The sequence below is a fragment of the Paracoccus sp. S4493 genome (genome assembly GCF_000967735.1).
Classification (GTDB): Bacteria; Pseudomonadota; Alphaproteobacteria; order Rhodobacterales; family Rhodobacteraceae; genus Paracoccus; species Paracoccus marcusii.
The window spans coordinates 1-55,279 of sequence record NZ_JXYF01000008.1 but is presented as its reverse complement, the minus strand read 5'-3'; the positions used below and the strand labels follow the sequence as shown (position 1 = coordinate 55,279).

At 67.9% G+C, this 55,279-nt stretch carries 54 protein-coding genes, 1 tRNA gene and 2 pseudogenes (1 of these 57 cut by a window edge); 21 read left to right on the top strand and 36 right to left on the bottom strand.

The features are described from left to right. On the bottom strand, positions 1-580 hold the 5' portion of the coding sequence (locus TW83_RS01975; protein ID WP_045981094.1) for a GntR family transcriptional regulator. Its footprint begins 44 nt before the window's first position; only the first 580 of its 624 coding nucleotides appear in the window; its start codon is at positions 578-580; the stop codon falls past the left edge of the window. Between the two features lie 64 nt (positions 581-644). On the opposite strand from TW83_RS01975, the gene TW83_RS01970 reads away from it, so the two are divergent. Beyond that, positions 645-1,307, top strand: a complete 663-nt coding sequence (locus TW83_RS01970) for a pyrimidine 5'-nucleotidase (protein ID WP_045981093.1) — start codon at positions 645-647, stop codon at positions 1,305-1,307. Between the two features lie 71 nt (positions 1,308-1,378). Continuing rightward, on the top strand, positions 1,379-2,578 hold the full coding sequence (locus TW83_RS01965; protein ID WP_045981092.1) for a UbiH/UbiF family hydroxylase: 1,200 nt from the start codon (positions 1,379-1,381) through the stop codon (positions 2,576-2,578). A 64-nt stretch (positions 2,579-2,642) separates the two neighbouring features. Here the strand turns inward: TW83_RS01965 and dapA are convergent, their stop codons facing one another. After that, on the bottom strand, positions 2,643-3,518 hold the full coding sequence (dapA, locus tag TW83_RS01960) for a 4-hydroxy-tetrahydrodipicolinate synthase (RefSeq protein ID WP_045981115.1): 876 nt from the start codon (positions 3,516-3,518) through the stop codon (positions 2,643-2,645). Positions 3,519-3,641: 123 nt separating this feature from the next. Between dapA and TW83_RS01955 the strand changes: the two genes are divergently transcribed. Continuing rightward, positions 3,642-5,705 carry a lytic transglycosylase domain-containing protein gene (locus tag TW83_RS01955; RefSeq protein WP_052714578.1) on the top strand — a complete coding sequence of 688 codons (2,064 nt, stop codon included), beginning with the start codon at positions 3,642-3,644 and terminating at the stop codon, positions 5,703-5,705. Here the strand turns inward: TW83_RS01955 and TW83_RS01950 are convergent. The 3 genes from TW83_RS01950 to TW83_RS01940 form a co-directional block, all read right to left on the bottom strand. Then, complete coding sequence (locus TW83_RS01950) at positions 5,671-6,624, bottom strand: DMT family transporter (protein ID WP_084697205.1); 954 nt, start codon at positions 6,622-6,624, stop codon at positions 5,671-5,673. The genes TW83_RS01955 and TW83_RS01950 overlap by 35 nt on opposite strands. A 99-nt stretch (positions 6,625-6,723) precedes the next feature. Then, positions 6,724-7,512, bottom strand: coding sequence for an inositol monophosphatase family protein (locus tag TW83_RS01945; RefSeq protein ID WP_045981091.1), 789 nt, complete (start codon positions 7,510-7,512; stop codon positions 6,724-6,726). A gap of 73 nt (positions 7,513-7,585) precedes the next feature. After that, on the bottom strand, positions 7,586-8,500 hold the full coding sequence (locus tag TW83_RS01940) for a LysR family transcriptional regulator (RefSeq protein ID WP_045981090.1): 915 nt from the start codon (positions 8,498-8,500) through the stop codon (positions 7,586-7,588). Between the two features lie 92 nt (positions 8,501-8,592). On the opposite strand from TW83_RS01940, the gene metF reads away from it, so the two are divergent. Next, entirely contained in the window at positions 8,593-9,465 is an 873-nt protein-coding gene (metF, locus tag TW83_RS01935) for a methylenetetrahydrofolate reductase [NAD(P)H] (protein WP_045981089.1), read from the top strand. A 7-nt stretch (positions 9,466-9,472) separates the two neighbouring features. On the opposite strand, the gene TW83_RS01930 is transcribed toward metF, so the two are convergent. Both TW83_RS01930 and TW83_RS01925 read right to left on the bottom strand, forming a co-directional pair. After that, on the bottom strand, positions 9,473-10,549 hold the full coding sequence (locus tag TW83_RS01930; protein WP_084697203.1) for a DUF2235 domain-containing protein: 1,077 nt from the start codon (positions 10,547-10,549) through the stop codon (positions 9,473-9,475). A 35-nt stretch (positions 10,550-10,584) separates the two neighbouring features. Continuing rightward, positions 10,585-11,739, bottom strand: coding sequence for a type III PLP-dependent enzyme (locus tag TW83_RS01925; RefSeq protein ID WP_045981088.1), 1,155 nt, complete (start codon positions 11,737-11,739; stop codon positions 10,585-10,587). A 165-nt stretch (positions 11,740-11,904) separates the two neighbouring features. On the opposite strand from TW83_RS01925, the gene TW83_RS01920 reads away from it, so the two are divergent. From TW83_RS01920 to TW83_RS01905, 4 genes are all read left to right on the top strand, one after another. Then, the gene (locus TW83_RS01920) at positions 11,905-12,336 is read left to right on the top strand and encodes an Lrp/AsnC family transcriptional regulator (protein WP_045981087.1); all 432 of its coding nucleotides are present in this window, start codon (positions 11,905-11,907) and stop codon (positions 12,334-12,336) included. A 68-nt stretch (positions 12,337-12,404) separates the two neighbouring features. Further along, positions 12,405-12,755 carry a DUF1428 family protein gene (locus TW83_RS01915; RefSeq protein WP_045981086.1) on the top strand — a complete coding sequence of 117 codons (351 nt, stop codon included), beginning with the start codon at positions 12,405-12,407 and terminating at the stop codon, positions 12,753-12,755. 102 nt (positions 12,756-12,857) lie between these two features. Beyond that, on the top strand, positions 12,858-15,719 hold the full coding sequence (locus tag TW83_RS01910) for a valine--tRNA ligase (RefSeq protein WP_045981085.1): 2,862 nt from the start codon (positions 12,858-12,860) through the stop codon (positions 15,717-15,719). 71 nt (positions 15,720-15,790) lie between these two features. Next, positions 15,791-16,114, top strand: a complete 324-nt coding sequence (locus TW83_RS01905; RefSeq protein ID WP_045981084.1) for a DnaJ family domain-containing protein — start codon at positions 15,791-15,793, stop codon at positions 16,112-16,114. Here the strand turns inward: TW83_RS01905 and TW83_RS01900 are convergent. Genes TW83_RS01900 through TW83_RS01890 form a run of 3 tightly spaced genes read right to left on the bottom strand, consistent with a single transcriptional unit; the run spans position 16,101 to position 18,839 of the window. Continuing rightward, a complete protein-coding gene (locus tag TW83_RS01900) occupies positions 16,101-17,204 on the bottom strand; it encodes a pyridoxal phosphate-dependent aminotransferase (protein ID WP_045981083.1) in 1,104 nt (367 codons plus the stop codon). The two genes, TW83_RS01905 and TW83_RS01900, sit on opposite strands and share 14 nt — an antisense overlap. Continuing rightward, positions 17,204-17,440 carry an Lrp/AsnC ligand binding domain-containing protein gene (locus tag TW83_RS01895; RefSeq protein ID WP_045981082.1) on the bottom strand — a complete coding sequence of 79 codons (237 nt, stop codon included), beginning with the start codon at positions 17,438-17,440 and terminating at the stop codon, positions 17,204-17,206. Before TW83_RS01895 ends, TW83_RS01900 begins: the two co-directional genes overlap by 1 nt. A gap of 25 nt (positions 17,441-17,465) precedes the next feature. Further along, positions 17,466-18,839, bottom strand: coding sequence for an MATE family efflux transporter (locus tag TW83_RS01890; RefSeq protein ID WP_045981081.1), 1,374 nt, complete (start codon positions 18,837-18,839; stop codon positions 17,466-17,468). Between the two features lie 170 nt (positions 18,840-19,009). Here TW83_RS01890 and TW83_RS01885 point away from each other — a divergent pair, with 170 nt between their 5' ends. Genes TW83_RS01885 through plsY form a run of 3 tightly spaced genes read left to right on the top strand, consistent with a single transcriptional unit; the run spans position 19,010 to position 21,821 of the window. Beyond that, a complete protein-coding gene (locus TW83_RS01885; RefSeq protein WP_045981080.1) occupies positions 19,010-19,969 on the top strand; it encodes an aspartate carbamoyltransferase catalytic subunit in 960 nt (319 codons plus the stop codon). Beyond that, positions 19,969-21,249 (top strand): dihydroorotase, encoded by a 1,281-nt coding sequence (gene pyrC, locus TW83_RS01880; protein ID WP_045981079.1) that lies wholly within the window; start codon positions 19,969-19,971, stop codon positions 21,247-21,249. Before TW83_RS01885 ends, pyrC begins: the two co-directional genes overlap by 1 nt. Further along, positions 21,246-21,821, top strand: a complete 576-nt coding sequence (plsY, locus tag TW83_RS01875; protein WP_045981078.1) for a glycerol-3-phosphate 1-O-acyltransferase PlsY — start codon at positions 21,246-21,248, stop codon at positions 21,819-21,821. Before pyrC ends, plsY begins: the two co-directional genes overlap by 4 nt. 3 nt (positions 21,822-21,824) lie before the next feature. Here plsY and TW83_RS01870 read toward each other — a convergent pair whose 3' ends face one another. From TW83_RS01870 to TW83_RS01820, 11 genes are all read right to left on the bottom strand, one after another. Next, positions 21,825-22,199, bottom strand: a complete 375-nt coding sequence (locus TW83_RS01870) for a hypothetical protein (protein ID WP_045981077.1) — start codon at positions 22,197-22,199, stop codon at positions 21,825-21,827. Between the two features lie 173 nt (positions 22,200-22,372). Continuing rightward, positions 22,373-23,743 carry a glutamate--cysteine ligase gene (locus TW83_RS01865; protein WP_045981076.1) on the bottom strand — a complete coding sequence of 457 codons (1,371 nt, stop codon included), beginning with the start codon at positions 23,741-23,743 and terminating at the stop codon, positions 22,373-22,375. A gap of 71 nt (positions 23,744-23,814) precedes the next feature. After that, a complete protein-coding gene (locus TW83_RS01860) occupies positions 23,815-24,321 on the bottom strand; it encodes a hypothetical protein (protein WP_045981075.1) in 507 nt (168 codons plus the stop codon). Positions 24,322-24,361: 40 nt separating this feature from the next. Further along, the gene (locus tag TW83_RS01855) at positions 24,362-24,796 is read right to left on the bottom strand and encodes a molybdenum cofactor biosynthesis protein MoaE (protein WP_045981074.1); all 435 of its coding nucleotides are present in this window, start codon (positions 24,794-24,796) and stop codon (positions 24,362-24,364) included. Then, positions 24,796-25,047 carry a molybdopterin converting factor subunit 1 gene (gene moaD, locus TW83_RS01850; protein WP_045981073.1) on the bottom strand — a complete coding sequence of 84 codons (252 nt, stop codon included), beginning with the start codon at positions 25,045-25,047 and terminating at the stop codon, positions 24,796-24,798. Before moaD ends, TW83_RS01855 begins: the two co-directional genes overlap by 1 nt. Further along, complete coding sequence (gene pgsA, locus TW83_RS01845; protein ID WP_045981072.1) at positions 25,037-25,669, bottom strand: CDP-diacylglycerol--glycerol-3-phosphate 3-phosphatidyltransferase; 633 nt, start codon at positions 25,667-25,669, stop codon at positions 25,037-25,039. The genes moaD and pgsA overlap by 11 nt, the downstream gene beginning before the upstream one ends. Positions 25,670-25,743: 74 nt before the next feature. Beyond that, positions 25,744-27,594 (bottom strand): excinuclease ABC subunit UvrC, encoded by a 1,851-nt coding sequence (gene uvrC / locus TW83_RS01840; RefSeq protein WP_045981071.1) that lies wholly within the window; start codon positions 27,592-27,594, stop codon positions 25,744-25,746. A gap of 300 nt (positions 27,595-27,894) precedes the next feature. Then, a complete protein-coding gene (locus TW83_RS01835; RefSeq protein WP_084697201.1) occupies positions 27,895-28,674 on the bottom strand; it encodes an SDR family oxidoreductase in 780 nt (259 codons plus the stop codon). Continuing rightward, positions 28,671-29,603, bottom strand: coding sequence for a calcium/sodium antiporter (locus TW83_RS01830; RefSeq protein ID WP_045981070.1), 933 nt, complete (start codon positions 29,601-29,603; stop codon positions 28,671-28,673). Before TW83_RS01830 ends, TW83_RS01835 begins: the two co-directional genes overlap by 4 nt. A 105-nt stretch (positions 29,604-29,708) precedes the next feature. Then, positions 29,709-30,518, bottom strand: a complete 810-nt coding sequence (locus TW83_RS01825) for a S49 family peptidase (protein ID WP_045981110.1) — start codon at positions 30,516-30,518, stop codon at positions 29,709-29,711. Positions 30,519-30,562: 44 nt separating this feature from the next. Beyond that, positions 30,563-31,588, bottom strand: a complete 1,026-nt coding sequence (locus TW83_RS01820) for a LacI family DNA-binding transcriptional regulator (protein WP_045981069.1) — start codon at positions 31,586-31,588, stop codon at positions 30,563-30,565. Positions 31,589-31,698: 110 nt separating this feature from the next. Here TW83_RS01820 and TW83_RS01815 point away from each other — a divergent pair. Then, positions 31,699-31,775, top strand: a tRNA-Arg gene (locus TW83_RS01815). 327 nt (positions 31,776-32,102) lie between these two features. Here TW83_RS01815 and TW83_RS22230 read toward each other — a convergent pair. The 3 genes and pseudogenes from TW83_RS22230 to TW83_RS01805 all read right to left on the bottom strand — a co-directional run. Then, a pseudogene (locus TW83_RS22230) lies at positions 32,103-32,600 on the bottom strand (transposase); the annotation flags it as partial. A 1,109-nt stretch (positions 32,601-33,709) separates the two neighbouring features. Further along, complete coding sequence (locus TW83_RS20405; protein ID WP_157001307.1) at positions 33,710-33,880, bottom strand: hypothetical protein; 171 nt, start codon at positions 33,878-33,880, stop codon at positions 33,710-33,712. A 170-nt stretch (positions 33,881-34,050) separates the two neighbouring features. Further along, a complete protein-coding gene (locus TW83_RS01805) occupies positions 34,051-34,299 on the bottom strand; it encodes a hypothetical protein (RefSeq protein WP_045981067.1) in 249 nt (82 codons plus the stop codon). Positions 34,300-34,572: 273 nt separating this feature from the next. On the opposite strand from TW83_RS01805, the gene TW83_RS21760 reads away from it, so the two are divergent. Next, positions 34,573-37,314 carry a hypothetical protein gene (locus TW83_RS21760; protein ID WP_045981066.1) on the top strand — a complete coding sequence of 914 codons (2,742 nt, stop codon included), beginning with the start codon at positions 34,573-34,575 and terminating at the stop codon, positions 37,312-37,314. Between the two features lie 81 nt (positions 37,315-37,395). Here the strand turns inward: TW83_RS21760 and TW83_RS01795 are convergent, their stop codons facing one another. After that, the gene (locus TW83_RS01795; RefSeq protein ID WP_045981065.1) at positions 37,396-38,184 is read right to left on the bottom strand and encodes a hypothetical protein; all 789 of its coding nucleotides are present in this window, start codon (positions 38,182-38,184) and stop codon (positions 37,396-37,398) included. A gap of 341 nt (positions 38,185-38,525) precedes the next feature. Between TW83_RS01795 and TW83_RS20395 the strand changes: the two genes are divergently transcribed. Next, entirely contained in the window at positions 38,526-38,702 is a 177-nt protein-coding gene (locus TW83_RS20395; RefSeq protein ID WP_157001305.1) for a hypothetical protein, read from the top strand. Between the two features lie 136 nt (positions 38,703-38,838). Here TW83_RS20395 and gltX read toward each other — a convergent pair whose 3' ends face one another. Beyond that, on the bottom strand, positions 38,839-40,161 hold the full coding sequence (gltX, locus tag TW83_RS01790; RefSeq protein ID WP_045981064.1) for a glutamate--tRNA ligase: 1,323 nt from the start codon (positions 40,159-40,161) through the stop codon (positions 38,839-38,841). An 80-nt stretch (positions 40,162-40,241) separates the two neighbouring features. Between gltX and TW83_RS01785 the strand changes: the two genes are divergently transcribed. Together TW83_RS01785 and TW83_RS01780 are read left to right on the top strand one after the other, a co-directional pair. Continuing rightward, positions 40,242-40,649, top strand: coding sequence for a metallopeptidase family protein (locus tag TW83_RS01785; RefSeq protein WP_045981063.1), 408 nt, complete (start codon positions 40,242-40,244; stop codon positions 40,647-40,649). Position 40,650: 1 nt separating this feature from the next. Further along, positions 40,651-41,604 (top strand): 1-phosphofructokinase family hexose kinase, encoded by a 954-nt coding sequence (locus TW83_RS01780; protein WP_045981062.1) that lies wholly within the window; start codon positions 40,651-40,653, stop codon positions 41,602-41,604. A gap of 50 nt (positions 41,605-41,654) precedes the next feature. Here the strand turns inward: TW83_RS01780 and TW83_RS01775 are convergent, their stop codons facing one another. After that, positions 41,655-41,981 carry a DUF6280 family protein gene (locus TW83_RS01775; protein ID WP_042251710.1) on the bottom strand — a complete coding sequence of 109 codons (327 nt, stop codon included), beginning with the start codon at positions 41,979-41,981 and terminating at the stop codon, positions 41,655-41,657. Positions 41,982-42,353: 372 nt separating this feature from the next. Between TW83_RS01775 and efp the strand changes: the two genes are divergently transcribed. From efp to TW83_RS01760, 3 genes are all read left to right on the top strand, one after another. After that, positions 42,354-42,917: an elongation factor P gene (efp, locus tag TW83_RS01770; RefSeq protein ID WP_042251708.1), complete on the top strand. Its 564-nt coding sequence runs from the start codon at positions 42,354-42,356 to the stop codon at positions 42,915-42,917. A 146-nt stretch (positions 42,918-43,063) separates the two neighbouring features. Beyond that, entirely contained in the window at positions 43,064-44,047 is a 984-nt protein-coding gene (locus TW83_RS01765; protein WP_239441264.1) for an MBL fold metallo-hydrolase, read from the top strand. Continuing rightward, positions 44,044-44,409 carry a DoxX family protein gene (locus tag TW83_RS01760; RefSeq protein WP_045981060.1) on the top strand — a complete coding sequence of 122 codons (366 nt, stop codon included), beginning with the start codon at positions 44,044-44,046 and terminating at the stop codon, positions 44,407-44,409. Before TW83_RS01765 ends, TW83_RS01760 begins: the two co-directional genes overlap by 4 nt. On the opposite strand, the gene dinB is transcribed toward TW83_RS01760, so the two are convergent. Genes dinB through TW83_RS01745 form a run of 3 tightly spaced genes read right to left on the bottom strand, consistent with a single transcriptional unit; the run spans position 44,406 to position 47,862 of the window. After that, positions 44,406-45,485 (bottom strand): DNA polymerase IV, encoded by a 1,080-nt coding sequence (gene dinB / locus TW83_RS01755; RefSeq protein ID WP_045981059.1) that lies wholly within the window; start codon positions 45,483-45,485, stop codon positions 44,406-44,408. The two genes, TW83_RS01760 and dinB, sit on opposite strands and share 4 nt — an antisense overlap. Continuing rightward, on the bottom strand, positions 45,482-46,201 hold the full coding sequence (locus tag TW83_RS01750) for a folate-binding protein YgfZ (RefSeq protein WP_045981058.1): 720 nt from the start codon (positions 46,199-46,201) through the stop codon (positions 45,482-45,484). Before TW83_RS01750 ends, dinB begins: the two co-directional genes overlap by 4 nt. Further along, complete coding sequence (locus TW83_RS01745) at positions 46,198-47,862, bottom strand: ABC transporter ATP-binding protein (RefSeq protein WP_084697209.1); 1,665 nt, start codon at positions 47,860-47,862, stop codon at positions 46,198-46,200. Before TW83_RS01745 ends, TW83_RS01750 begins: the two co-directional genes overlap by 4 nt. Positions 47,863-48,159: 297 nt before the next feature. On the opposite strand from TW83_RS01745, the gene TW83_RS01740 reads away from it, so the two are divergent. Then, the gene (locus tag TW83_RS01740) at positions 48,160-49,353 is read left to right on the top strand and encodes an aminotransferase class V-fold PLP-dependent enzyme (protein ID WP_045981057.1); all 1,194 of its coding nucleotides are present in this window, start codon (positions 48,160-48,162) and stop codon (positions 49,351-49,353) included. Positions 49,354-49,503: 150 nt separating this feature from the next. Here the strand turns inward: TW83_RS01740 and rsmD are convergent, their stop codons facing one another. Together rsmD and TW83_RS01730 are read right to left on the bottom strand one after the other, a co-directional pair. Further along, positions 49,504-50,079 carry a 16S rRNA (guanine(966)-N(2))-methyltransferase RsmD gene (gene rsmD / locus TW83_RS01735; RefSeq protein WP_045981056.1) on the bottom strand — a complete coding sequence of 192 codons (576 nt, stop codon included), beginning with the start codon at positions 50,077-50,079 and terminating at the stop codon, positions 49,504-49,506. A gap of 76 nt (positions 50,080-50,155) precedes the next feature. After that, positions 50,156-51,358 carry an FAD/NAD(P)-binding oxidoreductase gene (locus tag TW83_RS01730; RefSeq protein ID WP_045981055.1) on the bottom strand — a complete coding sequence of 401 codons (1,203 nt, stop codon included), beginning with the start codon at positions 51,356-51,358 and terminating at the stop codon, positions 50,156-50,158. Between the two features lie 74 nt (positions 51,359-51,432). Between TW83_RS01730 and TW83_RS01725 the strand changes: the two genes are divergently transcribed. Beyond that, entirely contained in the window at positions 51,433-51,918 is a 486-nt protein-coding gene (locus TW83_RS01725) for a peroxiredoxin (protein ID WP_045981054.1), read from the top strand. A gap of 75 nt (positions 51,919-51,993) precedes the next feature. Here the strand turns inward: TW83_RS01725 and TW83_RS01720 are convergent, their stop codons facing one another. The 4 genes and pseudogenes from TW83_RS01720 to TW83_RS01705 form a co-directional block, all read right to left on the bottom strand. Next, positions 51,994-53,136, bottom strand: a complete 1,143-nt coding sequence (locus TW83_RS01720; RefSeq protein WP_045981053.1) for a GNAT family N-acetyltransferase — start codon at positions 53,134-53,136, stop codon at positions 51,994-51,996. 101 nt (positions 53,137-53,237) lie between these two features. Beyond that, a complete protein-coding gene (locus tag TW83_RS01715; protein WP_045981052.1) occupies positions 53,238-53,987 on the bottom strand; it encodes a glycerophosphodiester phosphodiesterase family protein in 750 nt (249 codons plus the stop codon). Then, the gene (locus TW83_RS01710; RefSeq protein WP_045981051.1) at positions 53,987-54,442 is read right to left on the bottom strand and encodes a RidA family protein; all 456 of its coding nucleotides are present in this window, start codon (positions 54,440-54,442) and stop codon (positions 53,987-53,989) included. Before TW83_RS01710 ends, TW83_RS01715 begins: the two co-directional genes overlap by 1 nt. A gap of 43 nt (positions 54,443-54,485) precedes the next feature. Further along, a pseudogene (locus TW83_RS01705) lies at positions 54,486-55,279 on the bottom strand (chromosome segregation protein SMC); the annotation flags it as partial.

The window sequence follows — 55,279 nt, the reverse complement described above, 5'->3', positions numbered from 1 at the left end:
CCATCGAGATATGCTGGCGAAGCGCACGGTCCGCCGCCGCCCCGTCCCCTGCCGCGATCGCCTCGACGATGCGGGCATGTTCGGCCAGCGCGGTCTCGCCCCGCCCCTCGGCGGCCAGCGACGTCCGCGCCATCAGCGCCATGGTCCGGTGCACCAGGTCCAGCTGCTGCACCAGATAGCGGTTGTGCGATGCCAGGTGGATCTGACGGTGGAAGCGTTTGTTGGCCCGCGCCAGCGCCTCGGGGTCGCCCTTAGTGCGGCGGTCCTCCTCTACCATCTGGGCCAGCACGCGCACCTCCTCGGGCGTCGCGTGGCGGGCAGCCAGGCGGGCGGCCAGCGCCTCCAGCTCGGCCCGCACGGTGTACAGCTCGGCCAACTGGTTGTGGTCCAGCGATGCGACGATCAGGCTGCGCCCGTCGCGCACCAGCATGGCCTGGGTCTCCAGCCGCTGCAGCGCCTCGCGCACAGGGGTGCGGCTGACGCCGAACCGCTCGGCCAGCTCGGATTCGACCAGCCGGTCGCCGGGGCGGTATGTGCCGCCTTCGATGGCGGTCAGGATCAGGGAATAGGCGTCTTTCATCCGCGAACGATTGGCCCGCGCGCGCCGAATTGCAAGCGGCCAGCGCGCAAGCTATGCCTCTGCCATGGATTTTTCGCATGTCACCGCCTGGATCTTCGATCTGGACAACACTCTCTACCCGCCCGAGGCGCAGCTTTTCGCGCAGATCGAGGTGCGGATGACCGCCTGGATGATGCGCGCGCTGGACGTGCCGCAGGATCATGCGAACCGCCTGCGCGCGGATTACTGGCGGCTGCACGGCACCACGCTGGCCGGGCTGATGGCCGAACATCAGGTCGATCCCGCGGCCTATCTGGCCGACGTGCACGACATCGACTTTTCCGTGCTGACCCCCGACCCGGACCTGGCCGCGGCCATCGCGGCCCTGCCGGGGCGGCGGATCATCCACACCAATGGCGACGCGGGTTATGCCCGCCGCGTGCTGGCCGCCCGCGCACTGCCCGAGGACCTGTTCGACGCCGTCTATGGCATCGAGGAGGCGGGCTTTCACCCCAAGCCCGACCCGCGCGCCTATGCGCCGATCCTGGCCGCGTCCGGCATTGATCCCACGCGGGCCGCGTTCTTCGAGGATGACCCGCGCAACCTGATCGTCCCGCACGACCTGGGCATGCGCACCGTGCTGGTGGGCGACGGTCGCCACGGGCCCGACGCGCTGACCGGCGGGGTCGGCCCGCATGTTCAGCACCGCACCCATGACCTGACCGGCTTTCTGCGCGCGCTGGTCTGACTGCGACAGCGCCGCCCCTTTCCCCCGCCCGCGCGGCGGGGCAGTCTGACCCGGAACCGAAGGGGCCTGCCATGACCGACACGCGCATCGACGACATCGACATCCTGATCTCGGGCGGCGGGCTGGCCGGTCTGATCGCCGCCTGCGCCTTCGGGGCCCAGGGGTTCTCGGTCCTCTGCGTCGATCCCGCCCCCCCGGTGACGGAGGAGGACGCGGCGGGCGCCGACTTGCGCTCGACCGCCTTCCTGATGCCCTCGGTCGCGCTTTTCGAACGCATCGGGCTGTGGGAGCACCTCGCCCGCCACGCCACCGCGTTGCAGGTGATGCGCATCGTCGATGCCGGGGGCGCCACCGCCACGCCGCGCCTGACCCGCGACTTCGACGCGGCCGAGATCGGCGACCAGCCCTTTGGCTGGAACCTGCCCAACTGGCTGATGCGGCGCGAGCTGATGGCGCGCATCCAGGCCCTACCCTCGGTCCGGGTGATCCACGGCATTGGCACGGCGACGGTCCTGCCCCGATCCGAAGGCGCGGTCGTGACCCTGACCGACGGCCGCCGCCTGCGCGCCCGCCTGCTGATCGGCGCGGACGGCCGCGATTCCGCGGTCCGTCGCGCCTTGGGCATCGGCACGCGCACCTGGCGCTATGGGCAAAAGGCGCTGGCCTTTGCCGTGACGCATGAACAGCCCCACCACAACGTCTCGACCGAGGTGCACCGCTCCGGCGGGCCCTTCACGCTGGTCCCTCTGCCCGACCGCGAAGGACAGCCCGGTTCGGCCGTGGTCTGGATGGACGACGCCGCCGCCATCGACGCGCTGCTGGCCCTGCCCGCCCCAGACTTCGAAGCCGCGCTGAACGACCGCTCCGCCGGTGTGCTGGGGCACCTGCGCCAGGCGACCCCCCTGACCGCCTGGCCGATCGTCAGCCAGATCGCCGACCGCTTCGCCGGCCCCCGCACCGCGCTGATCGCCGAGGCCGCGCATGCCCTGCCCCCCATCGGCGCGCAGGGCCTGAACATGAGCCTGGCCGACCTCTCGGCGCTGCTGGAGCTCAGCCGCGCCGACCCGGGCAGCGCCGACAGCCTTGCCCGCTACAACCGCACGCGCCGCCCGGACGCCTATGCACGCATCCTGGCCATCGACGCCCTGAATCGCGCCAGCCAGGCGCAGCTGCGCCCGCTGCGCGACCTGCGCGCCGCGGCTCTGGGCGGGTTGTACGGAATCGCACCCGTGCGCCGGATGATGATGCGGGCCGGCCTGGGTCTAAGCTAAGACACCGGCACCGCGCGACACCGGGGGGTGCGGGGGGCTGGCCCCCCGCCGTCGCGGGACGCACTCAGATCAGGCCCGCATGCTCCAGCGCCGCGTCGATCAGATGGCGCGTCGGTTCGGTCAGCGGCGTCAGCGGCAGGCGCACCCGCTCGTGGCACAGGCCCAGGCGCGACATCGCGTATTTCGCGCCCACCAGCCCCGGTTCGACGAAGATCGCCAGATGCAGCGGCATCAGCCGGTCCTGGATCTCCAGCGCCGCCGCGTAATCGCCGCGCAGCGTGGCCTCCTGGAACTGCGCGCACAGGCGCGGGGCGACGTTCGCGGTCACGCTGATGCAGCCCACCCCGCCATGCGCGTTGAAGCCCAGGGCCGTCGCATCCTCTCCGGACAGCTGGATGAAATCCGCCCCGCAGGTCATGCGCTGGCAGCTGACGCGCTCCAGCTTGCCGGTCGCGTCCTTGACCCCGATGATCGACGGGATCTTCGCCAGGACGCCCATCGTCTCGGGCATCATGTCGACAACCGACCGCCCGGGGATGTTGTAGATAATGATCGGCAGGTCGCAGGCATCCGTCAGCGCGGTGTAATGCGCGATCAGCCCCGCCTGTGTCGGCTTGTTGTAATAGGGCGTGACGACCAGACCCGCATCCGCGCCCACGCTGGCCGCGTGCTGCAAGAGGCCGATGCCCTCGCGCGTGGAGTTCGACCCGGCGCCCGCGATGACCGGGATGCGACCGTTCACCGCACGCACCACCTCCTCGATGACGGTGCGATGCTCGTCATGGGTCAGGGTGGGGCTTTCGCCGGTGGTGCCCACGGGCACGATGGCGTGGCTGCCCTGTTCGACATGCCATTCGACCAGCTTCTTCAGCGTGTCCAGATCCAGCTCGCCGTCCGGGGTGAACGGCGTGACCAGGGCTGGCATCGACCCTTTGAACATGACACGCTCCATGATGATCCTTGGTGAAAGCAGGCAATTGCGCGGCCATCCCTAACCAAGGGCCGCGAACTTGCCAAGGTTGTGAATTGCACGCGGGGCGTTTGACGGTGACACAGGGTGGTGATGCGACTTCTGCGTGACATGACGATGGTGGGCCTTCTGGCCCTGTCCCTGGCCCTGCCCGCACGGGCCGAGGATCCGGGCGCGATGGCGCTGGCCCTGGCCGCGACCCAGGTTCAGGACTGGGTGACCGCACGCGACGCCGCCCGCGCCGCAGGCCCCTTGGGCGAGGCGCTGGTCGGCTGGCACGCCCTGCGCGCAGGCCACGGCGATTTCGCCGATTACGCGGGCTTTCTGCGCAACCATCCCGACTGGCCCGGCCTCGACCTGCTGATCCAGCGCGGAGAGGCGCGGCTGCGCCCCGGCGCCGATCCCGACGACATCCGCCTGTGGTTCGACGGCCGCAGCCCCACCACGCGGGCCGGCCTGAACGCGCTGACCGCGATCCTGCCCGACGCCGATGCCGCCCGGACCCGCCAGGCCTTCTTCACCACGCAACCCCTGCCGGCCGAGGACGAGGCCGCCCTGCTGGCCGCCTTTCCCGAACTGCTGCCGCTGATCCCCGCGCGCATCACCGCGATGCTGGATGCGGGGGAATGGGCACAGGCCGAACGCCTGCTGCCCCGCCTGCCCGAGGCCGACCGCCCCCTGCCCCGCGCCCGGATCGCCGTGCAGGCGGGCCGTGCCGGCGTCGACGACCTGATCCTGGCGCTGCCTGCCGACCTGCGCGCCGACCCCGGCCTGGCGATGGACCGCTTCGACTGGCGCGTGGGCGCAAAGCAGCATGAGGGCGCCCAGGCCCTGCTGCTGGAATCCTCGACCAGCGCGGAGGCGCTGCGCATTCCGGCGCGATGGGCGTCGATGCGGGTGGATTACACGCGGCTGGCCATGCGGAACGGCGACTGGGACCGCGCGCTGCGCTTGGCCACGCCGCATTTTCTGACGCCCGACAACCGCCATTACGCCGACCTGGAATGGCTGGCGGGCTTTGCCGCGTTGAAGGCCGGCGATGCGGCCCGCGCGCTGACGCATTTCGACCATCTGGAAACCGTCGTCGGCGCCGCGATCAGCAAGTCGCGCGCCTTCTACTGGCAGGGTCGCGCGCATGAGGCCCTGGGCGACGATGCCGCCGCACGCACGGCCTTTGGTGCGGCGGCCGACCTGCCCGGTACCTATTACGGTCAGTTGGCGATGGAGAAGGTCGGCCGCAGCCTGCCCGCCGATTACGCCGTGGCCGACGCGGCCATCGACACCCTGCCCGACTGGCGCGGCAGTGCGCTGCGCGAGAATCCGATCTTTCGCGCAGGCCTGTGGCTGGTTGCCAGCGGACGGCGCGACGATGCGCAGCGCTTTCTGCTGCACTTGGCGGAAACCGCGGCCCCCGACGACATCGCCCGCATGTCGCGCCTGATGTACGAGGCCGGGACCCCCTGGCACGGGCTGCGCCTGGCCAAGCAGTCGGCGAACCAGGGCGTGATCTGGCCCGTCGCGCATTTCCCCCTGACCGGGCTGGAGCGCGAGGATCTGGGTCCGCCGCCGGAACTGGTCATGGCCATCGCGCGGCAGGAATCCGAATTCAACCACACGGCCTCCAGCCCCGTCGGCGCGCAGGGGCTGATGCAGGTGATGCCCGGCACCGCCGAACAGGTCACGCGCCAGATCGGCATGCCCTATGACCTGGCGCGGCTGTCCAGCGATGCCAGCTACAACGCGCGGATCGGGTCGCAATACCTGATCGACCTGGCCGACCGGTTCGGCCCGTCCGTGGCGCTGATCGCGGCGGGCTACAATGCCGGGCCGGGGCGGTCCGCGCGTTGGCTGAACGATTTCGGCGACCTGCGCCGCGATGCCGATCCCGTGGACTGGGTCGAGCTGATCCCCTTCGACGAGACGCGCAATTACGTCATGCGCGTGGCCGAGGCGCTGCCGATCTATCGTGCGCGCATCCATGGCACGCCCGCGCCGGTCGTCACCCGGTGGGACCTGTCGGGCGGCGGTGCGGTGCCGCCCCCGCCGGCGCGGCTGACGCTGGCCCTGTCGGCCAAGCCGCGGCCCAAACCCTTCATCGGTCCGCGCCTGCCCGAAGGCTGGTTCAGCGCGACCGCATCCGCTGTCGCCACAGAGTGAACAGGCTGGCCGCGACGACGATCGCGGCCCCGATCACGACGTTGGCGCGCAGCGACTCGTTGAACAGGACCACCCCCAGGATGCTGACCCAGACCAGCTGCGTATAGCCGAAGGGCTGCAGGGCCGACGCCTCGGCCAGCTCATAGCTGCGGATCATAAGGTAATGCGAGGTCATGCCGCAGACGCACAGGCAGGCCATCCAGACCCAGTCCATCGGCGCCAGCCACTGCCAGTCCCAGATGCCCACCAGCGTCATGGCCACCGCCCCTGACACCCCGGTCCAGAAAAAGCTGACCATCGCCGGATCGTCGCGCGACACATGCCGCGTCAGCAGGCCGTACAGCGCGAACATCAGCGCGGCCGCAAAGGGCAGCAGCGCCGCCATGCTGATGACCCCGCCGCCGGGGTTCAGGATCACGATGATCCCGGCAAAGCCCACCGCAATGGCGGTCCAGCGCCGCCAGCCGACCGCCTCGCCCAGGACCGGCCCGGACAGGGCCGCGACCAGCAGCGGATAGACGGAAAAGACCGCATGGGTCTCGATCAGGCCCAGACGGACGAAGGCCTCGACCATGATCAGCACCTCCAGCGCCAGGATCACGCCGCGGGCGATCTGGGTCAGGGGGCGTTTCGTGCGGATGGCGCGTTTCAACCCGCCCGGCTGGCGCGCGACCAACGCGATCACGAACAGCGCAAAGACCCAGTACCGGATCATCACGATCAGCACCGGCGGATAGCCCCCGCCCAGGATGCGAGAGAACACGTCCTGGAAGGCGAAGATCAGGCTGACCGCGCACATCATGGCGATGGCAAGACCGGTGCGGTCGCGCATGGGGGCCTGCCCCTGCGGCGGAACCGGTGGCGGCGCCGCGACGGCGGCGGATGCGGCATAGGGCTGGGTCGGTCGGTCGTCGGACATAAGCGGGCGCCTTCAGGGTTGTCCCCTGTTGCGCCCGCCATTCCGCAAGGTCAAGCGAGGGTCAGGGTTGCACGGTCTGCAACCCTGACCTGTTGCAGCCTAGTCGCGGGCGCGGATGATCTTGGCGAAGGGGTCCAGCAGGGTGGGGTTCGCCGCGATGAGGCGACCCGATTCCAGCGGATCGTCGCCCTCGCGGATGCCGTGGACGAAGCCGCCGGCCTCGCGCACCATCAGGATGCCCGCGGCCACGTCCCAGGATTTCGTGCCGCGTTCCCAATAGCCGTCGAATCGGCCGCCGGCGACATAGGCGAGGTTCAGCGCCGCGGACCCGAAACCGCGCACGCCCGCACAGACGGGCATCAGCTGGGCCAGATCCTGGATCATCGCGGGCAGCGGGCCGGTCCCGGCATGCGGGATCCCGGTCGAGAACACCGATTCGGACAGCTTGGTGCGGCCCGACACGCGCAGGCGCTGGTCGTTCATATAGGCGCCGGTGCCCTTTTCGGCCACGAACATCTCGTCCTTGGCGGCGTCGAAGATGACCGCGGCGACGATCTCCTTCTTGTGCTCCAGCGCGATGGAGACGGCCCAATGCGGCAGGCCGTGCAGGAAGTTCGTCGTCCCGTCCAGCGGGTCCACGATCCAGCGACGGGTGGGGTCGTCGCCCTCGGTCTTGCCGGTCTCCTCGCCCAGCCAGCCATAGCTGGGGCGGGCGGTCATCAGCTCTTCCTTGATCAGGCGTTCGGCCTCGCGGTCGGCGCGGGTGACGAAATCGCCGGCGCCCTTGACGCTGACCTGAAGGTTCTCGACCTCGCGGAAGTCCTTGACGAGGGCGCGACCCGCCTTGCGGGCGGCCTTGATCATCACGTTCAGATTGGCGCTTGCCATCGGGTGCTCCGGGAATTGGGGTTGGCCGCGTCATAGGGCAGACGCGGCGGAAAGCCAAGCATCACGCACCGGCCTAGCTGGACGGGCCGCGCAGCATCCGCAGGGGTTCGGTGCGCGATAGGCGCAGCACATGCGCCATGTAGGGCTGCGACAGGTCGTCCGACCGAACCGCCGCGTACAGACGGCGGCGGATCCCCTGCGGCCCCAGCGGCAGCAGCACCAGTTCCGGGTTCGCGGCCTCGCGCCGCAGGACCCAGTCCGGCATGACCGCGACGCCCCGCCCCGATGCCACCAGCATCAGCGCCACCGCGGTCAGTTCGACCGTGCGCTGGCGCGCGGGTTCGATGTTCGCGGGCGTCAGGAACTGGCTGAAGACGTCCAGCCGTGCGCGGTCCATGGGATAGGTGATCAGCGTCTCGGCGGCCAGATCGGCGGGATCGGCATGGCCCTTGGCCGCCAGCGGATGGCCCGCCGGCACGACCAGGGTCGGCGCATAGTCGAACAGCGGCTGAAAGGTGACGCCCGCCAGATCCTCGGGGTCCGAGGAGATCACCAGGTCCACCTCCTCGCGCACCAGCGCGGGCAGCGCGCCAAAGGCCAGGCGCTGGCGGATGTCCACGTCCACGTCGGGCCAGGCGCGGCGAAAGATGTCCAGCACCGGCAGCAGCCAGTCAAAGCAGGCATGGCATTCCATCGCGATGTGCAGTCGGCCGATGCGCCCGGCCTCGACGCCCTTGAACTCTGCCTCGGTCGCCTCGACCAGGGGCAGGACCTGTTCGGCCAGGCGCAGCAGGCGCATGCCCGCGGCGGACAGGCGCATGGGCTTGGCGCGACGCACGAACAGCTGGGCACCCGACTGTTCCTCCAGCGCCTTGACCTGGTGGGACAGCGCGCTCTGCGTGATGTTCAGCACCTCGGCGGCGCGGGCCAGGCCGCCCTGTTCGTGGATCGCATGCACGGTGCGCAGATGGCGCAGTTCCAGATGCATGATGAAACGCCCTCACGTTGATGTTGAAGATTATGAATTTGTTTCACGCCGTGCCCCATGGCACAAGAGCCGCCAACACGAAGGGATTCGCCATGACCACGCCGAACGTCAGCTTTGAGTTCTTCCCGCCCAAGACGCTGGAAGCCTCGTTCAAGCTGTGGGAGACCGCCAAGGTGCTGGCCCCGCTGGCCCCCGATTTCGTGTCGGTCACCTATGGCGCCGGCGGCACGACCCGCAAGCTGACCCATGAGGCCGTGACCACGATCAACCGCCAGTTCGGGTTGCAGGTGGCGGCGCATCTGACCTGCGTCGAGGCCACCCGCGCCGAGACGATGGAGATCGTGCAGTCCTATGCCGATGCCGGGATCACCCAGATCGTGGCGCTGCGCGGCGATGCGCCCAAGGGGGCCGACCGCTTCACCCCGCATGACGACGGCTTCGCCAACTCGGTCGAACTGATCGAGGCGATCGCCGCGCGCGGCGACATGACGATCCGCTGCGGTGCCTATCCCGAACCGCACCCGGACAGCGCCGATGGCGATGCCGACGTGACCTGGCTGAAGCGCAAGATCGAGGCCGGGGCCACCAGCGCCATCACGCAGTTCTTCTTCGAACCCGAAACCTTTTTCCGCTTTCGCGACAAATGCGTCGCGGCCGGCATCGACGCGCCGATCATCCCCGGCCTGCTGCCGGTCCAAAGCTGGGCCGGGACCAAGCGGTTCGCCGCGACCTGCAACACCACCGTCCCGGACTGGGCCGAGGAGGCGTTCCAGCTTGCGGCCCTGGACGGCCCCGACGCACAGCGTGCGCTTGCGACCGACCTGTCGGTGGACCTGTGCGAAAAGCTGATCGCGGGCGGCGTGGACCAGCTGCATTTCTATACGCTGAACCGTCCCGAACTGACCCGCGACGTCTGCGCCGCCCTGGGTGTGCGCCCCAAGGCCGGGCTGGAGGCCGTGGCCTGACCACCCCTTAGGCCGGATCGACGGGCGGGCGGCGCCAGCGCGCGGCGATGGTGGCGGGCGATCTGCGACGCGGCGGGCGGTGCGCAGTCAGGTGTCCGGTCAGGCGGGCCGGGCCGGCAACGGGTCTTGGCACCGTCGGATGCAGCGCCTCGGTCATGTAGCGGCCGGCAAGGCGGGGCGTGCGCGCCAGGAACGCCTTGCCCCAGTTGCGCCACGACCCGATCGACGGCGCCGCGGCATCTCCCGGAAACAGCCCCCGCCATCCAGGCGGCAACGGCAGGCCGACCTGTTCGGCCCGATCCAGCATCCAGACCAGCGGGATGTTCGCCAAGGGCCGCGACATCTCGAACCCGGACAGCTGTCCGCCGATGTCGGGATGCGCGCCGCGAAACCACATCTGTTCGATCCGGCCCGCCGCATGGGCATCGTCCCACAGCAGCGGCGCAAAGGCGGCGCGGGTCTCATCCAGGGCCAGGGCCTGGAACCCGTGCTCGATTCCCTGCCCCAGATGCGCGTCGTGAAAGCGGAACCGCGGCTCTGTCAGCATCCACAGCACCGGCAGCCGCAGGCCCAGGGCCATCACCGTGTCAAAACAACCGACCATGCGGATCGGCGCCTGCGCATGACAGCGCCTGCGCCGGAAGGCGGCCATCGCCTGCGGCGTGCCCCCCTGGTGGTAATAGCGCCAGGCCAGCCGGATGTGGCGTTCGGTCGCCGCCTGCGCCTGCAGCAGGCCCACGCGACTGATCATCCCCGCCAAGCTGCGGATCGCGAAGGCCCCGCGGGAATAGCCCATCATGAAGATCCGGTCGCCGGGGCGATAGCCGCTGGCCAGCCAGCCATAGGCATCGGTGATGCGGGTTTCCAGGATGCGGCCCATGACCAGGTCGGGCAGCGTGCGCCAGCGGGTCCATTGCTGTCCCATGCCGTAATGGACACGGATGCGTCCGGGCGGCAGGGCGCCCAGCTGGCCCGTCAGCAGGCGGTGGATGCGGCCGATGGAACTGCGCCTGCCATCGGCCAGCGACGCGAAGGTGCCGTCCATCAGCACAACATGGATGGTGGGTGGTCTGGTCACGCTCATGCCCCCAAGCCTAGCATGGGGGCATGAGCAAACCGTTACGACAGCCGCATCACGGTCGCGTTGGTCATCGCGCCGAAACCGTTGAATCGCGTGTTCGTGACCGTCGAATAGGCGCCCGCGCCGTGGAAGATCACGAAATCGCCTTCCTGGATCGTGTCGGGCAGCGCCAGTTCGCCCGGCAGGCGGTCGACCGAATCGCAGGTCGGGCCAAAGATGACGCGGCCGCCGGCCTCGCCCTCGCGCGGGGTGCCCTTGGGGGTCAGGACCTCGATGCGGTCGATGTTGCCGATGATCGGCAGCTCGGCCAGGCCGCCATAGACGCCGTCGTTCAGGAACACGTGACCGCCGTCGCGCACGCCCTTGACCCGGGTGATCAGCGCATAGGCGTCGGCCACGATGCCGCGGCCCGGTTCGCAGACCAGGTCGGGCGCGTCGGCGCCGAACATCTCGGTCACGGTGTCGGCGATCTCCTGGAAGATCGAGGTCAGGTCGGGCTCGACGCCCACGACGCGGTGCGAGGGGAAACCGCCGCCCACGTTCAGGCGCACCGCGCGCACGCCCGCCATGTCGCAGATGTCCTTGGATACGCGGATATAGCTTTCCCATGCGATCGGGTCGGTGCATTGCGTGCCCGGATGGAAGGTCAGCGACGGGACGTATCCACGGCGCGCGACCTCTGCCAGCAGCTCGGCCGCCAGTTCGGGCGATGCACCGAACTTGGAGCCGAAGTCATAGGCCGCGCCCAGCACCGGCAGCTTGAAGCGGGGCGATATCTCGACCCCCTTGCCGTCGACCTGGGTCGGCACCTGATCGAACAGCTTGTCCAGTTCGGACCGGCTGTCCACGGACCAGGCGCGGATGTTCTGGGACACGCCGTGCGCGATCTCGGACCTTGCGCGGACGGGATTGTGGTAATGGCGCGCAGCATGCGGCGCCATGCGGCCGATCAGGTCGATCTCGAAGGGCGAGGCCACGTCGAAACCGCGGATGCCGGCGGCGACAAGGTTCTGGATCACGGCCTCGTCGGGGTTGGACTTGACCGCATAGGTCACCAGCCCCGGAAAGCCGTCGATGAATTGCCGCGCACGGTCCTGCAAGACTGTCGGCGCGAAGACCATGACCGGATGTTCCGGGGCCAGATGTCGGATGACCTCGGCCGGATTTTCCCAGACGGTCTTCTGTTGTCCCATTGCGGTTCCTTTCGCACGAGGCTGGATGATGGGTTGCGGTCCTGCAACCCGGAATGGCGCTTTTGAGTTCCGATTTCACCGATGAAAAGGCTAGAATCGCATGTCATCCCGGTTATTATGACGCAGTTCATGTCATTTTGACGAAACAGGCAGGCAGGCGCGGCTTTGGACGATCTGGATCGCAACATTCTGGCGCAGCTGTCGGGCGACGCGCGCATGTCGGTGGCGGTGCTGGCCCGCCGCCTGCGCGTCGCGCGCTCGACCGTGCAGGCCCGGCTGGAGCGGCTGGAGAGCACCGGTGCCATCGCCGGATACACGCTGCGCCTGGGAGAGGCCGCGCGCGGGGCCCGCATCCGCGCCACCGTCCTGCTGGGCATCGAGCCCCGTGCCCAGCCCGGCGTGCTGTCGCGGCTCAAGTCCCTGCCCCAGGTCGAGCGTGTGCACACCACCAGCGGCCGGGTCGACCTGCTGCTGCAGCTGGCCACATCCTCGACGACCGAGCTGGACGAGACGCTGGACCGCATCGGCGGGATCGAGGGCGTGCGGTCGTCCGAAAGCCTGATCCACCTGGCGACCAAGCTGGATCGCGCCGTCTAGGCGCGACGCCTGTTGCCTCGAATCCCCTGCGGGCGGACACTGTGCCCACCGACGCAAGGGAGGATGCGATGAGCTATTATTCCGGCTTCGTGCTGGCCGTGCCCGCGGACAAGCGCGACGAATATGCCGATCACGCGACCAGGGCCTGGCCGGCGTTCAAGCGTCACGGCGCGCTGCGCCTGGTCGAATGCTGGGGCGAGGACGTGCCCCACGGCAAGCGCACCGACTTCTATCGCGCGACCGAGGCCACCGGCGACGAGGTCCCGGTGCTGTCCTGGATCGAATGGCCCGACCGTGCCACCGCGGATGCCGCATGGGCCGCGATGATGACCGAGGACCACCCCGACATGGCCGACATGCCCTTTGACGGCGCGCGCATGTTCTGGGGCGGCTTTGCCCCCATCGTGGACCTGCGCTGACGGGCCCGGCCGCGAACCGCCACGGATGACATGCCCGGTGCCGACGGGCTTGGCCTTTGGCCCCGCATTCGCTAATCCCGCTGCAACAGATGGGGTGATGCGATGACGATGGACAAAAGCTTTGATGCGGCGGATGCCGAGGCCCGGATCGCGGCCGAATGGGAACGCCGGAACGCGTTTGCCGCCGGGGCCAATGCCCGGCGGTCGGAAACCTTCACCGTGATGATCCCGCCCCCCAACGTCACCGGCAGCCTGCATATCGGCCACGCGCTGAACAACACGCTGCAGGACATCCTGGTCCGCTGGCACCGGATGCGGGGCTTTGACACGCTGTGGCAGCCGGGTCAGGACCATGCGGGCATCGCCACCCAGATGGTCGTCGAACGCCGCATGGCCGAACGGGGCGAACCCGGCCGGCGCGAGATCGGGCGCGACGCCTTCACCGCCAAGATCTGGGACTGGAAGCGGGAATCCGGCGACACGATCATAAACCAGCTGAAGCGCCTTGGCGCCAGCGCAGACTGGAGCCGCAATGCCTTCACCATGTCCGGGGCCCCCGGCGCGCCCGCGGGCGAGGAGGGCAATTTCCATGACGCGGTGATCCGGGTCTTCGTGGATCTCTACAACAAGGGCATCATCTATCGCGGCAAGCGGCTGGTGAACTGGGACCCGCATTTCGAGACCGCGATCAGCGACCTGGAGGTCGAGAACCGCGAGGTTCCGGGCCACATGTGGCACTTCAAGTACCCGCTGGCCGGTGGCGAGACCTATGAATACGTGGAACGCGACGAAGACGGCCGCGTGACCCTGCGCGAGACGCGCGATTACATCAGCATCGCCACGACCCGCCCCGAGACCATGCTGGGCGACGGCGCGGTTGCCGTGCATCCGTCAGACGCGCGCTATGCCCCCATCGTCGGCAAGCTGGTCGAGATCCCGGTCGGCCCCAAGGAACACCGCCGCCTGATCCCGATCATCACCGACGAATACCCCGACCCCGATTTCGGGTCCGGCGCGGTCAAGATCACCGGCGCGCATGATTTCAACGACTATGGCGTGGCGATGCGCAACGGCATCCCGCTCTATGCGCTGATGGACGGCAAGGGCGCGATGCGCGCCGACGGGCTGTCCTATGCCGACAGCGCCGCCATCGCCTCCCGCGCCGCCGCGGGCGAGGATGTGGGCGACGTCGCCGCCGTGAACCTGGTGCCCGACGACCTGCGCGGTCTGGACCGGTTCGACGCCCGCAAGCGCGTGATCGATGCGATCACTGCCGAGGGCCTAGCCGTCACCTACGTGCACCGCGAGATCGAGCCCGAAACCGGCGCCGAGCATCTGGAACGCCGTCCCGTGATCGACGCCAAGCCGATCATGCAGCCCTTTGGCGACCGGTCCGGCGTCGTGATCGAGCCGATGCTGACCGACCAGTGGTTCGTGGACACCAAGCGCATCGTCGAACCCGCGCTGGAGGCCGTGCGGTCGGGCCGAACCGAGATCCTGCCCGAGCAGCACAAGAAGGTCTATTTCAACTGGCTGGAAAACATCGAGCCTTGGACCATCAGCCGCCAGCTGTGGTGGGGCCACCAGATCCCGGTCTGGTACGACGCTGAGGGCAACCAGTACTGTGCCCCCTCCGAGGCAGAAGCGCAGGCCATGGCGCCCGGCAAGACACTGCATCGCGACCCGGACGTGCTGGACACTTGGTTCAGTTCGGGCCTGTGGCCCATCGGGACGCTTGGCTGGCCCGAGCCGACCGAGGAGCTGAAGAAGTATTTCCCGACCGACGTGCTGGTCACGGGCTTCGACATCATCTTCTTCTGGGTCGCCCGGATGATGATGATGCAGCTGGAGGTCGTGGGCGATGTGCCGTTCAGGACCGTCTATGTCCACGGGCTGGTGCGCGACGAGAAGGGCGCCAAGATGTCCAAGTCCAAGGGCAATGTCATCGACCCGCTAACGCTGGTGGACGCCTATGGCGCGGATGCGCTGCGCTTCACGCTGACCAGCATGGCGGCGATGGGTCGCGACCCCAAGCTGGGGCCGAAGCATGTCGAGGTGAACCGCAACTTCGTCACCAAGATCTGGAACGCCACCCGTTTCGCGGAAATGAACGGCGTGCGCGGCGGCGGGGTGCGTCCGCAGCCCAGCCATACCGTGAACCGCTGGATCATCGGAGAGACGGCGCGCATCCTGATGGCTGTCGACGAGGCGCTGGCCGCCTATCGCTTCAACGATGCGGCGACGGGGCTTTACGCCTTTGTCTGGGGCAAGGTCTGCGACTGGTACGTGGAATTCGCCAAGCCGCTGTTCGACGGCGGGCATGCCGAGGAGACGCGGGCCACGATGGGCTGGGTGCTGGACCAGTGCTTTGCCATGCTGCACCCGATCATGCCCTTCGTCACCGAGGAGCTGTGGGCGCTGACCGGGGACCGCGACCGCATGCTGGTCCATGGCGACTGGCCGGAACTGGGCGCGGGCCTGATCGACGCAGAGGCTGACCGGCAGATGAACTGGGTCATCGCGCTGATCGAAGGCGTGCGGTCCGCCCGCGCCCAGATGGGCGTGCCGGCGGGCGCCAAGCTGGACCTGGTCGTGACCGAGGCGGACGCCGCGGCCCGCGCGGCGCTGGCCGCCAACGGCCCTCTGATCGAGCGGCTGGCCCGCGTCAACGCGCCCGTCGATGGCGTGGCGGGCAAGGGGATGATCGCGGTGTCGGTGCAGGGGGCGAGCTTCGCGCTGCCCATCGGCGACGTGATCGACGTGGCGGCGGAGACCGCGCGGCTGCAGAAGGCGGAGGCCAAGCTGCGCAAGGATGCCGACGGCCTGTCCAAGCGCCTGTCGAACCCCAAGTTCGTCGAGAATGCCGATGCTGAGGTGATCGAGGAGACCACGGGCAAGCTGGCCGCGCTGGAGGACGACATCGCCCGCCTGCAGGCCGCGCTGACGCAGTTGGCGGCGATGTGAGCCTGCGGCCCGGCCTGCCCCCTCGGGTTGGCCGGGCAAAGGTTTTTCGGCAAGGCGCAAAGGAGGCGCGGATGGGCTGGCTGGAGCGGATCGCCGAGCGGATGATGCTGAAGGCCCGCGCAGAGGGCAAGCTGACGGGGATTGAGGGCGAGGGCAGGCCCCTGCCCGACCGGCCCATCGAGACGGATTCCACGGCGGCGGGGTTCCGGATCATGGCGCAGGCCGGGGTGCTGCCGCCCGAGATCGTGCTGAAGAAGCAGGTGATCGCCGCGCGGGCCCGCCTGTCCGACATGCCCGAGGGCCCCGAACGCGCGGCCCTGCTGGCCGAGATCGCCCGGCTGCAGATGCGTCAGGCCATCGCCGAGGAGGCCCGCCGCCGCTTCATGCGGGACTGAGGGCGGCCAGCGCGCGGGGCAGCGCGTCCTCGAACACGTCCAGTTCGTGGATCGGTGCGGCGCTGATGCGGATGCAGCGGTCCAGGGGGGCGACACCCGGCATGCGGGCGAACACGCCCTCGCGCTCCAGCGCGGCGATCAGGGCGCGGGCAAAGGCGCCATCGCGGTGGGTGTCGAGCGCCACGAAACTCGTGGCCGAGGGCAGCGCGGTCAGGCCGCTGGCGGCGCCGATATCGGCGATGCGCAGCCGGGCGGCCTGAACCTCGGCCACGACATGGGCCAGCCAGCCCTGGTCGGCCAGCGCGGCCAGCGCCCCGGCCTGGGCGATGCGGTTCACCCCGAAATGATTGCGTACCCGGTCGAAACCCGCGATCAGGTCCGGCGCGCCGATCGCATAGCCGATGCGCGCCCCGGCCAGGCCATAGGCCTTGGAGAAGGTCCGCATGCGGATCACCCGCGGATCGTCCGCCGCGATGTCGGGAATGGCCGAGGCCGGCGCGAATTCCGCATAGGCCTGGTCCAGCACCAGCAGGCAGTCGGGCGGCAGCCGGTCCAGCATCGCCGCGATCACCGTGCCGTCGTGCCAGGTGCCCATCGGATTGTCGGGATTGGCCAGATAAAGCAGCCGCGCGCCGGTGGCATGGGCACGCGCGACCAGGGCGTCGGGATCTTCGGCGTCGTCGCGATAGGGAACCTTGTGCAGCACCCCACCGAAGCCCGCGACGTGATAGTTGAAGGTCGGATAGGCCCCGTCCGAGGTGACCACCGCATCGCCCGGCGCGACCATCATCCGCACCAGGTTGCCCAGCAGGCCGTCGATGCCCTCTCCGACCATGATGCTGTCCGGGGTGGTGCGGTGATGGGCCGCCAGCGCGTGGGACAAATCAAAGCTGGGCGCGTCGCCGTATTTCCAGACCTGGCCCACGGCCTCGCGCATGGCGCGGGCGGCCAGCGGGCTGGGTCCGAACGCGCTCTCGTTCGCACCAAGGCGGGCGGCGAAGGACACGCCGCGGCGGCGTTCCAGGGTTTCGGGGCCGACAAAGGGCACGGTCGCGGGCAGGCCCGCCACCAGGGGCACAAAGGGCGGCATCAGAACGCGCGAAAGGTCATGGTGGTCAGGGTGCGGCTGATATGCGGAATGTCGAACAGTCGGTCCGACAGGAAACGGCCGACATCCTGGTCCTCGGGGATGTAGACCTTGGCGATCAGGTCGAAATCGCCGGAGGTGGAATAAAGCTCGCTGACGACCTCGCGGTCGTAGATGGCCTCGGCGACCTGATAGGTCCTGCCGGGCTCGCAGCGGAACTGGACGAAGACGGCGCGCATGAAAAAGCTCCTGTTTGAGGGCAGGTTAGACCGTGGCCGCGGCGCGGGTCCAGTCCCCGCGCGCGTGGCCGCGCCAGAACCGCCGCATCAGCAGCACCGCGGCAAAGGTCAGCCCGACGCACAGGCCCAGCCACAGGCCCGCGGGGCCGAAGCCCAGGGGAAAGGCCAGCGCCCAGGCCACCGGCATGCCCACGACCCAATAGCTGAAGCCCGCGATCCACATCGGCACCTGCGTGTCCTGGACCCCGCGCAGGAAGCCCAGGGCGATCACCTGGAACGCATCGGTCAGCTGGAACAGCGCGGCATACATCAGCAGCATCGCGCCAAGCGCCACGATCTGCGGGGCCTGCGGATCGGTCGGGTCCAGATACAGCCGCACCAGCTGTTCGGCAAACAGCAGGTACAGCATGATGGCCACGGCGGCAAAGGCCAGCGACATCCACACGACCGTGACCGCCGCATCGCGCATCCAGGCGCGATCGCCGCGGCCCTTGGCCTGGCCCACCCGGACGGTCGCGGCGTTGGAGAGCCCCAGATGCGCCATGAAGGTGATCGAGGTGATCTGCAGCGCGATGCCGTGGGCGGCCAGCTGGGGCGTCCCGATCCAGCCCATCATGATGTTCGAGGCGACGAACAGTCCGCCCTCGGCCACCATGGTCAGGCCGATGGGCCAGCCGATCCGCGCGATCTGGCGCATGGCCTGCCAGTCGGGGCGCCAGAAGCGCTGGAACAGGTTGTACTTGCGCGCGACGGGCACCCAGCCCGCATAGGCGATCAGGGCCAGCAGCTGGGCCACCTGGACGGTGACGCTGGCGATGGCGGCGCCGCGCACGCCCAGTTCGGGCGCGCCCAGGTTGCCGAAGATCAGCACCCAGTTCAGCGCAAGGTTCAACGGCAGCCCGGCCAGGGTGACCCACATGACGACCTGCGTCCGCTCCAGCGCGGCCAGATAGGATGACAGGGTCAGCTGGCCCAGGACCACCGCCAGGCCCCAGCCCGCGATGCGCAGGTAATCCTGCGCCAGCGCGCTGACCGTGTCGGTCTGGCCCAGGGCCTGCAGGATCGGTTCGGACCACCACATCAGCGGCATCACGGCCAGGGCATAGCCGGCCGACAGCCACAGCGCCATCCGGGCCCCGCGGCGGACCTCGGTCTCTCGGGCGGCGGCGACATGGGCGGCGATCAGGCCCAGCACGCCGATGCCGAAGCCCATGCCCAGAAAGAACAGGATGTGGAAGAAGCTGGTCGCGATGACCAGGGCGGCCAGCGGCTCGACCCCGTACCAGCCGACCATGACCGTGTCGCCCACGCCGATGGCCATGCGCGCCAGGTGGCTGCCGATCAGCGGCAGGCCCAACGACAGGGTCGCAAGAACATGGGGGCGGTATCGGCTGTGCATCGTCCTGCCATATCCGCAGCCGCAAAATGCGGCAAGGGGCGGCATTGCACGCCCTGCAACATTTCGCGCCGCATCGGCGGAAAGGCGGCGGCGGGGCGGGTCCGCGCGGCTTGCCGCCCCTGCCCCCATCTGCGATAGATCGCGCGAACACCGACCCCAGGAGGCCCCCGATGAGCTTTCGCGCCCGCCATCTTCTGGGCATCGACCATCTCAAGCCCGACGAGATCGTGTCGCTGTTGGACCTGTCCGAGGATTACGTCAGCCTGAACCGTCGCACGGTCAAGCATTCCGATGCGCTGGCCGGCATGACCCAGATCAACATGTTCTTCGAGAACTCGACCCGCACCCAGGCCAGCTTCGAACTGGCAGGCAAGCGGTTGGGCGCGGACGTGATGAACATGGCCGTCGCGCAGTCGTCGGTGAAGAAGGGCGAGACGCTGATCGATACGGCGCTGACGCTGAACGCGATGCAGCCCGACCTGCTGGTGGTGCGCCATCCGCATTCCGGCGCGGTGAACCTGCTGGCGGAGAAGGTCAACTGCGCGGTCATCAATGCGGGCGACGGGCGGCACGAACATCCGACGCAGGCGCTCCTGGACGCGCTGACCATCCGCCGCGCCAAGGGGCGGCTGCAGCGCCTGACCATCGCCATCTGCGGCGACATCGCCCACAGCCGCGTGGCCCGGTCGAACCTGATCCTGCTGGGCAAGATGGAGAACCGCATCCGCCTGATCGGCCCCGCGACGCTGATGCCCGCCGGCGTGGCGGACATGGGGGTCGAGCTGTACGAGGACATGCGCGAGGGGCTGCGCGGCGCCGACGTCGTCATGATGCTGCGCCTGCAGAAGGAGCGGATGGATGGCGGCTTCATCCCGTCCGAACGCGAATACTTCCACCGCTTCGGGCTGGATGCGGAAAAGCTGGCCCTGGCCGCGCCAGACGCGATCGTCATGCATCCGGGTCCGATGAACCGCGGGGTCGAGATCGACGGCACCATCGCCGACGACATCAACCGCAGCGTCATCCAGGACCAGGTCGAGATGGGAGTCGCCGTCCGCATGGCCGCCCTGGACCTGCTGGCCCGCAACCTGCGCGCCAGCCGTGGCCGCGCCGCCGCCGGAGAATCCTGATGGACCTGATCTTCCGCAACGCCCGCCTGATCGACCCCGAGGCCCAGACCGACGACATCGGCAGCCTGCGCGTCACCGACGGCCGCATCGCCGGACGCGGCGCGCCCGAGGAAGCCGCCCCCGAAGGCGCCACCGTCATCGACTGTCGCGGCCGCGCGCTGGCGCCCGGCCTGATCGACTGGGGTGTCAAGATCGGCGAACCGGGCGAACGCCACAAGGAAAGCTTTCGCAGCGCCGGCCGTGCCGCTGCGGCGGGCGGCGTCACCACGATCATCGCGCGCCCCGACACCACGCCCCCCATCGACACCCCCGAGGCGCTGGAATTCGTCGCCCGCCGCGCCAGCGACGCGCCGGTGAACATCCGCCACATGGCCGCCCTGACCAAATCCCGCGAGGGCCGCGAGATGGTCGAGATCGGCTTCCTGACCGATCTGGGCGCGGCGGCCTTCACCGACGGCGTGCGGGTGGTGCGCGACACCAAGCTCTTGGGCCGCTGCATGACCTACGCGCGCGGTCTGGACGCGCTGATCGTGAGCCATCCGCAGGACCCGTCCCTGTCGGCGGGGGCTGCGGCCACCAGCGGCAAGTTCGCATCCCTTTATGGCATCCCCGCCGTCTCCCCCATGGCCGAGGTGATGGGCCTGGACCGCGACCTGGCGCTGGTCGCGATGACGCGCGGGCGCTATCACGCCGACCAGATCACCGTGGCCGCCAGCCTGCCGGCCCTGGCGCGGGCGCGCGATGCAGGGCTGGACGTGACGGCGGGGATCTCGATCCACCACCTGACGCTGAACGAGTTCGACGTGGGCGACTACCGGACCTTCTTCCGCTTCACGCCGCCGCTGCGGTCGGAGGATGACCGTCTGTCCATGGTCGATGCCGTGGCCCAAGGCCTGATCGACACCATCGCCAGCTTTCACACGCCCCAGGACGAGGAATCCAAACGCTTGCCCTTCGAGGCCGCGGCCCCCGGCGCCGTGGGCCTGCAGACCCTGCTGCCCGCGGCCCTGCGCCTGTATCACCAGGGCGGCCTGACCCTGCCGCAGCTGTTCCGCGCCATGGCGCTGAACCCGGCGCGCAGGCTGGGCCTCTCGGCGGGTCGCCTGTCCGACGGCGCCCCCGCCGATCTGGTGCTGTTCGACCCCGACGCACCCTTCGTGCTGGACCGTTTCGCGCTTTTGTCCAAATCCAAGAACACCCCCTTCGACGGCGCGCGCATGCAGGGCCGCGTCCTGGGCACCTGGGTCGCGGGCACCCCCGTCTTCGGAGAACACGCATGATCCTCTGGGCCGTCTTCGGCTATCTTCTGGGCTCTGTCCCCTTCGGCCTGGTCATCACGCGCGCCCTGGGCCTGGGCGATCTGCGCCAGATCGGCTCCGGCAACATCGGCGCGACCAACGTGCTGCGGACGGGCAACAAGGGTGCCGCGCTGGCCACGCTGCTGCTGGATTCGGGCAAGGGCGCCATCGCGGTCCTGCTGGCCCGCCATTTCGGCGGAGAAACCGCCGCGATCCTGGCCGGCGGCGCGGCCTTCTTGGGCCATTGCTTCCCCATCTGGCTGCGCTACAAGGGCGGCAAGGGCGTCGCCACGTTCCTGGGGACGGTGATCGCGCTGAACTGGCCATTGGGCCTGATCGCCTGCGCGACCTGGGCGCTGACCGCCGCGATCACCCGGATCAGCAGCCTCAGCGCGCTTCTGGCGGCCGCGCTGGCCCCGGTCTTTGCCTGGGGCCTGGGGCGGACCGACATCGCGGCGGTCGCGGCCTTCATGGCGGTGCTTATCTTCATCCGGCACCATGCCAATATCAGCCGCCTTCTGGCCGGTACCGAACCCCGGATCGGCCGCAAGTAACGCTCAGCGCTTGGCGACCAGCCCGCGTCCCGGACGCACGGCCCGCACGGGCGCGGCGGCCAGACCGGTGGGCGTGAACGGCCCCTGCATCGGCGGGGCGGCCTCGGGTTCGACGGCGGCGACGGGCAGCGTTCCGCCCAACCGCTGCAGCGCATCGACGCCCCGCCGCGCCGACACCGCGATCGAGATCAGTGCAAGGCAGGCCCCCGCCAGCAGGATCAGTGCGACCAGACCCACCAGCCCCAGAAGGATCGGCCAGGGCGGCACCCCCTCGGCCTGCCGGATCAGCAGCACGACCGCCGCCAGCAGCGCCAGCACCCCCAGCCCAAAGACGGCGGCCACCAACCGGCCGACCCATTGCATCACATCACCGCGCATCGCATGCCCCCGCATCTTTTGCGCCGGGGTGCCACCACCGGCGGCCCAGATCAAGACATCGCGGACGGGCGCAGCTCACACTCGCGTGCGTCGGCATCCGTCATGCGGGACACCCAAGGGGGGTCCGGGGGGACGGGACGTCCCCCCGGCACGTCGCGGGACGCAATCGGCGATCAGTAGGAGTATTCGTCGTAGATCCGCGTCAGGTCGCCGTTCCAGACGCCGCGATACTTCTCCAGCAACTCGTCGGCGGGGACCTTGCCGCTGTCGACGCTTTCCTTCAGCGCGTTCAGGAAATGCGTCTCGTCGGGGACCAGGCCGTCGTTGCCCGACCGGGCGCGGGCCTTCAGCCCGCCTTCGGCAATGGCCAAGACCTCGCGGGCCAGGTCGTGCATCCTCACGCCCCCCGCCTGCGCCTGCAGGCCGTCGCGGCCCGCCGACCGGCGCAGCGCCTCGCGGGTCTCGGCGTCCCATCCCTTGACCAGGTCCCAAGCCGCATCCAGCGCCCCCTGATCATAGGTCAGCCCGACCCACAGCGCAGGCAGCGCGCACAGCCTGCGCCACGGGCCGCCATCGGCCCCGCGCATCTCGATGTATTTCTTGACGCGCGCCTCGGGGAACACGGTGGTCATGTGATCGGCCCAGTCCGACAGGGTCGGCACCTCGCCCGGCAGGGCCGGCAGCTGGCCCTTCAGGAAATCGCGGAAGCTCTGGCCCAGGGCGTCGATGTACTTTCCGTCGCGATAGACGAAATACATGGGCACGTTCAGCACATAATCGACCCAGGCCTCATAGCCGAACCCGTCCTCGAAGACGAAGGGCAGCATGCCGGTCCGCGCCGCATCCAGGTTCTGCCAGATATGCGCGCGCCAGGATTTCATCCCGTTGGGCTTGCCGTCCAAAAAGGGCGAATTGGCGAACAGCGCCGTGGCCACCGGCTGCAGCGCCAAAGCCACGCGCATCTTCTGGACCATGTCGGCTTCGGACGCGAAATCCAGGTTCACCTGCACCGTACAGGTCCGGTACATCATCTGCGTGCCAAGCGTGCCCACCCGACCCATATAGTCGGTCATCAGCCGATACCGCCCCTTGGGCATCATCGGCATGTCATCCTGGCCCCAGATCGGCGCCGCACCCAGGCCGATGAAGCCCGCGCCGATATCGGCGGCGACGGCCTCGACCTCGGCCAGGTGGCCGTTCACCTCGTCGCAGGTCTGGTGGATCGTCTCCAGCGGCGCACCGGACAGTTCCAGCTGGCCGCCGGGCTCCAGGCTGACATTGGCGCCGTCGCGCTCCAGCCCGATCAGCTTGCCGGCCTCCAGGACCGGGGTCCAATTGAAACGGTCGCGCAACCCCTCCAGCATGGCCGTGATCGACACGGGACTCTCATAGGGCAGCGGCATCTTGCGCGCGTCGTCATAGCCGAATTTCTCGTGCTCGACGCCGATGCGCCAGGCGTCCTTCGGCTTCTCGCCGCTGGCGATATAGGCGGCCAGCTGGTCACGATGTTCGATGGGGCCTCCGCCCTGCTGGGGAATGGACATGGACGATGAGGCCTTTCAAGGGTTTCCGGTCGGTCACAGGTGGCAACGCGGACGGGCCAAGTCAAGCCGCCTCAGCCCGGCCTCCGCCAAACGGTGCGCATCGCGTCCTGCTGTCGGGCCACCTGCGCCAGTGCCGCCGACACCGCGCCCATGTCCAAACCGGGCAACGCGGTGAAGGCATCGGCCAGCGCCCCGGCCCCCGCCGCGTCGGCGGGGATCAGCAACGCCTCGCCCGATTGGCTGCGCAGGCGCCAATGCGCATGGCCGTCCAGCCGCAGCAGGCGGATCTCGACCAGGTCGCGCAGGGGGATCTCTCCGCCCATGTCGGTCGCGCCGTAATAGCGGATCGCCCCCTCGACGATCTCGACCACGCCGGGGGCGGCGACGGGGCGGCGAAACGGCGTGCGGCGCAGTGCCCCCAAGGCCAGGCTGCCCGCAACCAATGCCCCAGCCCCGCCCAGGACCGCAAAGAACCAGCCACCCCAGAACGCCACCCACAGCGCGGCCAGGGCCAGCGCCGCAAAGATCAGCAGTTCGGAATGGGTGCGCAGCAGGCCGCGCAGGTCAGGCCGGATCACGGGCGGCGGCCGGGCATGGGTATTCGGACGACGAAGACGTTCACCACCGGGTCAGCGCGTCCTCGTCCTCGGGGCGGGCGGCGACCCAGCCCGTCGTGCCGTCGCGCGCGATCTCGCGCTTCCAGAAGGGGGCGCGGGATTTCAGCCAGTCCATCAGGAAATCGGCCGCGTCGAATGCCGCACGGCGATGGCGGGCGGCGGTGGCGACCATCATGATCTGTCCCCCCACCGGGATGCGGCCGTGGCGATGGACGATGCGCCAGTCGGCCAGCCCAAAGCGCGATGCGGCGGCCAGCCCGTGATCGGTCAGCGCGCGTTCGGTCATGCCGGGGTAATGCTCAATCTCCAGCGCGTCCAGCAGGCCGCCGTCGTCGCGCACGATGCCGGTGAAGGTGACGACCGCCCCGGCCCCCGCGCCAAAGCCCGCAAGTTCGGACGCCAGATCGAAGGGGTCGGACTGGACGCGGGCGCTCATCAGCCGCCCGTCATCGGCGGGAAGAACGCGACCTCTCGGGCGCCGGCCAGGGGCGCGTCCAGATCGGTCAGCTGCTGATCCACGGCGCAGCGCAGGGCCGCGATGTCGCCAAAGGCCGCGGCATGCCCGTCAGACTGTGCGACCAGTTCGGCGATCAGCGCGCGCGGGGTCGCGGCCTCCGTCTGCACGGTTTCGCGGGGGTGGCCGATGCGTTCGCGCAGCCAGGCGAAATACAGGACCTCAACCGTCACGACGGGAATCCTTCAGATAGGGCAGCGCCTTGATGAAATAGTCCCAGCCCGTCCAGGCCGTCAGTGCCGCGGCGATCCAGATCAGCGTCAGGCCGGCATAGGTGGCAAGCGCCGCCCAGCTGCCCGACCAGATCAGCCCGACCTCGCCCACGCGGGGGGCCAGGCCGTGTTCGACATAGGCCAGGCCCGTGGCCAGGAACAGGATCGAGATGGCGACCATCTGCAGGGTCGTCTTCCATTTCGCCAGCTTGGTCACCGCAAGCAGGCGCGACTTGTCGCCCAGGTATTCGCGCAGGCCGGACACGAAGACCTCGCGGAACAGGATGATCGTCACCGGCAGGATCAGCCAGGGGTTCATCCCGGAATACCCGGTGATGACCACCAGCGCGATGACCACCATGGCCTTGTCCGCGATCGGGTCCATCGCGGCGCCAAAGCGGCTTTCCTGTTTCCAGGCGCGGGCCAGATAGCCGTCGATCCAGTCGGTGATCGCCGCGCCCATGAACAGCGCCAGCGCCGCCCAGTCGGCCCAGGGCCTGTGGAAGTACAGAAACATCAGCGGGACCCCGGGGGCCGCCAGCAGACGCAGAAGGGTCAGGATATTCGGAAGGTTCCAACGCATGGCCGCACGCTAGTCCCTGCCGCGGGCGTTGGAAAGGGCCAACGCGCCGCTGGCGAAGCTGTGATCCGGACCTGTCATCCCTTGGCGTTGAAGTGGTCATAGACCTTTTGCGCCATCGCCGCGGAAATGCCCGGCGCCGCCTGCAGATCGGTCAGCCCGGCGCGGCCCACGGCCTTGGCGCTGCCGAAATGCTGCAGCAGGGCGCGCTTGCGCGACGCGCCGATGCCCGCGATCTCGTCCAGGGGGTTGGCCATCTGCGATTTCGCGCGCTTGGCGCGGTGGGTGCCGATGGCCCAGCGGTGCGCCTCGTCGCGCAGGCGCTGGACGAAGTACAGGACCGGGTCGTTCATGCGCAGCGCGAAGGGGCGCTGGCCGTGGCGGTGGAACTCCTCCTTGCCGTGGTCGCGGTCCTGGCCCTTGGCGACGCCGATCATCGGGATGTCCTCGACGCCCAGTTCGGCCATGATCTCGTGGACGGCCGAAACCTGCCCCGCGCCGCCGTCGATCAGCAGCAGGTCCGGCCAAGCCTCGGTCTGGCGGTCGGGATCGTCCTTCAGCAGACGGGTGAAGCGGCGCGTCAGCACCTCCTTCATCATGCCGAAGTCGTCGCCGGGAGTGATCTCGGTGCCCTTGATGTTGAACTTGCGGTACTGGTTCTTGATCCAGCCGTCCGGCCCGGCGACGATCATGCCACCGACCGCGTTGGTGCCCATGATGTGGCTGTTGTCATAGACCTCGATCCGGCGCGGCGGGCTGGGCAGTTCGAACGCGTCGGCCAGCCCCTCCAGCAGGCGCAGCTGCGTGGCGCTTTCGGACATGCACCGCGCCAGGCTTTCGCGCGCGTTGCGCAGCGCGTTGGTCACCAGGTCGGACTTCTCGCCGCGCAGCGGAACGGCCACCTCGACCTTGCGGCGGGCGCGCTCGGACAGGACATCCGCGGTCAGGTCCGGATCCTCGGGCGGGTGGGACAGCAGGATCTGGCGCGGCGGCGGGGTGTTATCATAGAACTGCATCAGGAAGGCCTGCATCACCTCGTCCGGGCTCTCGGCCCCGCCAAGGCGCGGATAGAAATCGCGGTTCCCCCAGCTTTGATTGCCGCGGATGAAGAAGACCTGCACGCAGGCCTGCCCCCCCTCCATGTACAGGGCCACGATGTCGGCCTCGGCCACGCCCTTGGGGTTGATCGCCTGCACCGACTGCACCGCGGTCAGCGCCTTGATGCGATCACGCAGGGCGGCCGCGCGCTCATACTCCATGTTCTCGGCCGCGCGGGCCATCTCGGTCGCAAGATCGGACTGGATGGTCGTGGTCTTGCCCTGCAGGAACCGTTCCGCATCATTGACCAGCGCGTTGTAGTCGGGCGCGCTGATGCGGCCCACGCAGGGCGCGCTGCACCGCTTGATCTGGAACAGCAGGCAGGGGCGTGTGCGACTCTCGAACACGCTATCGGTGCAGTTCCTCAGCAGGAACACGCGCTGCAGCTGGGTCAGCGTGCGGTTGACCGCCCCCGCGCTGGCAAAGGGGCCGTAATAGTCGCCCTTTTCCGACTTCGCGCCGCGATGCTTCTTGATCTGGGGATAGTCGTGGGACTTGGCCACCAGGATGTTCGGGAACGACTTGTCGTCGCGCAGAAGCACGTTGTAGCGCGGCTTGAGCTGCTTGATCAGGTTCTGCTCCAGGAGCAGCGCCTCGGTTTCGGTATTCGTGGTCAGGAACATCATCGAGGCCGTCTCGCGGATCATCCGCGCGATGCGCCCCGAATGGCCCGACGGCCGGGCATAGTTCGACACCCGCGCCCGCAGGTCGCGCGCCTTGCCCACGTAAAGAACCGCCTGCTGGGCATCCAGCATGCGATAGACGCCGGGACTGCTGTCCAGCGTGCGAAGGTAATCCTGGATGAGGGCGTGGCCGGTTTTCTGGGTCATGACGTGAACTTGGTGATTCTCGGCCCCGCTGCAAGTTCCGGGGACCGAAGGCAAGAAGGAAGCTTTCCACGGAATCTGTGGATAATTCTGTGGGTGGGCTGTGAGGATGACCCCGCAGGGCCAGCAATCGTTACAGTTCCGTGAAGTTGCCCTTATTTTAGGCAGATCGCAATGGCGTTGTTATTGCTTGATAATTTTTATTCAGGCCCGTTGTGGACAGAAAAATCTTGCAGAATCCGCATCTTGCAGGGGTCTGCCGGGGTGCCGTGGACAAAATGATCCGATCGTTCCGGATCGGGCCTATTCCGGCCCCAGGACGTCGGGCGTGCGCCACCCCAGATGTTGTCCGCCATCGACGCAGATCAGTTGTCCGGTGACCGCACGCGCGGCCAGGAAGTACCCCAGGGCGTCGGTGATCCCCTGGGCATCCGCCCCCCTGCCCAGCACCGTCGCAGCCCTCTGGGCGGCGAAATGGCGGTCGCTCTGGCGGGCACCCTGCAGGGTCGGACCGGGACCGATGGCGTTCACGCGGATGTCGGGTGCCAGAGCCTGCGCCGCAGTGCGCGTCAGCGACCACAGCGCGGCCTTGGCGATGGAATAGGTCATGAACTCTGGCGTGGGCTTCAGCACCCGCTGATCGACCATGTTCACCACCAGGCCCGCGGCCTGAGGCTCGCCATTATCATCCGTGCGCGCCTTGGGGCATTGCGCGGCAAAGGCCTGCATCAGCTGGAAGGGCGCGCGAAGGTTCGACCCCAGGTGCCGGTCCCAGCCCTGCATCGTTGCGCTGCGCATCGTGTCGTATTCGAAGATCGAGGCGTTGTTGACCAGCACGCTCAGCGGCCCCATCGCCGATGCGACGTCCGGGACCAGCGCGGCTGTCGCATCGGCGTCCAGCAGGTCGACTTGGAAGGTCTGCGCCCGCACGCCCAGGGCGCGTGCGTCAGCGGCCGTGCGCTCGGCATCGTCGGCCGAACCGGCATAGTGGATCGCCACGTCATGGCCGCGCCGCGCCAGTTCCAGCGTCATCGCGCGGCCAAGGCGGCGGGCCGCCCCTGTGACCAGCGCGACGCCCGTCACAGCAGCACCCAGGCATAGGCGGCATAGCCCGCCACGAACAGCGCCCCCACCGGCCGCGTCAGGCTGATGCCGCGGAACAGGAACGGGAACAGCAGCAGGGCCGCGCCCAGCATCACCCACAAGTCCAGCCGCAGCATTTCGGGCGGGATGGGCAGCGGAGAGATGACCGCGGTGATCCCCAGGATGGCCAGGATGTTGAAGATGTTCGATCCGACCACGTTGCCAAGCGCCATGTCCGCCCGACCCTTCAGCGCGGATGCGACCGAGGCCGCCAGCTCCGGCAGCGACGTGCCGATCGCGACCAGCGTCAGGCCGATCACGGTCTCGCTGATGCCGAAGGCGCGGGCGATGTCGGTCGCGCCATTGACCAGCAGGTTCGCCCCGACCGGCAGCAGCACCAGGCCCAGGCCCAGCCAGACCGCGATGCGCCCCCAGCCCGCGCCCAGGGTCGCGCCGTCCACGCCGTCGGCCTGCGTCTCCTCGGCGCGGCCGGTGGACAGCTGCCGCCACAGGACCGCGGCCAGCGCCAGCAGCAGGATCACGCCCTCAAGGCGCCCGATCTCTCCGGTCAGGGCGATGCCGATCAGCAGCAGCGAGGCCGCGATCATCATCCCCCAGCTTTCGCGCAGGTCGTGCCCCTTGGTGACGATCACCGACACCAGCGCGGTCACGCCCAGGATCACCAGCACGTTGGCGATGTTAGAACCCACGACATTGCCCATGGCGATGCCGCTGGACCCCTTCAGCGCTGCCGACAGCGACACCAGCAGCTCGGGCGCCGATGTGCCGAAGGCCACGACGGTCAGGCCCACGACCAAGGGCGTCATGCCCAGTTTCAGCGACAGCCCGACGGCGCCCTTGACCAGCAGGTCGCCCCCCAGAACCAGAAGGGCCAGTCCGCCCAGCACCAGAAGCAGTTCAACGATCACGATGGTCGATCCCCAGGAATTTTTTCAGAAAACGGCGCAGGCCCGGTCCGCGCAGCAGGGCGACGACGACCATGACCAGCAGGAACAGGAGGACGATGCGCAGCATCATCCGCGGGTGCCGAACCGCTGGAAGGCGGCGCGATCCTCGGCCGCGTCCATCAGAAGGTCGGCGGACAGGCCAAGGCGGCGCAGCAGCGGCCGGCGCATGCCGTGCACCTCGAAGCGGATCTTGTCGCCGTACAGCGCCTTGAGCCGCGGGACCGGATGGGCGATGCCGTCGGCCAGCCCCAGGCGCACGGATTCCAGCCCTGCCCAGAACTCTCCGGTGAACAGGTCGCGTTCGGCGTTCAGGCGGGTGCCGCGACGGGCGCGGACATGGTCCTTGAACGCCTGGTGGATCGGTTCCAGGATCGCGTGCAGGCGGGCCACGTCGTCGGGATCCTGCGGGCGGAACGGGTCCAGCGTCGATTTCGACGTGCCGGCCGTGTGGACGCGGCGTTCGATGCCCCATCGCTGGATCAGCTGGTCGAACCCGAACCCGGCCGAGATCACCCCGATCGACCCAAGGATCGAGCTTTCGTCCGCCCAGATGTCGTCGGCGGCGCAAGCCAGCCAATAGCCGCCCGATGCGGCAACATCCTCGACGAAGGCATGGACGGGGATGTCGGTCTCATCCGCCAGCCTGCGGATGCGCGCCGCGATCAACGACGACTGCACGGGCGACCCGCCCGGCGAATTGATGATCAGCGCCACGGCCAGGGGCTTGCCGCGCCGGAACGCGCGTTCGATCACGGGGGCAAGGGCCGCATCGTTCAGGCCGCCGCCGCGCCCCGCACCACCGATGGTGCCGGACAGGCGGATGACCGCGACGCGGGGCTTGCGGGACAGCAGGCGGGAGACGACGGGAATACGCATCGCCCACAAATAGGCCGCGCGGGGGCGGCCCACAAGGCGGGACGTCAGGCGGGGATGTCGCGGATCGTGTCGCCGGGCAGAAAGGTCGGGGTCAGCGCGATGATGCGGTTGTCGGGCGCCGCGTCCTTGCCCGACACCAGCCGCGCCGCGCGCCGCCCGACATCGACGCGCCGTGCATCCGTGGTGGCCAGGCGCATCGGCAGCCCGTCCAGCAGGTCAACGCCGTTGAACCCCGCCAGCCCCAGCCTGCCGGGCACGTCATAGCCGCGGTCGATGCAGTGCAGCAGCCCCCCTGCCCCGATCATGTCGTTCGAGAAATACAGGAAATCCAGGTCCGGTGCGCGCGTCAGGATGCGCTCGGTCAGCTCGCGCCCCTTCAGCAGGGACGATCCGCCCTGATAGTACTCGCGCGCCTCCAGCTGGACGCCGGCGGCGGCCAGCCCCTCCTCGAAGCCCAGTAGACGTTTGCGGGCGCGGTGATCCTCGGGCATGTGGGTGCCCACGAAACCGATGCGGCGATAGCCCGCCGCCAGGATGCGGTCGGCCATCTCGCGCCCGGCGCGGATATGAGAGATGCCGACCAGCGTGTCGATCCCCTCGCCGTCGACATCCATGATCTCGACTACCGGCAAGCCGGAATTCTGCAGCATCGCGCGGGCGGCCTTGCTGTGCTCCAGCCCCGCCAGGATCACGCCCGAGGGCCGCCAGGACAGCATGTCGTACAGCACCATCTCCTCGCGCGCGGGGGAATAGTTGGTGACACCGATCACCGGCTGCAGGCCGGTATCGTCCAGCTCCGCCGAAATGCCGCCCAACACGTCGGGAAAGACCAGGTTCGACAGCGACGGGATGACCACGGCGACCAGGTTGACCCGCTGGCTGGCCAGTCCGCCCGCGATCTTGTTGGGAACATAGCCAAGCGTCTTGGCCGCGGTCAGCACCTTTTCACGCGTGGCCGCCGACACGTCGCCCCGGTTGCGCAGGACCCGGCTGACGGTCATCTCCGAGACGCCCGACGCCTCGGAGACGTCTCTGAGGGTCAGGGGGCGGCGCGGTCGAATGGGCAGCATGGGGCGTTCCGATCTGTGGATGGCCGATGTTAGCGAAGGACAGACCGGCCCACAACCGCCCCTGCCGCCGCTTGCCAAGCGCCCCCCGATTTGAGTATGCATGCCCGGCAGGCCCCGTGGCTCAACTGGATAGAGCAGCCCCCTCCTAAGGGGCAGGTTACAGGTTCAAGTCCTGTCGGGGTCACCATAACCACCAGTTAGTTAGATAGACTCTTGGATTTGCCAGTCGCGATCTTGGGCCTGATACAATTCACATAGGGTTAGGCGATAACAAAAGCGCTCGATTGAAGGTCGGGCGCTTACTGACAGTGAGGGATATAGCTGGTTCAGCTAAGGCTAGCTAAGGAGACCGTTCATTGCGCGTAAATAACAGGAACCGATCCATAGACAGTTGCGTCTGAATAAGTCGATGTGCGACTAGGCGAGAGGAACGAACAATAGATCTGTTAACAGCTTGATTGGAACTCTGCTCGTTCTCGCCTGAACCAAGATAAACGACTGTATTGGATTTTTATCACAACCCCTGTTGGTCGAAGTCCCGTGCCATGAGGCATTGACCCAGCAATTTAGCACAGTTCATCTTGGTCTCGATGCGGCTTCGCCGGTAATATCCGGTAATATTTAGTTCAGTTTCGCCAGATCGCGCGGCTGAGGTATTTCGAAGCTCGCCGGGCCTGGCTTCTGGGTCCGGCACCCGAAGAAACAGCCTTCCACGGCTTAACGTTTTTGCAGGGGGGATGACGGCATTCGCCCCGCGGTCAGGGATGGCGTTGTGGCATTCACGGGTATCGAAAGCACCATCTGTAGTGATGCTTCCGATGGCCTTGTCCGCCGGGATCTGGTTAAGCAGATCCGGCAGCACCGGGGCATCACCGGTATGACTCCAAGTGACCTCGACGGCCCGAACCTCCAGCGTTTGCTCAGCGATTTCAAGATATCCCTTGCGCCAGACCCGCCGCTTGGACCGGTAATCCTCCCCATGCTTGCGTGGGCTCCACTCGCCCTCACCCTCGACCTTGACGCCGTGCTATCGATCATCAGGTGTAGCGGGCCGTTGGGGCTACGATATGGGCTATCCAAGGCCATCGTCCTCTGGCTGCGCAATAGCGTGCCGAACTCCGGCATAGCTCAATTAGAACCCATGAGATGCAACAGGCTCTAGAAGAAGCCACTCGCCAAGATCACTCGGACCAGTGTCGTTTCGATGGCTCGATCTGCCGTAATGCCATGTCGAACAGATCCTTCATCGTCAGACAAGTATGGATGACGGTATCGCCGTAGACCTATTGGCGGTCACACTTGCCTGATGGCGCGGCATCCCGGTTCACCTTGGGGTCGAACCAGATCGTAGCGAACTACGGCGCTTGGGCGCTTCATTGCAGGCCGGCCAGTTCCTGGTCCTGTAAACTGGGGGTGTCGGGTTGCTCATGTAGCCCAGTTACCAAGCTGGGTTCATAAGATAAATCCCTTGCAGAATTTGTGTAGCGGAGCCGGCGGAAGCGACACATTTCACCGCGGCTCAAGATACAATAAATAAAACAGAAATCTTTATTATGCAGTATACGCACGAAAGCAAAGCCTGATTTCCAATCCACAGCGACAAAGAGGAAAAGTAAGTCTAACGATCGACATGGCGCCACACATTACCATCAAGCTGAGGAACCCCTTAAGTAGCACGCACCAACATAATCCATGACAAAACCATGCATAAATCATTATACTTAGATAGATTAGCAGCGCCAACTCGGCTATTAAACATCGCGTCGCTCAATTAGATAAGCATGACTTTTAAAGTCAAGATTTTTAAAAATATAATCGCACCAGGACTAATTATTAATTATTTAAAATGAGAGCAATGGTTTTAAAAATTTATCGACAAGCAAAGCCGCAATGATCAGAAATTCTATAAAAATATAACTAAACTGCCACCAACCCTTTTTACAGCTGAACATATAAGTAAGAACGGAAAAAATTTAGTGAGTCCCGTTTACCATTTAAAAACTGTTATTTTGATCCTATCGCCTGGTCTGTTGCCGTTACCCAATTACCTTACACAAGTTCCCTCTGAATGTATTGCACAGTATATTTTAGCAGGGCTTAATGTACGCCGGCATAGCATGATCAGGGATGCCGAACCTTGGGTAGGGGGATCACGACTATCCGGTCGCGCTGATCTTCCGCCACAAGCGCTGCAACCTTTGCACGGACCGTGCGATAGGCGCTGTTATGCTGATAGGACGACAGCGCGTCATCGATCAGGCGCAATTCATCCTCGGTAAACAGTCGGGCCAACGATATCTCTCCAGTTGTTGCGTCAAATCACGTGGCGGGGTGTAAAGGATCGATCATTAACAATTTGCACGGAATGCATTCACCACGCTTCGACGGATGCCGGCAAGTAAGGTATCTGTGACCCTGCGACATCTTGCGCATCAGGCGAAATGGCGCCCCATCTTCCGCCGTCAGGCCGACGGCGTGAAGCGGCGCATTGTCAGTTCGATGACCTCCTCGTCATCGGGAAGCGGGATCGCGCTTTCCAGCATCACCTTCTGCATCTTGCCGTCGATCTCGATCAGGCCTTCGGCATATTGTGCCAGCTGATCCTGCGTCATCTCGGTCGTGGTGCGGATCCGAATATAATCGCCACCGGTATCGACGATCTCTCCCGACAGTTCGGGGCCGTCTTCCAGGGTCAGTGTTGCATGGGTCATCGTTAACTCCTTGTCGGCCTGCTTATGTGCAGCCCTCATCCGAACGCGCGATGGCGGGAATGGGTCCGCGATCCGCCCGGCAGGTACCGCAACGTTCGCTTGGCCGTGCGGAGGCTGGCGCGACGCGCGACCGTACAGCGCCCGGTCCTCCCCTTGACCGTTGCGGATCCGTTGCCGGCGACTCGGCACAGGCAACGCCCGCATGGTTAAGGAAGTATTACCGCAAAGGCTGTGTAACGAGCCCTGCAAACAGCGCAGATCGGAGACGTCACCATGCCGACCGGAAAGATCGCGGCCCGCCTCGGGGTCATCAACAGCGAAAGCTCCCGCCCATTCGTCAACGCGTTCAAGCAGGCCTGGTCGTGGCAGTCGGACCGGGGCGGCCTGCAATGGGACGCGCTGGTGGCCGCAGGGCACATGACCGCCGGTGGGCGGCTGATCTCGATCCCGCCGAACTCGGGGGGCTTTCGGACCCGCGTCTTCCACAACATGCCGGCCCAGGCCGGCGGGACCGGCCGCTGGCGCCTGCGCTGGCAGGGGACCTGCACGATCGACGTCATCGGCGGCACGAACATCAACCGGTCCCTGCCGAACGAAATCTATTTCGACTTCACCGCGAACGGGTCCAGCTGGGTCGACATCATCGTCCGGACCATTGACCCTGCCGGCGGGCAGATCCGCAACATCCGCCTGAACCACCGGGACGACTGGCCCGACGCCGACCGCGGCGCGATCTTTCGCAACCAGTATCTGGACACGGTTCGCGGCTTTGGCGCGCTGCGGTTCGACGAATGGGTCGGCATCCTGACCAGCGCGGACCAGGGTGGTCTGCGGATCACCAACTGGGCTAGCCGCGCCCTGCCGACCGACGAGATCTTTCACCGCTTCGTGCCCTACGAGTGGATGGCCGCGCTGTGCAACCAGGTCGGCGCGGACATGTGGCTGTGCCTTCCGACCGCGGCCACCGATGATCATTTCCGCCAGTGTGCCACGCTGATCCGGACGCTGATGCCCGCGCCGCGGCACGTCTATGTCGAATACAGCACCAAGACCTGGGACTTTTCTGGCACGCCCCAGGCGCATTACTGCGCCGAGCAGGGCCGCCTGGCCTTTGGCACCGCCACGGGGTCCGAGTTCCGCAACTGGTACGGCATGCGCGCCACCCAGATGGCGCAGGCCTGGCGCGCGGTCTGGGGCAACGACACCCGACTGCACACCGTGGTTCAGCACCAGGCCGATTGGGTCGGCGGCGAGGCCGACATCCTGGTCGCCCCGCTGTGGCGGGACCGCAGCGGGACACGGGGACTGCCGACCTATGTCGCGCCGCATTCGGTGATCGACATGCTGACCGTGCATGCCCAAGTCGACGGCGGCATGGCCTATGGCGCGCGCGTGGCCCAGATCGACGGCTGGCGCACGACCCTGTCGCAAAGCGCGGCATTCGACCGGATGCGCGACCAGATGCTGACGGGCGCGAACTGGGCGGCCGATCGGACCGTCAGGGCGCTGACCCCCAAGTGGCGGCATTATCGGACCGAGGCGACGAAGTATGGCATGGAACTGGGCGCCTACGAGGTCGGCAACCATCTGAACGGCGTCGGAGGCACCACCGCCACGCAGGCGTTCCTGCATGCGTTCTCGGTCAGTGCGCAGATGGGCGCGGTCTATACCGCCACCATCGTCGCGCTGCGGACCCAAGGGTTCGACGGGCCGATGGCGATGTCGGTCGAATGCCGGTTGCCGGACGCGAATGTCTGCCACGGCCTGCAGCGCTGGCTGGGCGACCGCAACCCGGCCTGGACCGCGGTCGCGGCGCTGATGGAACCAGTGGTGGTCCCGACGCCCACTCCGACTCCTACTCCGGCACCTACTCCCACTCCGACACCGACACCCACGCCGACTCCTACTCCTACTCCTACGCCGACCCCGGCGCCTACACCCACTCCAACCCCGACGCCGGCACCAACGCCAACCCCTACTCCTACTCCAACGCCGACCCCGACGCCTACTCCCACCCCGACTCCGACGCCCCAAGAACCGAACATGAGCGATCGCAAGAAACTGACCGACGTCTTGGCGGCCCTGCTGGCCACGACCACGGACCTGCAAGCCTATCTGGCTGCGCAGCCAGCCGTGACGCCCGCACCCGTTCAGCCGGCACCGGTTACGCCCGCACCGGTCACGCCGACGCCCACCCCCGCGCCGACCCCAGCACAACCCGCGCCCGTCACCCCGGCTCCTGCGCCGGTCCAGCCTGCACCCGTGCAGCCGGCACCTGTCCAGCCCGCGCCGGTCGCGCCGCTGCTGCCCACGGGCTATCGCGCCGTTCAGGACTTTACCATCGACCGCGCGCTGTCCTTTGACTGGAGCAGCGCGGGGGGCATCAACATCTTCCTGCCGAACTGGGCCGGGGGCGACCGGGGCAACGGCGTGGGCGGCAGCCTGGGCACGCCGGCCCGCGTCACCTACAACACCGACAAGTCCGTCTCGATCAGCGCAGCGATGGAGGGGGGCCAGTGGCGGAACGGTGCGATGCAGCTGAACCGCCCGTCCGCCGCCATCGGCAAGTGGGGCGCGGTGGTCACCAGCCACACCAGCAGCGCCGTCAATGCCTTCTTTACCCACGCGGACAACGGCAAGGAGCTTGATTTCGAACTGGTCAAGCGCAACGGTGTGATCGGCTGGGCGCCGGCCGTCCACATGCCCCGCACCGGGGGTGGCCGTGCATCGTCCGACCGCCGCACGCTGGCGCTGGGCGAGTTCAAGCCGGGCGTGCCGCAGCGCCTGGAGTTCGAGCTGTTCGCCGACCGCTGCGTCTTCTCGATCGACGGCAAGGTGTTCGAGACGGTGCGCCATGCCGACATGGCGTCCGGCTTCATCTGGGACCTCACGACGAGAATGGCGACGCTGACGACGATCGAACGTCATGCCGCCTGGGCCGGCTGGACCACCGAGGACTATGCCCGCGAAAGCCGGATGACCATCCACGGCTTTGCCCTGCCCACGATGCCCTGACGGTCAGACGCCAAGGAATGAACCATGCCCCGCCATCGTGCGGGGCATGGTCTATTGCATGGGATGGGTCCGAATCCGGTGTCAGGCCGCCGCAGGCAGGGCGTCCGCCCGCGACAGGCGCGGGGCGACCGGGTTCGCGGCATGGTGATCGACCAGATGCGGAAAGTCCTTGGCCAGCTTCAGATCCTTGGTCAACAGCAGTGTTTCTGCCACCAGCACGGTCCCGGCATCATCGGCCTTGACCGAGAGCCAGCTGTGATCCTCGACCAGGATATGGAAATAGCTGCGGCCGTCGATCAGACCGCGTTTGCTGCTGACCGCGCCGGCCTCGACGTTGAAGCCGTCGACCTGCACGCCATGATTGGCCGAAAGACGAACGCCGGCGACGATGCTGGGACGGTCGCGGAACTGCGTCGGCTGCCATGATCCGACCGACAGGACGCGCTGCGGCCCCTTGGAGGTGGTGACGATGTCGCCGGCCTGGATGGTCTCGACCGTGACCCATGCGTTGTCCGCCAGGATCAGCGTGCCTTCGCAAAAGCACGGACCGCCGATGTTCTGCGGCGGGTTGGATCCGACATCGTCGCCGCCGCGCGTTCCCAGATACAGCAGGGCAAGCGGGATCAGCGCCAGCCAGTAATTGGGCGCATTGCCAACGGCCGCGACGGGCGTGGCGGCGGGGGTGAATTCCACGATGGGCGCCACGTAACCGCCTGCATAGGCCGCAACGGAACTGCCGAAGGCCGCGACGCCGGCCGTCAGCGCCTGAAGCAGGCGACGGGACGATTTTGCAGAACCCTGGGAAACGGGGTCGTCACGGCCGAAGCGGTTGCCGTCGGCCGGCGCGGTGCGCTTATCGCTGATACGCATACTGTGCGATCCAATTCACTTGTGACTGATTGTCGCGCAAGATGAACGCCCTCTGCTGCCGATAAAAGCGGCAATTTAAGGCGAGAATTGGGCAGTAACGCAATTCAGGGTTTAGTTAAGTGTCATTACAGTGGGTTGAATATTCAGATGCCTGTCCAATTATACAGGTGGTTCCTTTTCGCCGAAACGCCCGCGTTCGGGTGTTTATACCCAAGCGCCCCACATTCAGCCAAAGCACGATACTGCGCGGCAATTTCCTTCGGAATCAGTCGACATCGCGGTCTTGCTGCGCTGACCGCCCCTGGCCCACGACTGTCCGGTGGTTGTCAGCGCCTTTTCTAATGGCAGGCGCTGATAACGACTGGCAGGCGGAAGGAGTGAAATCAGAACGACAGTGGATGACGCTCAAATTTTCCAATGAACAGCGCGCACTTTTTAGAATGCGCATCAGCCACGACAATACCAAGATGATGATCCGCAATTCACCGACAATTACGGTGCAGGTATCGGCGGCATAATATTTTCGGATTGTATTTAGCGCGCATCGCCTGTCAGGCACTGCGCCCGGCATTGGTGCGGGACGCACCATTCGATGCCGTCAACGCGAACGGGTCCGGCTTTGGCCGGACCCGTTCGGATCGTGGAGTGGATGGGTCAGGGACGCGCCTTGACGACCTGCAGCAGGGGCATGACGTCGGACATGTCCGGGCCATGCGCCTGGCCGGTCACGGCCTTGCGCAGCGGCATGAACAAGCCCTTGCCCTTGCGGCCCGTGGCCTCCTTGACCGCCGCGGTCCATTCGCCCCAGGTCGCGTCTGTGAAGGGGCCCGCAGGCAGCAGGGTCATGGCCTTCGCGATGAAGTCGGCATCCTCGGGGTCGATCTGGGGCTCTGCACCCTCGCTGAAGATCCGCCACCAGTCGCCCAGGTCGTCCAGGCGCGTGATATTCTGGGACGCCACGCGCCAGAAGCGTTCGGCCTGATCGTCCGGCACGCCCAAGGCCGCGATGCGGTCGGCCACCGCCGCGAAGGGCAGCGCCTGGTTGCGTTCGCGCGTCAGCGGCCACAGATCCTCGGCATCGAACTTGGTGGGCGATGCGCCGAACTGGCCCAGATCGAAGGCCTCTGCCAACTCGTCCAGCGAGGCCAGCGCGACCGGCACGCCCGACCCCAACCGCGCCATCAGCGCGATCAGCGCCTCGGGGGCCACGCCCGCCTCGCGCAGGTCCTTGAGCGACAGGGCGCCGATGCGCTTGGACAGTTCCTCGCCCTTGGCGCCGGTCAGCAGGCTGTGATGGGCAAAGGCCGGGGGCGTGCCGCCGATGGCCTGGATGATCTGGATCTGGGTGGCGGTGTTGGTCACATGGTCCGACCCGCGCACGATATGGGTCACGCCCATGTCGGTGTCGTCCACGCTGCTGGCAAAGGTGTACAGCACCTGGCCGTCGGCCCGGATCAGCACCGGATCGCTGACGGATGTGGCGTCGATCGAGATGTCGCCCAGGATGCCGTCTGTCCATTCGATCCGGCTCTGGTCCAGCAGGAAACGCCAGTATCCCTCGCGCCCCTCAGCACGCAGGCGATCCTTGTCGGCATCCGACAGCGACAGACCGGTGCGGTCATAGACCGGTGGCTTGCCCATGTTCAAAAGCTTCTTGCGCTTCAGGTCCAGCTCGACCGGGGTCTCGAAGACTTCGTAGAGGCGGCCTGAGGCGCGCAGCGCGTCGGCCTCGGCGCGATAGCGGTCCATGCGCAGGGACTGCCGCTCGACCCGGTCCCAGTGCAGGCCCAGCCAGTCCAGGTCGCGCTGGATGCCGTCGACATATTCCTGTTTGCTGCGTTCCTGGTCAGTGTCGTCCAGGCGCAGGATGAAGGTGCCGCCGGCCTTGCGGGCGATCAGATAGTTGAACAGCGCGGTGCGCAGGTTGCCGACGTGGATATGGCCGGTGGGCGAGGGCGCGAAACGGGTGATGGTCATGGGGCGTCTCCTGTTGCTGTTGCTCTTTCACAGCCGGGCATTTTTGTCCATATCGGGGGGACCATGCAGGAGGCGCTGGAATGAGTGACTGGAACGGCCGCACGGCCCCCGACGCGGCCGAGATCGAGGCCATGGCCCGGCACGCCATGACCACCCTGCCCCCCGAATTCCGCGAAGCCGCGGCCCAGGTCGCCATCCGCGTCGCCGAATTCGCCCCCGAGGACGTGCTGGACGAGTTGCAGATCGATGACGCGTTCGACCTGACCGGCATCTATGACGGCATCCCCGTGACCGAGAAATCGATCAGCGACCAGCCGGGCGGGCCGGACATCATCTGGCTGTACCGCCGCCCGATCATGGACGAATGGGCGTCGCGTGGCGACGTGACCCTGGGCGATCTGGTCACCCATATCGTCACGCACGAGATGGCGCATCATTTCGGCTGGTCCGACGACGACATCGCCACCATCGACCGCTGGTGGGAATGAGATGAGCGGTCAGGCCCCCATCCTGACCGTCACGCTGAACCCGGCGCTGGACCTGTCGACCGCCGCCGACAGCGTCGTGCCCGACCTCAAGCTGCGCTGCGACAAGCCGATCGTCGATCCGGGCGGCGGCGGCATCAATGTCAGCCGGGCGATCAAGATCATCGGCGGCCAATCGACCGCGATGGTGGCCCTGGGCGGCGCGACGGGCCAGCGCATGGCCGACATGCTGAAGGCGGCGGGGCTCAAGGTGCTGCGCCTGACCGCGCCGGGCGAAACCCGCCAGTCGCTGGCCGTCACCGACCGCGCGACGGGCGGGCAGTACCGGTTCGTCATGCCCGGCCCCGAATGGCACATGACCCAGCTGGCCAGCACCATCGCCGCCATCGCCGAGGCCGCGCTGGCCGGGGGCTGGGTGGTCGTGTCGGGGTCGAACCCGCCGGGCATCGCGCCGGGGTTCGAACAGATGCTGACCGTCAGGCTCAAGGATGGGCGGGCGCGGCTGCTGGTGGACACCTCGGGGGACGCGCTGCGCGCCTTGGCGGGGTCGTCCATTCCCGTCGACGTGCTGCGCATGGACAGCCACGAGGCCGAGGGCCTGGCGGGACGCCCCCTGCCCCTGCGCAGCGACAGCGCCGAATTCGCGGCGGGGCTGGTGCGCAACGGGGCGGCGAAATCGGTGATCGTGGCGCGCGGCGCGGACGGGTCGGTCATCGCCGGACCCGACGGCGCCTGGCATGCCGCGGCGGCGCCGGTGCGCGTGGTCAGCGCCGTGGGCGCGGGCGACAGCTTCGTCGCGGGCTTCGTGCTGGCTGCGGCGCGCGACTGGCCCATGCAGGAGGCGCTGGCCCTTGGCGCGGCGGCCGCCTCGGCGGCGGTCATGACGCCCGCGACCGAGTTGTGCAACGCCGCCGACGTCCGCCATTTCTATTCACAGCGCGTCGTGACGCGGCTGTAACAAAAGAGGCCGCCCAAGCGGGCGGCCCTGATCGTCGATGCGCGCAGGTTTCAGGCGGCTTCGGCTTCCTCGGCCTCGGCGGCCATACGGCGCTCGCTCTCCTCGCGCGACAGCGCGACCGAGGTGCGCACGCCCTTGGACACAAATTCCATCAGGCCCTTGACCACACGCTCGTTCGGGTCGATCCCGGCGCAGGACAGCACCTCGCGTCCATCGCGCGAGCGCGCCCAACGGGCGATCTGTTCGGGGCCGTTGCCGTATTTCTTGTCATCCGCAATGGCATCATCCAAGGCTGCCAGCACCACCGCTGCAAACAGCTTGCGGGCACGCTGGCCCTGTTCGAAATTGAAGGCCGAGCCGTCGACAAAATCGCGCATCTTGTTTTCGTCCATTCTCTTGCGGCCCCGATCGGGAGTCAGGGCCTTATGGGAAAACTTGACGTTTCCCCTGTTTCTTGAATCCGCTTCTCTGACGGTGCCTGCTGCCTTAGCCGTTCGGCCCGCCGATTCGGTATCCCTTCACTCGCATGTCTGCCATGTCCTTACTGCATGTCGCGCAAATTGCGGGAAAAATCGTGACCCCACTGCGCCAGTGACGTGGCGATGATCTTGTTGGCACCTTGACAACGCCGCAGTTCCGTTCTGGTTGCCTGATGCCGCAGCGCTCGATATAGGGGGCCAGAATTGTCGTTCAACGGCTGGCAATGCCAGGACGGCCCGAAATTTCCGCAAACGCACGAGACCCATCCCATGCCCAAGATCAACGGCAATGAAATCCGCCCCGGCAACATCCTGGAACATGACGGGGGCCTGTGGGGCGCCGTCAAGGTGAACCACGTCAAGCCCGGCAAGGGCGGCGCCTTTGCCCAGGTCGAACTGAAGAACCTGCGCGACGGTCGCAAGCTGAACGAGCGTTTCCGGTCAGAGGACAAGGTCGAGCGCGTCCGCCTGGACCAGAAGGACCAGCAGTTCCTGTACGAATCCGACGGCAAGCTAGTCTTCATGGACAGCGAGACCTTCGAGCAGACCGAACTGGACGCCGACCTCTTGGGCGACCGCCGCCCCTTCCTGCAGGACGGCATGACCGCCACCATCGAATATTACGGCGAGGAGGCCCTGTCGGTCTCGATCCCGCAGAAGGTCACCTGCACCGTCGCCGAGACCGAGCCGGTCGTGAAGGGCCAGACCGCCGCCAACAGCTACAAGCCGGCGATCCTGGACAACGGCGTGCGCATCATGATCCCGCCCTTCGTGGGCGAGGGCGAGGCGATCGTCGTCAACACCGAGATGTTCGAATACAGCGAACGCGCCTGATCCACGGCCCGACCTGACATGCGCGCCCCGCAGGCCCCCTGCGGGGCGCGTCGCGTTCTCACCTTTGCGTGAACGCGGTGATGGGGCGTGGTGCCGGGCATCGCTTCGCGGGAAAGATCGCACAAACCCCGAAAAAGGAGATGCCCGTGACCGTCCTGTCCCGCCGCCACTTGATGCTGACCGCCGCGGGCGCCGCCGTCGCGATGCCGTTCCTGGGCCGCGGCCTGGTCTTTGCCCAGGAACCGGCCGCCGCCGCGATCCCGGCCTTTCTGCCGACCGTCCATACCCGCACCCTGGGCAACACCACCGTCACCACCATCGCCGACGGGCATTTCGATTTCGCCAAGGATCTGGTCGTCAACCTGGACGATGCGGCCTATGGCGCGGCCCTGCGTGCCGCCTATCTGGACCCCGAACAACCGATCCGCGTGCCGGTCAGCGTGCATCTGATCCGCCAGGGCGATCAGCTGACGCTGGTCGATGCGGGCGGCGGGTCGGCCTTCGGTCCCACCACCGGGCATCTGGCGGCCTCGCTTGCGGCACTGGGCGTGACGCCCGACCAGATCACCCGGATCGTGATGACGCACCTGCATCCCGACCATGCGGGCGGACTGGTGGGCGATGCGGGCGCGGTCTTTGCCAATGCCGCGCTGCACGTCAACGAGGACGAGCTGGCCTTCTGGACCGACGAGGCGACGGCCAGCGCCGCGCCCGCCGATGTCCAGCCCTTTTTCGCGCTGGCCCGCGGGGTCCGCGACGCCTATGGCGACCGCGTCCAGACCTTTGCCGGAGAGGCGGACCTGGGCGGCGGCATCACCACGATGGCCCTGCCCGGCCACACGCCGGGCCACAGCGGCCTGCGCCTGTCGGATGGCGACGCACAGATGATCATCCTGGGCGATGCCGCCGCCTTGGCCGCGTTGCAGTTCCGCCACCCGGATGCCGGCGTTGCCTTCGACACCGACGCAGGACAGGCCGCCACCACCCGGCGCAACCTGCTGCAGATGGTCACCGCCGACCGGATCGCGGTGGCGGGCACGCACCTGCCCTTTCCCGGCATCGGCCATGTCGAGGCGCGCGGCGACGCCTTTGCCTGGGTTCCCGAGGACTGGTTCGCGACCCGCGCATGAACAGCGCCCTGAACCTGACGGGCCGCCTGCTGATCGCGATCCTGTTCATCGGCGGCGCGCTTCAGAAAGTCGGCGACCCGACGCAGGTCATCCGCATGATCGAAAGCCTGGGCCTGCCCGGCGTACTGGTCTGGCCGGTCGCGGCCTTCAACCTGGTCGCGGGCATCTGCCTGATCCTGGGACCGCGCGTGCGGACCTGGGCGCTGCTGCTGGCGGTCTATTGCATCGGCACCAGCTGGTTTCACTGGCAGCTGCGCGCCGACCCGTGGCAGGTCACCATCGTGGTCAAGAATTGGGCCGTGGCGGGGGGCCTGCTGATCCTGGCGGCGCAGGGTCCGGGCCGGTGGGTGCGTTGGCGCTAATCGAACAGCGACAGCTGAGCGGGGCCGTCATCGGGGGCCTCGAACCCCGACAGCGTCACGCCCAGCAGGCGCGCGCCGCGCGGATCGGGCAGCACGCCCGCCGCCAGATCGCGCGCGATGGACAGCAGCTCGTCCTGCGAGGCCACCGCATGACCCAGGCTGCGGGCGCGCGTGATCTGCTGGAAATCGCTGAACTTGACCTTCAGCGTCACGGTCCGCCCGCGCAGGTCGTGGCGCGCTACGGCGGACCAGACCTTGGCGGCCAAAGGCTCCAGCGCCTCCTGCGCGGCGTCCAGCGCCATGATGTCGGCGGAATAGGTGTTTTCCGCCCCCACGGACTTGCGGATGCGGTCGGGGCTGACCCGGCGGTGGTCGATGCCCCGCGCGATGTTCCAGTAGTACCGCCCCGACTTGCCGAACCGCCGAAGCAGGAAATCCAGGTCCTGCGCATGCAGGTCGGCCCCGGTGGCGATGCCCATCGCCTGCATCTTGGCCGCCGTCGCGGGCCCCACGCCGTGGAACTTGCCCACCGGCAAGGACAGCACGAAGCCCGGCCCCTGTTCTGGCGTGATCACGCACAGACCGTCGGGCTTGTTCTGGTCGGATGCCAGCTTGGCCAGGAATTTGTTGTAGCTGACGCCCGCGCTGGCGGTCAGGCCCGTGGTCTCGCGGATGCGGGCGCGGATCTGGGACGCGATCTTGGTCGCGGTGCGCCCGTCAAGGTAATCGGTCACGTCCAGATAGGCCTCGTCCAGGGACAAAGGCTCGACCAGGGGGGTGTAGTCCAGGAAGATGTCGCGGATCTGCTGGCTGACCTGCTTGTAGACGTCGAACCGGTGCCGCACGAAGATCAGGTCGGGGCACAACCGGGCCGCCGTCACTGACGGCATGGCGGACCGCACCCCGAACACCCGCGCCTCATAGCTGGCGGCGGCCACGACACCCCGCGCGGCAGACCCGCCCACGGCCACCGGCTTGCCGCGCAGTTCCGGAAAATCGCGCTGTTCGACCGAGGCAAAGAAGGCATCCATGTCGATATGGATGATCTTGCGCGGCCCCGGCGCGGGGTCGGTCACAGCGGGAACAGCCGCGCCTCGCCGGCCTGCATCTCGGGGGCCACGCGGTCGTGGCGGACATGGGCGATGGCCTGCCCGCCAGACTGGGTGAAGACCGCGCCGACCTCTCGTCCCTCGGCGGTGAGCGGCGTGCCGACAGGGGCCGCACCCTCGATCCGCAGCGTCGTCAGGCCCTTGCGCAACTCGGTCTTGTGCTTCATCCGCGCGGTGACCTCTTGACCGACATAGCAGCCCTTGCGGAAATCCACGCCGTGCAGACGCTCGAACCCGGCTTCCAGGATATAGGTGTCGTTCGGGATCAGCTCGACCAATGTCTCGGGGATGCAATGCGCGACGCGGATGGCGTCCCAATCCGTGCCGTCATCCCCCGCCGCGCCGTAATGCCGCCAGCCCAGGGCCGGATGCCGCGGGTCGGCCACGGCACCCTCCGGCGCGGGACCGGTGCCGCGTGCCACGGGCATGTCCACAAGGTCCAACGCGACCTTGCTGCGCAGCTTGTACATCGACAGGCGGCGCAGCAGGTCGTCGGCCAAGCGCGCATCGACGTCGATCAGCAGCGCGTCGCCGTCGGGCACGACCAGGAAATCGGCCAGGTACTTGCCCTGCGGCGTCAGGATCGCGGTCCAGATCGGGGCGCGGGCCACATCGTTGGTCACCAGCCCCTGCAGGAAAGGCAGGCGGTCCTCGCCGGTCAGGCGGATGATCTGGCGGGTCATTCATTGTCTCCGAATTGCAGCGCGACAAGGCGGGCATAGGCGCCGCCCTTGGCCATCAACTGGTCATGGCTGCCCTGTTCGACAACCCGTCCCGATTCCAGCACGACGATCTTGTCGGCGTTGCGGATCGTCGACAGGCGGTGGGCGATGACCAGCGTGGTGCGTCCGCGCGACAGGTGGTCCAGCGCATCCTGGACCAGACGTTCGCTGGCCGTGTCCAGGGCGCTGGTCGCCTCGTCCAGCAGCAGCACGGGTGCATCGCGCAGCAGGGCCCGGGCGATCGCCACGCGCTGGCGCTGTCCGCCCGACAGGGCCGACCCGCGCGGGCCCACGGGGCTGTCCAGCGTGCGGCCATCGTCCAGGAAGTTGCTGACATTCGCGGCCTTCAGCGCGGCCTGCAGGTCGGCATCGGATGCGTCGGGGCGGCCCATCAGGATGTTGTCGCGCAGGCTCTCGTCGAACAGGGCCGATTCCTGGGCCACGGTCGAATACTGGTCGCGCAGCACGCCCAGGTCATAGTCGCTGACCGGCGCACCACCCAGGCTGACCAAGCCGCGGTCCGGGTCGACCATCCGGGTCAGCAGGTTGAAGACCGTGGACTTGCCCGCCCCCGACGGGCCGACCAGCGCGGTGGTCTGGCCGGCCTTGGCGGTGAAGGACAGCCCGTGCAGCACGACCTGCCCGTCATAGGACAGCCAGACGTCGTCCAGAACGATCTCGGTCGTGTCGGGCGGCGCGGTGCGCGGGCCGGACACGACCGTCGGACGGGTGTCGAAGACGTGATAGATGCGCTCCAGGCTGGCGGCGGCGGTCTGCCAGACGCCGGCGATCCCGCCAAGGCGGCGCATCGGCTGGAACGCCAGCGCCAGCGCGGTGAAGAACGCCATGAAGTCGCCGACGCTGCGATCACCGTCCATCACCTGGTTTCCGCCCAGCGCCAGCACCGCGACGAAGCCGATGCCCGTCACCACGTCGGTCAGTGCCGGGATCACGCTGGATGTCGCCGCGACCTTTGTCTCGGATGCGCGGATGCGGGACACGATGGCCGCAAAGCGGGCGGTCTGGTCCGCCTCGGCCCGGTTCAGCCGGATCGAGGCGATGCCGTGCAGCACCTCGTCCAGCCGGGTGGCGCGCAGGCTGGCGTTCACGCGGTTCTGGCGCACCTTGCGGCGGATGTATCTCTGCACCATCGCGGCAGGCATGATCAGGATCGGCGCGCCCACCAGCGCCCCCAGCGTCCAGATCGGATCGATGCTCAGCGCCACCCCGAACAGCATCACCAGGCTGATGGCGTCGCGCGTGGCCCCCGTGATCAGCGTGGCCCAGACCCCCTGGACCGCCATCGTGTCGCCCTGGATCCGCTCGATCATCGCGCCGGGCGAATTGTCTCGGAAAAAGCGGCTGTCCAGCGTCAGGATATGCGCCAGCAGCTGCGTCTGCATGGTCGTGGACACCGCCAGCGAGATCGTCGTCAACAGGGCCCGGCTGGCCACAAGCGTGACCGCGCGCAGCAGGAAGATGCCGAAGATCGCCGCCCCCACCCACCAGATCGCACCCGGCTGCTTGCCGATGAAGACCAGGTCGAACAGCGGCTTCAGCATCCAGCTGATCAGCGCCAGCGTGGATCCCTCCAGCGTCATCAGGAAGAAGGCCAGCGCCATCTTGCCCCAGTGCTGGCGCAGATAGTCGTCCCACAGCCGCCGCAGCAGGCCCGGCACCTTGGACGCATCCGGGGCGGGCGGCACGGTCGCGCCGCGCGTCGCGGCGGCAATCAATCGGGAGGGGCTGTCCTGGCGCGGGTCCACGTGTCTGTCGGGCCTTTCGGTCGCGGGCGCGGGCGCCCTTTTCGATCACGCCCAGCCATACCCCTTTCCGACCTTGCGCCACAAGGCCACCCCCCGTTGACGCGGACGGGGTGTGGCCGTACCGATCTTGCACGATGTGAAGGAACGCTTGCGATGAGCCTTGCCCACGGACCCGACCTGATTGCCATTCCCGGACCCTCGCCGGTGCCGGCCCGCGTGCTGAACGCGGCGCACCGCGCCTCGCCCGACATCTATGCCGACGATCTGGCGCAGGTGAACCTGCAGGTCATGGCGCAGCTGAAGCGCCTGGCGGGGACGCGGGCAAACCTGGCGCCCTATATCGGCAACGGCCATGCCGGCTGGGAGGCGGCGTCGGCCAACATGTTCGCCCCCGGCGACCTGGCGCTGGTGCTGACCAGCGGCCATTTCGGCCGGTCCTGGGCCGAGATGACCCAAGGTCTGGGCGTCACGGTCGAGCGGCTGGACTTCGGCGCGCTTGCCCCCGATCCCGCGCGCCTGGCGGCTCGTCTGGCCCAGGACCCGCAGGGCCGCATCCGCGCCGTGATGGTGTGCCAGACCGACACGGCCAGCGCGACCCTGGCCGACATCCGCGCGATCCGGGCGGCGATGGGCGATCACCCGGCGCTGCTGGTGGTGGATGCCATCGCGTCCCTCGGCTGCGCGCCGATGCGGATGGACGACTGGGGCGTCGACGTGCTGATCGCCGCCAGCCAGAAGGGGTTGATGTGCCCGCCCGGCACGGTCTTCGTGTGGTTTTCCGACCGGGCGGCGGCGCGCGGGCGGACGTCGCTGACGTCACCGTGGTGGGACTGGCACCTGCGCGCGGGGTCGGACGCGCTGTGGCGCTGGTGGGGCGGCACGCCGCCCGTCCAGCACATCTTCGCCCTGTCCGAGGCGCTGACGATGATCCTGGACGAAGAGGGGCTGGAGGCCACCTGGGCGCGCCACGACCGCCTGGCCCGCGCCACCTGGGCCGCGGTCGACGCCTGGTCGGTCGGCGGCGACATCCGCCTGTCGGTGGCCGATCCCGCCGCCCGGGCCTGTTCGGTGACCGCGGTGACGCTGCCCGGGGCCGACGCGCTGCGGGCTTGGGTGACGCACGAATGCGGGGTGACACTGGGCGTGGGCCTTGGCGCGCCCGACCCGTCGGGTGCGCTGCGCATCGCGCATATGGGCCACACCAACGCGGGCGTCCTGCTGGGCACGCTCGGCGCGATCGAGGCCGGGCTGACCGCCCTTGGCATCCCGCACGGCACCGGCGCATTGGAGGCGGCAGCGGCCAGCATCGCCCGTTCGGCAGGAACCGCCGACGGCGGCAGGCACTGACGCGCCGGGCCGCCGAAGGCAGGCCCGGCGCCACCGAACGGCCCGGCGCCGTCAGGCGCCACGCGCGGCGGTCGACCGTTCGGACCGGTGCGACTGCGTGCAGATGACGGGCGTTCGCCTCAGGTTGGATACGACACCAAAAGGTGGCTTTTACGCAGCTTCGTTGCCTGCGACGCGCGCCAAGGTCACCACCGTATCGCCATAGCTGCGCCGGTCCAGCAGCGTGACTCCAGCGGGCAGCATCGGCGGGCGCGATTCCTCCCAGATGATCCATGCCCCCGCGCCGATCCAGTCGCCCTGCATGGCAGAGGCCAGTGCGATCTCTCCGCGTCCCTGGCCATAGGGCGGATCAAGGAACACGACGTCGAACGTCGGCCCCGCATGCCGCCCCAGCTTGGTCGCATCGCGGCGCAGCAGGCTGGCTTTGTCCTGCACCCTGGCCTTGGTGATGTTCTGCCGCATCAGGGCATGGGCGCGGGCGCCGTCGTCGACCAGGGTCGCGTGGGCCGCACCGCGCGACAACGCCTCCAGCCCCAGCGCCCCGGTCCCGGCGAACAGGTCCAGCACGCGCGCCGCCGGCAGCGGATTGCCGTGCGTGCCGTTGATCAGCAGGTTGAAGATCGCCTCGCGGACGCGATCGGTCGTGGGGCGCAGATGCGCCGCCGGATCGCCTGCGCCCAGGTCTGCCAGCTTCAGGCCGCGCAGCGTGCCGCCGACGATCCTCATGATGGCGTCCCGCGGTGACGGCGGGGGGCATCCTGCCCCCCGCACCCCCCTGGGCCGACCTGCGAACAGGACCCGGTCATGCCATCAGCGCCTTGAGGTCCGCGACGGTGGAGATCACCGCCGGGTCCGGACTGATCCCGCCCTCAATCAGGCGCTTGCCGATCATGTAGGCGCGGGCGTTGTTCAGCGCATCGACCGCGATCAGGGTCCCCTGCCGGTAATACCAGACCGATGCGGCGTGATCGCCCTGCCCCGCCCGCGTGACGACCTGATCATGGCCCGCATTCAGACCCGCGATCTGCAGCTTGGCATCGAACTGGTCCGACCAGAACCATGCCTTGGGCACATAGTCCCGCGTCAGCCCCAGCACGTTGTCGGCCACGCATTCCGCCATGTCGATCGCCCCGCCCACGCTTTCCAGCCGCAGCCGCCCGCCCTGCCAGGGCGTGCTGGCGCAATCGCCTGCGGCCCAGATCAACGGATCCGACGTGCGGCCGTGCAGGTCGGTCGCGATGCCGTTGTCCAGATCCAGCCCCGCCGCGCCGGCAAGCGCGGTTTCCGGCAGCACGCCGATGCCCATGATCACCAGATCCGCCTCGATCTGCCGGCCGTCGGTCAACGCGACCCCGGTCGCCCGGTCGTCTCCGGTGATCCGGCTAATCCCCGTGCCTTCCAGGATGGTGACGCCATGCGCCCGGTGCAGCGCGCGGACCAGGTCCGCGGTCTGGGCGGCCGCGACGCGGCCCAGGATGCGCGGTGCCGCCTCGATCAGCGTGACCTCCAGGCCCAGCTTGCGCGCGACCGCCGCCGCCTCCAGTCCGATATATCCGCCGCCGATCACCACCAGGCGCCGCCCCTCGCGCATCTGCGGCGCCAGCGCGTCGACATCGGCCAGGCTGCGGATCACATGCGTGCCGGGCAGGTCGCCGCCCATCGCCGCGGGCAGGCGCCGCGGCGCCGCGCCCGTGGTCAGCGCCAGCGCGTCATAGGAATACGTGCCCCGATCGGTCGTCAGGACCTGCCCCGCCCTGTCGATGGACAGCGCGGTTTCCGACAGGTGCAGCGCGATCCCCTGGTCGCGCCACCATTCGGGCGCGCGCAGCGTCAGGCGGTCCAGCCCCATCTGGCCCAGCAGATAGGCCTTGGACAAGGGCGGGCGCTGATAGGGGGCGGCGGGCTCGTTTCCGATCACGGTCAGCGGCCCCTCGTGGCCCTTGGCCCGCAGCCGCGCCGCCATCGACGCTGCCGCCTGCCCCCCGCCCACGATCACGATGCGCATCTGCCGCCTCTCTGGTCTGTTCACCGGAGGCACCCTATAGTCGCCGCGAATCCGTTGCAATTCAGGAGAATGCGATGACCATCACCGCCGGGGACAAGCTGCCCCAGGGCCAATTGCTGCGCGTGAGCGAGGCCGGCCCCGAGACCGTCGACACCGCCGACCTGATGCAGGGCAAGGTCGCCCTGTTCGGCCTGCCGGGCGCCTTCACCGGCACCTGCACGAACGCGCATATGCCCAGCTTCGTGCGCAGCGCCGACGCGTTCCGCGCCAAGGGCGTGTCGCGCATCGTCTGCATCACCGTGAACGATCCCTTCGTGGCCAAGGCCTGGGCCGATCAGACCGGCGCGACCGAGGCCGGGATCGAGGTCCTGGCCGATGCCGACGGCAGCATGACCAAGGCCCTCGGCCTGGACTTCACCGCCCCTCCGGTCGGCTTCTTCGGCCGCTGCAAGCGCTTTGCGGCCTATGTCCAGGACGGCGTGGTCAAATCGATGGATGTCGAGGACAGCCCCGGCACCTGCAGCGTCAGTGCCGGAGAGGCCCTGCTGGAAAAGGTCTGACCGCAGACCCATGGCACGACACCGGGGGGTCCGGGGGGCTGGCCCCCCGGCCCTTCGCGGGACGCAAGGGCCCACTCACGGCGACGGATCGCCCTTGCGGAAGGGGGTGAACTCGGCCAGCGCCTCGATCTCGGCGCCCATCGCGTCGCGTTCCTGATCCAGATAGTTTTCCAGCGCGCGCAGGAAGCCCGGATCGCGCACCCAGTGCAGCGAATGGATCGGCACCGGCTCATATCCCCGCGCCAGCTTGTGATCCCCCTGTGCCCCCGCCTCGACCCGGCCGAGCCCATGCGCGATCGCATGGTCGATGGCCTGGTGATAGCACAGCTCGAAATGCAAAAAGGCGTGGTCGGCCACGCAACCCCAGTAGCGGCCATAGATCGCGTCCGGCCCCAGGAAGTTCAGCGCCCCCGCGATGGGCCGGCCGTCGACCTCCGCCAGCACCAGCAGGATGTCGTCGCGCATCGTGTCCTGGATGCGGTCGAAGAAGGCCCGCGTCAGATAGGGCTGCCCCCATTTGCGCGCCCCGGTGTCCTGATAGAATTCCCAGAACGAGTCCCAGTGATGCGGCCTCAGGTCGTCGCCGGTCAGGTGCCGGATCGTGCCGCCGAACGCCTGCGCGCGGGCGCGCTCCTTGCGCAGATCCTTGCGCTTGCGCGAGGACAGCGCCCCCAGGAAATCGTCATAGCTGGCATAGCCGCGGTTCAGCCAATGATACTGCTGCGTCACGCGCGGCAGGAACCCCGCCGCCTCGCCCAGATCGGCCTCGTGCTCGGTGCAGAAGGTGACATGCGCCCCCGACACGTCCAGCCGCTCGGCCACCTGCATCAGACCCGCCAGAAGGCCCACGCGGGCCTCGTCGTCGCGGGCCAGCAGGCGCGCGCCGGTGGCGGGGGTGAAGGGTACCGCGCATTGCAGCTTGGGATAATAGCGCCCGCCCGCCCGCGTATAGGCCTGCGCCCAGGCATGGTCGAAGATGTATTCGCCCTGGCTGTGCGACTTGGCATAAAGCGGCGCCGCGGCGACGGTCTGCCCGTCGCGCTCCAGCGTCAGGTGCAGCGGCTGCCACCCCGTGCCGGTGCCCACGGATCGGGACTGCTCCAGCGCGGACAGGAAGCGGTGCGTGGTAAAGGGATTGCCGTCGCCCAGAGCGTCCCAGACCTCTGGGTCGATTGCGGCGATCGAGGGATGGGTGGTCAGGGTCATCATGTCGGTCATGCCCCGGAAGATAGGGTGCGGGGCGCGGCTTGTCAGGACCCGCCGGTGTCGCGGGGCGCCGCAGGTCGGCGCCCCTTGGGTATTTATGCAGCGAAATGGCGTCAGATCGCCGCGCGATAGCCTTCGAAGGTGATGTTCATGGCGACGCGACGGGCGGCCTCTTCCTCGGCGGCGCTGCGGATGGTCCAGGTCAGCACCGGAACGCCCTGCGCGCGCAGCGCATCGACGCGCGGATTGTCCAGATCGCCCTTGTCATGCGAGATGAAGCACGCCCCCACCGCATCGAAATCGCGGATCTGCGCCAGCTCCTCGCGTCGGGCGGGCGCGACCTGCGGCCAGTCGCCCTCGGGAAAGGCGCAGGTGGTCAGGCCCACCGGCACGTCCGGAGCCGCGGCGCGGAAGGCCGCGATCATGTGCGGGTTGAAGGACATGACCGCCACCGGCCCGTCATAGCCTGCCAGCACCTTGGCCACGCGCGTGGACAGCGGGCCGACATCTGGCCCGCAGGCGCCGTCCTGGTCCTTGATCTCGATCAGCAGCGGCACCTGGCCCGCGACCAGGTCAAGGAACCGGGCCAGCGTCGGCACCGGCTCGTCCGTGCCCAAGAGGCGCAGACCGGCCAGCGTCTGCGCGTCGGTCGCGCCGATCACGCCCTCAGCCCCGGTCAGCCGCTTCAGCCGATAGTCGTGAAAGACCAGCGGCTCTCCGTCCGGGCCGGGCTGGATGTCGCATTCGATGCCGTAGCCCGCCTCGATCGCGGCGCGGGCGGCGGCCAGGCTGTTCTCGGGGACCCCCGCGCCATGCAGGCCGCGATGGGTGATCGGCACGGTCAGAAAGCGCGGGTCCAGCATCAGCGGACCTCGAAGACGGCTTCGATCTCGACCGCGACGCCGAAGGGCAGCGAGGGCGCGGACACCGCGGCGCGCGAATGACGCCCGGCCTCTCCGAAGACCTCGACCATCAGGTCGGAACAGCCGTTGATGACCTTGGGCTGATCGGTGAAGTCAGGGGTCGAGTTCACAAAACCGGTCAGCTTGACCACCCGCGTCACGCGGTCCAGGTTGCCGATCGCGGCCTTCAGCTGCGCGATCAGCGCCAGCCCGCAGCGGCGCGCGGCGGCGGCACCGTCCTCCAGGCTGGTCGTGTCGCCCAGCTTGCCGGTGATCAGCCCATTGTCGTCCGCGCTGATCTGCCCCGAGATGAAGACCAAGTTGCCGGTCTGCACGAAGGGGACATAGTTCGCCGCCGGCATGGGTGCTGCGGGAAGGGTGATGCCTTTTTCGGCCAGGGTCTGTTCGACGCTCATGGGATCCTCGCTTGGTTTCGCCCGGACCCTAGCGCGGGTCGCGTCAGGCGACCAGAGCCTCGGCGCGTTTCAGGTCCACGCTGACCAGCTGGCTGACGCCCTGCTCGACCATGGTGACGCCGAACAGCCGGTCCATCCGGCCCATCGTCACCGCATGGTGGGTGATGATCAGGAACCGCGTGTCGGTCCGGCGGGTCATCTCGTCCAGAAGATCGCAGAATCGGCTGACATTGGCATCGTCCAGTGGCGCGTCGACCTCGTCCAGCACGCAGATCGGCGCGGGATTGGCCAAGAACACCGCAAAGATCAGCGCCATCGCGGTCAGCGTCTGTTCGCCCCCGGACAAAAGGCTCAGCGTCGACAGCCGCTTGCCGGGCGGCTGGCACATGATCTCCAGCCCCGCATCCAGCGGGTCGTCGGATTCGACCATCACCAGGCGCGCCTCGCCGCCCCCGAACAGCGTCGTGAACAGGGTGGCGAAATTAGCGTTCACCGTCTCGAACGCGGCCAGAAGGCGCTCGCGCCCCTCGCGGTTCAGGCTGCCGATCCCGGCGCGCAGCTTGCGGATCGCCTCCTCCAGGTCGGTCTTCTCGGCGGCCAGCCCGTCGCGTTCGGCCTCCAGGGCGCGCTTGTCCTCGTCGGCGCGCAGGTTGACCGCGCCCAGGGCCTCGCGCGCGCCGCGCAGGCGGGCGATCTCCTGTTCCAGCCGGTCGACGGGGGCGGTCAGGTCGACCTCGCCCAGGCCCGCGCGCAGCTGGTCGGGGCTCTGCTCGGTCTCCTCGCGGATGCGGGCGCGGGCCAAGGCCTCGGCCTCGCGGGCAGCCTCCTGGCGGGCCT

Excerpts from the sequence above, each read along its gene's own strand:
- TW83_RS01730 (WP_045981055.1), bottom strand. The coding sequence starts at position 51,358 with ATGCGCATCGTGATCGTGGGCGGGGGGCAGGCGGCAGCGTCGATGGCG.
- gltX (WP_045981064.1), bottom strand. The coding sequence starts at position 40,161 with ATGACCATCACCCGTTTCGCGCCCTCGCCCACCGGCCATATCCACGTC.
- TW83_RS01870 (WP_045981077.1), bottom strand. The coding sequence starts at position 22,199 with ATGCGCGGTGATGTGATGCAATGGGTCGGCCGGTTGGTGGCCGCCGTC.
- TW83_RS01900 (WP_045981083.1), bottom strand. The coding sequence starts at position 17,204 with ATGCCGCCCTTTGTGCCCCTGGTGGCGGGCCTGCCCGCGACCGTGCCC.
- TW83_RS01710 (WP_045981051.1), bottom strand. The coding sequence starts at position 54,442 with ATGAGCGTCGAACAGACCCTGGCCGAAAAAGGCATCACCCTTCCCGCA.
- TW83_RS01970 (WP_045981093.1), top strand. The coding sequence starts at position 645 with ATGGATTTTTCGCATGTCACCGCCTGGATCTTCGATCTGGACAACACT.
- TW83_RS20395 (WP_157001305.1), top strand. The coding sequence starts at position 38,526 with ATGGCAGGCGCTGATAACGACTGGCAGGCGGAAGGAGTGAAATCAGAA.
- TW83_RS01715 (WP_045981052.1), bottom strand. The coding sequence starts at position 53,987 with ATGCTGGACCCGCGCTTTCTGACCGTGCCGATCACCCATCGCGGCCTG.
- TW83_RS01785 (WP_045981063.1), top strand. The coding sequence starts at position 40,242 with ATGAGTGACTGGAACGGCCGCACGGCCCCCGACGCGGCCGAGATCGAG.
- TW83_RS01720 (WP_045981053.1), bottom strand. The coding sequence starts at position 53,136 with ATGACCGACATGATGACCCTGACCACCCATCCCTCGATCGCCGCAATC.
- TW83_RS01910 (WP_045981085.1), top strand. The coding sequence starts at position 12,858 with ATGACGATGGACAAAAGCTTTGATGCGGCGGATGCCGAGGCCCGGATC.
- metF (WP_045981089.1), top strand. The coding sequence starts at position 8,593 with ATGACCACGCCGAACGTCAGCTTTGAGTTCTTCCCGCCCAAGACGCTG.
- TW83_RS01885 (WP_045981080.1), top strand. The coding sequence starts at position 19,010 with ATGAGCTTTCGCGCCCGCCATCTTCTGGGCATCGACCATCTCAAGCCC.
- TW83_RS01725 (WP_045981054.1), top strand. The coding sequence starts at position 51,433 with ATGACCATCACCGCCGGGGACAAGCTGCCCCAGGGCCAATTGCTGCGC.
- TW83_RS01855 (WP_045981074.1), bottom strand. The coding sequence starts at position 24,796 with ATGAGCGCCCGCGTCCAGTCCGACCCCTTCGATCTGGCGTCCGAACTT.
- TW83_RS01930 (WP_084697203.1), bottom strand. The coding sequence starts at position 10,549 with ATGAGCGTGACCAGACCACCCACCATCCATGTTGTGCTGATGGACGGC.
- TW83_RS01780 (WP_045981062.1), top strand. The coding sequence starts at position 40,651 with ATGAGCGGTCAGGCCCCCATCCTGACCGTCACGCTGAACCCGGCGCTG.
- TW83_RS01905 (WP_045981084.1), top strand. The coding sequence starts at position 15,791 with ATGGGCTGGCTGGAGCGGATCGCCGAGCGGATGATGCTGAAGGCCCGC.
- TW83_RS01745 (WP_084697209.1), bottom strand. The coding sequence starts at position 47,862 with ATGGCGCTGGCCTTCTTCCTGATGACGCTGGAGGGATCCACGCTGGCG.
- TW83_RS01945 (WP_045981091.1), bottom strand. The coding sequence starts at position 7,512 with ATGGCAAGCGCCAATCTGAACGTGATGATCAAGGCCGCCCGCAAGGCG.
- TW83_RS01750 (WP_045981058.1), bottom strand. The coding sequence starts at position 46,201 with ATGACCCGCCAGATCATCCGCCTGACCGGCGAGGACCGCCTGCCTTTC.
- TW83_RS01895 (WP_045981082.1), bottom strand. The coding sequence starts at position 17,440 with ATGCGCGCCGTCTTCGTCCAGTTCCGCTGCGAGCCCGGCAGGACCTAT.
- rsmD (WP_045981056.1), bottom strand. The coding sequence starts at position 50,079 with ATGAGGATCGTCGGCGGCACGCTGCGCGGCCTGAAGCTGGCAGACCTG.
- TW83_RS01740 (WP_045981057.1), top strand. The coding sequence starts at position 48,160 with ATGAGCCTTGCCCACGGACCCGACCTGATTGCCATTCCCGGACCCTCG.
- efp (WP_042251708.1), top strand. The coding sequence starts at position 42,354 with ATGCCCAAGATCAACGGCAATGAAATCCGCCCCGGCAACATCCTGGAA.
- pgsA (WP_045981072.1), bottom strand. The coding sequence starts at position 25,669 with ATGCGTTGGAACCTTCCGAATATCCTGACCCTTCTGCGTCTGCTGGCG.
- TW83_RS01965 (WP_045981092.1), top strand. The coding sequence starts at position 1,379 with ATGACCGACACGCGCATCGACGACATCGACATCCTGATCTCGGGCGGC.
- TW83_RS01955 (WP_052714578.1), top strand. The coding sequence starts at position 3,642 with ATGCGACTTCTGCGTGACATGACGATGGTGGGCCTTCTGGCCCTGTCC.
- TW83_RS01940 (WP_045981090.1), bottom strand. The coding sequence starts at position 8,500 with ATGCATCTGGAACTGCGCCATCTGCGCACCGTGCATGCGATCCACGAA.
- uvrC (WP_045981071.1), bottom strand. The coding sequence starts at position 27,594 with ATGACCCAGAAAACCGGCCACGCCCTCATCCAGGATTACCTTCGCACG.
- TW83_RS01925 (WP_045981088.1), bottom strand. The coding sequence starts at position 11,739 with ATGGGACAACAGAAGACCGTCTGGGAAAATCCGGCCGAGGTCATCCGA.
- TW83_RS01950 (WP_084697205.1), bottom strand. The coding sequence starts at position 6,624 with ATGTCCGACGACCGACCGACCCAGCCCTATGCCGCATCCGCCGCCGTC.
- TW83_RS21760 (WP_045981066.1), top strand. The coding sequence starts at position 34,573 with ATGCCGACCGGAAAGATCGCGGCCCGCCTCGGGGTCATCAACAGCGAA.
- TW83_RS01915 (WP_045981086.1), top strand. The coding sequence starts at position 12,405 with ATGAGCTATTATTCCGGCTTCGTGCTGGCCGTGCCCGCGGACAAGCGC.
- TW83_RS01890 (WP_045981081.1), bottom strand. The coding sequence starts at position 18,839 with ATGCACAGCCGATACCGCCCCCATGTTCTTGCGACCCTGTCGTTGGGC.
- TW83_RS01825 (WP_045981110.1), bottom strand. The coding sequence starts at position 30,518 with ATGCGTATTCCCGTCGTCTCCCGCCTGCTGTCCCGCAAGCCCCGCGTC.
- TW83_RS01795 (WP_045981065.1), bottom strand. The coding sequence starts at position 38,184 with ATGCGTATCAGCGATAAGCGCACCGCGCCGGCCGACGGCAACCGCTTC.
- TW83_RS01820 (WP_045981069.1), bottom strand. The coding sequence starts at position 31,588 with ATGCTGCCCATTCGACCGCGCCGCCCCCTGACCCTCAGAGACGTCTCC.
- TW83_RS01865 (WP_045981076.1), bottom strand. The coding sequence starts at position 23,743 with ATGTCCATTCCCCAGCAGGGCGGAGGCCCCATCGAACATCGTGACCAG.
- TW83_RS01775 (WP_042251710.1), bottom strand. The coding sequence starts at position 41,981 with ATGCGCGATTTTGTCGACGGCTCGGCCTTCAATTTCGAACAGGGCCAG.
- dapA (WP_045981115.1), bottom strand. The coding sequence starts at position 3,518 with ATGTTCAAAGGGTCGATGCCAGCCCTGGTCACGCCGTTCACCCCGGAC.
- plsY (WP_045981078.1), top strand. The coding sequence starts at position 21,246 with ATGATCCTCTGGGCCGTCTTCGGCTATCTTCTGGGCTCTGTCCCCTTC.
- TW83_RS01760 (WP_045981060.1), top strand. The coding sequence starts at position 44,044 with ATGAACAGCGCCCTGAACCTGACGGGCCGCCTGCTGATCGCGATCCTG.
- pyrC (WP_045981079.1), top strand. The coding sequence starts at position 19,969 with ATGGACCTGATCTTCCGCAACGCCCGCCTGATCGACCCCGAGGCCCAG.
- TW83_RS01805 (WP_045981067.1), bottom strand. The coding sequence starts at position 34,299 with ATGACCCATGCAACACTGACCCTGGAAGACGGCCCCGAACTGTCGGGA.